Here is a 57,671-nt window from a genome sequence, read left to right as displayed (position 1 = left end):
GTCGACTGATGGGTCGAATCGGACGACACCGCAGGATTCGACCCATCAGTTCAGGCTTGGACCGCCACTAGACCGTCCGTTCACCGGAAATCCGGTGTGTTGGAGCCGGACCACTGACCGAACTACCAGTCGACTCGGTCCCGAGCCACGGCTCGAGCGAACGGCTCCCCCACTCCACCCTCGGTTAGACAGGTGAATCGGCGCCTTCACTGACCGGTATGGGTTGGATAACCCCGCGTTCGTAGGCAGCGAACAAGCGTCCAGTGACTGGTGGCCGATTCGACGTAACGTCGACCGAATCGGTTTCGGTATTCGTCGCCCCACGACAGTCGGAGGATCGTGATAGTCATTGTATTTTAAAAATCATCCATGTGAACCCAAGCCTCGATGCAGGAGCCACGACGTCGTCCGAACGAAATGGGTACGACGGGACTCCCGGTGACGGCCACCGCGGGTCATACGACGGGGGCGCAGCAAGCGTGATTCCAGACACACCGATCGATCGCCTCTACGAAGGGTCGAACGGTCGATACTACAGTGACTGTCAGGTCGACAGAAACCTCCGAACCGGTCGCTGGACGCCGTGTCTTCGGCAGCGAAACCCGGATCGGCGGCTAATCGAAACGGACGACGGACGTCTGCTACTGCTGTGGCCGACCGACGACCTGCCCGCCTGGGCAGAGCTCCGGATCGACGATCGCGGCACCCGTGTCGTCGACACGCGGCGGCCAGTTCCCGGCGACTCGAGGCCGGAGTAGCGGACTCGAAAAACCCGTCGATTCCCTCGATAGTGGCGGCTGGCTCTCGGTGGATAGATGGTCACGTTGTAATCGAGGAACTCGGATACTAGCCCCAGCGAGCGACCGCCGACGGTGACTGCCGGAGCGGTCAACGGCGACGTTTTCCCTCGGTCGGACTACTCGTCGTCGTCGGTTTCGTCTTCGCCGCGAACGAAACTGGCCTGTGCGTCGCCATCCCCGTTTATCTCCGCACTGGGCCCTTCAATAAGCGATTCGAAATCGTCAACCTCGTCGTACTGGTCGCGGTACACGATCGCGGCTTTCCCCTCGGGGGTAATCTCGTACAGACCGGATCGCTCGGCAGGCCCGATCTTCCGAACGAGTCCGTAATCATCCAGTACTGGGAGTCGGGTGTTGATGTTCTTGCGGCTCTTCCCGGTGTGTTCGGCGAGATTCGTCGCGACGTTTCGCCCCTTCTCGTCGAGCGCCTCGAGGATCAGGAAATCAGTAGGTTGGCGGAGCTTCACTATCGTTCACTCTCAGTAGGCACTATATTTCCAGTGGTAACTAATAGTTCCGGCTTTATCGGTTCCCTCATAGATAGTAATGAAAGTCAGAAATATACTGTAGAAATTAGTAATCGATCGCTCGGACGACGGAATCGGAGTTAGCGTCTCGATACCGACATTTGTCGAATTCGTAGGATGAGCTAGATATCGAGTAGAAAATCGTTTCAGCGAGGTCGGTTGCGGCGGACGACGAAACGGACATCGCCCCCGAAGCAGTTCGGCGGCCCCGAACCGGAGACGCCACAGACTCGAGACCGAACGTAGTTCGCGACGTTTCCGCCGCTCGAAACGCTGGGTTGACTCGTCGACGAAGTCGACGACAGAGGCCGTCTCACTCGAGCATATCGACGCCAGTCGTACCGAGCCACTCGAGAAACGACGCGACCTCCTTCGGCGAATCGAGACGACAGGAGGCCGCGGACGGGTCATCACCGCCGACACGGATTCCGAACCCGTCGGGTTCGACGACCTGAAACGCCGACTCGTCAGTCACGTCGTCGCCGATGTAGATCGGAATCGTTTCGTCGGGCATCTCCGCCGTGATCAGTTCGACCGCATTCCCTTTCCCCCACGAGATCGACGGCTCGATCTCGAGGATACACTTTCCGGACGACACCTCGAGTCCGTCGCCGCCGAATCGGTCGACGATCGCGTGTGTCCGTCGGCGGACGAGCGGGCGTGCAGCCGAGGGAACGGTCCTGAAGTGGACCGTCCCCGTCAAGCGCTTGTTCTCGACCCGGGCGTTTGGAACGGGGTTCAACACTCGCTCGAGAGTTGCACACACCGCACGGACGTGCGCCGCTCGCTTTCTGGCGACCGGGTGGACGGCGACCGACCCATCGCGCTGGAGTTCGAGCCCGTGATTGCCGGCGTACGTGCTCGGCCCGTCGATGCGATCGCGAACGTCGGACAGCGCACGACCGCTGACGATCGCCGTCATCACCGCTGGCTCGGCTGAAAGCGTCGCTACTGCCGCCTCGTTGGCGGCCGTCGGCGCCGCCGCGTCGGGATCCTCGACGATCGGCGCGAGTGTCCCGTCGAAGTCAAGACAGCACAGCAGCCGTGAGCCCTCGGCGAGACGCGATCGGATTCGCGACCGCTGTTCGTCGATCGGACTGGGAGGAGTCTCGCTCGTCATCTTATACCGTCGACGTCCGTTCGTGTGAGTCGCGATCGGAGTCCGATTCGGACTCCTCCGACTCCGTCCGGAGATCGGGGTCGACGTCCCGCTCCGACGCAGGATGAAGCCGCTGACCCGTGTTTGGATCCCGATCGTCGTCACGAGTCGCTCTCGCTTGCCGTCTCTCGCTGTGAACGCGGCGGATCCAGTCGAACTGGCTGGTCATCCACCACTCGAGGTCGCGATCGAAGACCCGGTTGCGAAGCGTCTGCATTCGGTGTTGACGTTCGGCGGACGGCATCGACGTTGCCACCTCGAGTTGCATGGCGAATCCCTCCGTGTCGGTCGGATCGATCGAGAGCGCGTGTGATCCCAGCGTCTCGTGGGCGCCGGTTCCCTCGCTTAGGACGAGCGTCCCATCGCCGTCGACGCTCGAGGCGACGTACTCCTGGGCGACCAGGTTCATGCCGTCGACCAGCGGACTGACGACCATCACGTCCGCCCGGCGATAGAGTCCACACAGCTCCGCATCCGAGAGATAATCCTCGGTGTAGACGATCGGGTTCCAGTCGTCGGTCCCGAACCGACGGTTGATCCGTATCGCTTCGCTCCGGACGAGGTCGCCGTGGCGCTGGTAGGCCTCAATATCGGTCCGCGAGGGTGTCGCCGTCTGGACGAACGTAAACTCACCGTGCCACCCGGGATTTCGCTCGAGGAAGCGTTCGATCGCCGCCAGCCGTTCCGGGATCCCTTTCGAGTAATCGAGCCGGTCGACGCCGAGCCCGATGACGTTCCCGGCGTCGATATCGTACCGGTCGAACAGCGACGAGCAGCCGGCCGATTCCGACCGCGCGTCGGCGTCGTAGGAGGCCGCATCGATACCCATCGGCGTCGCGACGATGCGCGTCGTCGTTCCCTCGTAGGTGACGACCCGCCGTTCTCGGTCGACGCTGGCAGCGGGGAGATACCGGCTCACACAGTCGAGGAACTGCTCGACGTACCGGTCGATATGAAAGCCAAGCAGATCGTTCCCGAGTAGGCCCTCGAGGATCGCGCCACCGGCCGGGCAGTACTGGAACGTCCGTGCCGTCGGCCACGGGATGTGCCAGAACTGGGCGACAGTCGTCGATGGCGGTACCGACTCGCGGATCATCCGCGGTGCGAGCGCGAAGTGATAGTCCTGGAGCCAGACGACCGAGTCGGCCGTCGCGTGCGCTTCGACCGCGTCAGCGAAGCGCTCGTTGACCGTCCGGTACCACTCGAAATCGTTCGAGCGGTTCGAAACGAGGTCGGTAAAGCCGTGACACAGCGGCCAGAGCACGCGGTTACTGAACCCGTAGTAGTAGGATTCGACCGCTTCCTCCGAGAGGTCGATCCGCTGGAGGGTGTAGGCCGCCTCGTCGGGCGGGACGGCCACACAGTTTTGGTCGTCGGCGACCGCGAAGTCGGCTTCTCCGTCGCCCCAGGCGATCCAGGTTCCGTCGGTCGCCTGGACGACGGGATCGAGGCCGGCGGTCAGTCCGCCGGTCGGTTCGTCGACGGTGATAGATCGCTCGTCGGAGCTATCGATCGGTTCGTCGCCGTCACCCATCGCTGTCTCGTCGTCGGACTCGCCTGCCGCCTCCGCGTACTCGTGGCGGTACGGCTGTCGATTCGAGACGACGATCAACGAGCCGGGACAGCTCGTGGCACCGATCTCCTCGTCGGCTGTCCCACGACCGTATCCGTCGGCCCGTAACTGTCGATTATTCGGATGCGTCGACGATAACCGCTCGTCAGTAAATCGCATTCGCTGCAAGTGACAGCCTCATCGCGGGTTGATTCGCGGCCTGCATCCGCATGGGATCTAATACCGTCCCAGTACGAACGAAATCCGACGGACTGTCAGGCCGATCGGACTGACGAGGCCACACGTCGAAAGAGAGACAGAGACGTTCCCCCTCGAGGTCGTCCGAGCGAACCAACCTTCTTTTCGCTCTCGGCCGAACGACGAACTACCGATGGCATCCGTCTTCGAACGCCGCATCGCGGCCTGCCGGCGCCGCCTCGAGCGCGTCGATGCGTCGCTGGTCGTCTGTTTTCCGAGTCCGAACTTCACCTATCTCACCGGTTTCGAGGAGTCGCCGTCCGAACGACACCTCTTGCTGTTCGTGCCGCAGGTCGGCGATCCCGTCGTCGTCGCGCCGGCGATGTACGACCAACAGCTCGAAGCGCTTCCGATCGACGAACCCACGCTGGAGGTGCGTCTCTGGGACGACGCGGACGACCCCGTCGAACTCGTCGACGACGTGCTCGCGGAACTGCTCCCACGAGCCGACGGGACACACCATTTGGCGGACGGGACGGCCGAAAGCGACGTGACAGCGGCCGAGTCGCTGACGATTCTCGTCGACGATCGCCTGTGGGCCACATTCAGTCAGGATCTCCGGGCGTGTGCGCCCGACGCGACGTACGGACTCGCGAGTACCGTCCTCGAGGAGTTACGGATTCGAAAAGACGACGTCGAACTCGAGGCGCTCCGGCGGGCCGGGCGGATCGCCGATCGCGTCTCGCTCGAGATTCGCTCGCGTGGGACCGACCTCGTCGGAACGACCGAAGCAGAACTGGCCGACGAGATCGACCGGCTGCTCACAGCCGAAGGCGGCGGCGAGTCGGCGTTCGAGACGATCGTCGCGTCGGGCCCGAACGGCGCACGCCCACACCATCACAGCGGAGACCGCAAGATCGAGTCTGGAGACCCGATCGTGCTCGATTTCGGCGCGTTCGTGGCGGCCGATCTCGACGGTGGAACGGGACGCTACCCCGGCGATCAGACCCGAACGATGGTCATCGGTGAGCCACCGGACGAGTACGAACGCGTACACGACACCGTTCTCGAGGCCCAACGAGTTGCAGTCGAGACGGTCGAGCCCGGGGCGACCGCGGGCGCGATCGATCGCGCTGCGCGAAGCGTCATCGAAGCGGCGGGATACGGCGACGCGTTCGTTCATCGAACGGGCCACGGGGTCGGCCTCGAGGTCCACGAACCGCCATACATCGTCGGAGACAGCGACCGCGAACTCGAACCGGGAATGGTGTTTTCCGTCGAGCCAGGGATTTATCTCGACGGACGGTTCGGCGTCCGGATCGAAGACCTCGTCGTCGTCACCGAAACCGGTGCCGAGCGGCTGAACGATTCGCCACGCACGTGGAAGACCGGCAGTAAACACCATCAGTAACGGTAGACACCAGGTTTCCGGTGGAACGAACACCGGATTTCCGGTGAGACAGACATCGGGTCGCAGACGACCGGACACCGGGTTTCCGGTGGAACCGGCGACGGAACACGTTCTATAGTAACAACTGAAACGATTCACACACCGATCGCACAGCCGTCGTGCGATCGGGTGTGCATTGACTTTCAGTGGCTACTATACTTGACCGAGACCACACGCTATCGAACAGCCACTATGTCTCGTCGGTCTCGACGAGCACCTTCCGTACGACGTCTGGATCCTCGAGCAACTGGTGTTCGGTATAGCTTCCCTCCGCGCTGCCGCCGCTCTGGCGGGATTGCTCGATGATATCGAGGAACGCGTGTTCTTTCAACAAGTCCCGCACGCGGCGGAGCGAAAGCGTATCCGAACCTTCCTGTCGGCAGATTTCCTCGTAGACGTCGTAGATTCGGGTGGTCCGGAACCCGTCCTCGTCGGGCGTGTTGAGTGCGAGCACCGCAAGCGCCTGGAGGACGTACCGGGAATGGGGTGTCGAACCACGGATGAGTTCCCGGAACCGGTCGGTCTCGGCCCGTTCGCGGGCCTGGACGACGTACTCTTCCCGGACCGTCTCGCTGCCGTTCGACTGAGCGATCTCGCCGGCATAACGGAGAATGTCGATCGCCTTCCGTGCATCGCCGTGTTCCCTGGCCGCCAGTGCCGCCGCTCGGGGAATGACCGACGGCTCGAGGACGCCGTCTTTGAACGCGTCGCTGCGAGCCTGCATGATCTCGCGCAACTGGTTTGCGTCGTAGGGCGGAAAAACGAACTCCCGTTCACAGAGGCTGGATTTGACCCGCTCGTCCATCCGATCCTTGTACTTGATCTTGTTACTGATTCCGATGACACCGATCTTGCACGACTCGAGTTTTCCGGCTTCGCCGGCCCGCGAGAGTTGCATCAGGATATCGTCGTCGTCGAGTTTGTCGACCTCGTCGAGAATGATGAGAACGACCTCGTACTGAGAGTCGAGGACAGTCCAGAGGCGTTTGTAGTACGTCGACGTACTCAATCCTTTGTCTGGGATCTTGATGTCGGTCAGTTCGGGATCGTTCAACGAGTGGGCGATCGTCTGGACCGCCTGTGTCTCCGTGCTGTCTTGGGCACAGTCGACGTAGGCGAACTCCGCGGTGACGCCCTCTTCTTTCGCGACCCGAACGAGCCGTTCGGAGATGTGTTTCGCACAGAGGGATTTCCCGGTGCCAGTCTTTCCGTAGATCAACAGATTGCTCGGGCTCTGTCCGAAGATCGCCGGGTTGACCGCGTTGGCCAGGTCGGCGATCTCGTCGTCCCGGCCGACGATCCGTCCCTCTTCGGGAAGATGGTTGATCTCGAGTAGCTCCTTGTTCTCGAAGATCGGGTCGTCGCGAGTAAACAGGTCGTCGCCGGAACTCGACATGATGGGTAACACCACGTTTCCGGTGAAATGTCTTTACTGTTTGGACTCGATGACCGAAAACCGCTCACGAAGGAAAATTCGCTGGGAAGAACGGCTCTAAGACGGTCGGATAATGTGTTCTGAGTCAGAGGTCAGAATTGAACACACACACACCACGTTTCCGGTGAAACGGGGTAAACGGGGGGAGGGGGTCCAGTTGAAACGGGGGTTGAGATTCACCGGAAACCCGGTGTGGGGGTGCGTTCGTAGTTTCCCTCGAGATCGAAAGTGATCGAATTAGCCCGTATAATGGCCATTAACGGAAGTTTCGCTATCTCTCGCTTTGGACAGCGATCGCGGCGGGGAGCGTAGCCGACCTCGAAGAAACCGACTCGAGAAGAATCGAGAGATTACGGACCTCGAGAACGGATACGTCAGAAAGAGATGGGAAAACAGCAGAAAAAGACGGATAGACGCTCTGTATGAAGAAATCCCGACTCGATTACGTCGACAGTGATACCGAACTGATGTAGAACGATAAAAGCGTTTCCGGTGAAACTGATGTTGTCGACTCACGTCGACATTTATTACTACTTTTTGACCCAATGGACTTTTTGTCCTGCAGATTAATATAGCTAACTATTACCTGCGAAGGCTAGATGAATCGGCTGATAGATTTACCACTCAAACCCACTATAAATCTACTATAAATCCACTATAAATATAATATCTAGTCTCATCTATTGTAGGCCATTCGGACACACGTTCAAGCTAGATTTATCTTGCAAGGAAGATTTTGATCCAGGAATACCGTTCTATCTGCTTGGAGGTCAGGTTTCATTGATATCCCGTTGTTCTCTATCGACTCGAGTGATCCACCTCCCCCCTGTTCACCCCGTTTCACCGGAAACGTGGTGTGTGTGTCTTCGCTGTTTGGCCACGTGATCTCTACATTCGATCGTCTCGATCTCCTACAGTTCCGTTTCCTGAACGACCACCGTTTCCTGATCGATCTCCCTACCTTCTCATTTACTTCTCCTCCTATCTCCTCATCCAGTTCTACTTTACTCCACTCCGCTCCACCCCACCCCCCGTTCACCCCGTTTCACCGGAAACGTGGTGTGTGCGCGCGATCGATACGTCTCGAGTCAGTGTTCGGTCGCTGATCCAGCGTCCGATAACAGCCGTTCACCGGAAACACGGTGTGTCGGTACGACCGTCCGCTCCCACCCGCCCACGTGAACACGCTTCACCGGAAACACGGTGTGTGCGTCTATTCCGGCGACCCTGTTCGTCGAACTGTATAGTCGCTGTTGTTTGAATTTCACCGGAAACGTGGTGTGTGTCCGACCGACTCCCGGCTGTGTCGCTTCGCTCGAGCGTGCCGAGTCCTTCGGACGAAGACGTCTATAAATTGCATCTTACGACATCGAAACGCCGGAACGACTGGGTTGGGATGAACGTACGACTGGTATAACTATCCTGTATTTCGGACTACACTCTAGGCATGTCTCAGTCGAATCGCCCCGATATGCACATCGGTTGCCCGGAGTGTAACTCGACGGTCAACACGTCCGTACCGCCGGGGCCAGGTATTCACGAGGAGAGTGCGTCGGACCGACTCCAGGGAACCGAAACGACCTGTCAGAACTGCGGCCACGAACTGGAACTCTACTACTATTGATCGCGCGTGTTGTACCTTCCGTATACTAATCCCCGTGGACTGCGACGACGATCGACCGCGCCGTTCGGACAGCGATTTACGAAGTGACGACGTCGTGACCGAGGACCCGAGAGTGATGTGTGTCGTTTCCAACACTGCACCGACCGTGAATACTAAAACTGCGATGCTGCGTCCCGGTTTTCCTGATCACGCTCCCCCATACGTTCCTGTTTTGAAGATCAAACCAATGCTCATTTCGTCGTCGAGCCAAACGGGCATACATGGACAGGCGAACGTATCTACAGGCGGCTGGGGCTGCTGGACTCGCGACTGCTGCGGGCTGTCTCGACGGAGTACTCGAGAGCAGTGCGGACGGCGCCGTTCTCGGACCACCAGAACAGGACCTGAGTGAGTCGTCACATCCGACGTACGGCGACGAGATCCCGTCGTTCAGCGTCCACGATCCGTTCGCCGAAGAGACAATCACCGATGATCAGTTCCGCGGTGAGCGGGCACTGTTGATGACGTTCTTTTTCACCTCTTGTCCGGACAATCTCTGTCCTGCCTTGCTTCAGATGCTCAAGACCGGCCAAGAGGACGCCCGGGAAGAAGGCTACGACGGCGACGTCTCGTTTTTGGCGGTCACCTTCGATCCTGAATACGATACACCGGACGTCCTCGAGGACGAAGCGGAGAACATCGGTATCGATCCGTACGCGGACAACTGGCATTTCCTCCGTCCGGAGGACAACGACGAGGCGTACGAACTCGTCGCCGAAGACTTCGGCACGCCCGTTCACCTAGAAGATCACGACCACGACGACGAGCACGGCGAAGAGGACCACCACGACGACAGTCACGACGACGGACACGGTCACAACGAAACCGACCACGGCGACGGACACGACCAACACGATAACGAAGAGGAGGAACGAACCGACGGAACCCACGTCTACATCATCCTCCTCGTCAACGAGAACGGGATCGTCGAGCGCGCCTACCCCGGAGCGACCCAGCATTCAGTTAGCGATATTATCGACGATCTCCAAGCGGTCGTGGAGGGATAACCATGCGACGACGGGAACTCCTCGCAGGGCTACTCGGCGGTGGCGCACTCCTCGGTGGCGGTGCGATCGTCATGACTGGCGTTCCGTCGATCACGTCCGAAGAGCTCCCCGAATCCAACGACTCAGTCGAAGTCGACGCCCTTGAGGCCCGCGGCAGTGATCCCGGATCGACGACGGTCCCCTACGACGAACAACTGACCGTCCTGACGTTCTTCGCGACGACCTGTGAAAGCTGTGCGGAGAAGATGCCGAACCTCGTCGACACCCAATCGGAACTGTCGGCCGAACCAGTACAGTTCGTCTCGGTCACGGCCGAACCCATCGGACGCGGCGTCTCGGAGTCGGAGGTCGTCGAGTGGTTCGAATCCCGTGGCGGCGACTGGACGCTCGCTCACGACCCGAATTCGGACCTGACAGTCACCTACGACGGGATCCCCTACCCGAAGACCGCGGCTGTCGATCCGGACGGGCGGATCTGGTGGGAACACACCGGCTACACGTCGACGGATGACCTGGTCGCCGGCATCGAAGGAGCACTCGAGGACGCGTCCGAACACATTGACAGCTGACCGATGGTCGAAATAGAAATCGTCACCGCCGTCACCTTCGCGATCACTGCGGGGGTTGCGACGTTTTTCTCTCCGTGTGCTGCTGCACTCCTTCCCGGGTACGTCGGCTTCTACGCGAGCCAGACCGACGATCCGACGCTCGGAGGAACCGTCGCTCGCGGGCTCGTGGCCGCCATCGGGGCCATCGTGACTCTCGCCGCATTACTCGGGGTCACCTTCTGGATCGGCCACCAGGCCTTTGCCGATCTCCTCGTTCTCGAGCCGATCGTCGGAGTCGCCCTTCTGGTGTTCGGGGTGCTCGTCCTCTCCGGCCGTGCGCCATCCCTGTCGGTTACCCTCCCGCAGCGACGCTCGAGCGTGCTCGGATTCGGCGTGTTCGGCGCGGGCTATGCCGTCGCTGCTGCCGGCTGTGTCGCGCCGGTCTTCCTGTCGGTGATCGTCCAGGCGCTGTCGTTTTCCCCTGGCGGCGCTGCGGTCGTTCTCGGATCGTACGTCGGCGTGATCGCACTGTTGATGCTCTCGCTGACCGTCGTAACGGGGATGGGAATGCTCGTCGGGTCCGACGTCGCGAGCGCTGGCGGACTCACCGCCTACAGCCATCGTCTCGAACAACTCGCAGGCGTCGTTATGATCCTCGCTGGATTGGGTCAACTCTACATCGCGTTTGCCGTCTCGAGTCCCGTGTAGCGTTTCCGTTTTCGTCCCGACGACATGGACTCGCGTTCGTGCGTTACCGCCGGACAGCAGTCATTGCAGCGGGTTCGCCGGACGGAAGCGGCGAATTCTCATTAGTCCAGTCCGGCAGTAGTGGACTGTCCGCTGTTGTCTCCTCCAGGGCGGTGGTTTCGCTTGCAAGGATACCGCTTGTCTCGTCGGCAAGAGTACGTAGGAAAGATGGACTCGAAACGACCGGACGTCCGATTGGACGACTCGCCCGACGAAGACGGAATCGTAACGAAACGCGATCGCTCGGACGACGAGTCCGGCACCCTTCGGTCCTTACTCGAGACGATTCGAGCGTCTCTCCGTCGGTAGCGCCGACCGCTACTTGGCTCTCGGACGGACCGATACCGAGATCCGTTCTCGCCGCTATCGCTTCGGACTCTGGCTCGCGTCGCTTATGCCGACTCCTCGAGTAAACCGAGTTCGTCAGCGGCGAGATCGGCGATTCGGTCTGCGACGTCGGGATCGACGGCGGCGACGTCGTTTCCGTCGTGGAGTCCTCCGTTGTGTCGCTCGATCGTCTCGGCGACCTCCGAGAGCGGAACGCGGGAGGTCGTCTCACACTCGGGACAGACGATCGGTACCTGCGGCTCGTCCGAATCGCTCGTGGCTGTCATCGTCCGTCTCTCTCGAGCGAACCGTCAAAATCACACTGATTGGGATCGATCGCTGCTGTCGCTCGCTCGAGTGACTCCGTCAGTTCGATCGTCGAGCGGCGAGGAGTGTCGCTGCTGCCAGCGCAGCGATCACAGCGACAATGCCGAAACCGGGCATTTCGTCGTCACTCGCGTCGTCGGTCGTTTCGTCAGTAGTCTCCGATTCGGTGTCGTCTCCGGTTGTGGAGTCGTCCGCTCCGTCGCCGTCGTCGAGTCGTTCCTCACCGTCGAGTTGGAGGACGACGACGGCCTGACCGTGCGATCCGTCCCCGTATTTGGTCCAGCCGCCACCGGCTTCCTCGTAGGACTCGGCGTCTTCGATCGGATCTATGCTGCTGTCCCACGAGTCGTGGGCCCGCTGAATGTAGCCGACGACTTCGATATCGTCCGCGTGCTCGCCGTCGATCTGGGCTTCGCCGTACTCGACCGTCGCATCCTCGGCGAGACCGTGCATCTCGATGCAGTGGGAGTCCAGGTAGCCGTCACCCTGTGGCAAGTCCGACGTCGTGCCGAACTGGTCGGCATCGAGTGGGCGCTCGTAGTTGTCGGTCAGCGGGTACTCGACGGTCATCGGATCCGCATCAGGGTGCCACGACAGCGATTCGCCGGTCGGCACGGTGACGGTCGTGTCCGGGACGCTCTCGCCGACGACCGGCTCACCGGCCTCGTTGAGTAGCGTAACGCAAATCTTCCCAGATCCATCGCCGAGATACGGCGATCGGTACTCGTCGCGCGGGTTGACGTAGCTGATCCAGTTCCCATCGGGGTCCTCCATCTCGAAGTATGCGTCTCCCTCTTCGGGCACTGGCTCGACGTAGGCGTCCTCGCTAACGGGGACGTCCGTGTCGTCCGTCGGTGTTGTGCCGGTGTCGGCACCGACTCCGCCGATGAGGCCGACGCCGACTACGCCGATCAGACATAGCGCGATCACTCCAACCAGGAGGGGCGTGCGTGAGTATGTCATCGGTACTGTCTGTTAGGGGCGGTCAGTCGGTCGGCGAATCGCTCGGTAAGTCGTCGTTTCGACGAGTGTCGTGTCATCGAACTAACCAGGTACGGTTACGATATTATGTATGAACAGCCTACTATACAGTAACCGAAGCCTAGAGATCGTCGTGGTGGGTGACTGGGTGTTTGCGTTGGCATCCCGAACGGACTTCCGACAGTCCGAAATAACACACCTGATGTCCGTTCTTCCATCCACTGGCGATCACGCCGAATCGAGAGCCGCGCCGTCTCGTGACGCGGCCGATACCGCCGACACAGCGATCCTCCGAACGCTGTTTCTCGTCGCCCTCGGCACCGCCGTTGTCGCGTACGTCGTCTCGAGATACGTCCGCTCTTCCGAGGACGATCTCGATGGGTCGCTCGAGGACGATTCCGAACCGAGCGATTCCGAATCGGACGTCGACGAGGAGTGAGACGGACTGCTGTATTGATGTCCCAGTGCGACGCGGTCCGGCCTGCAGTCGCGCCGGCACTGACGGCCAGCGGACTGTATCGACCGATACGCGATCAGCCTCGAGTCGATTCCGCCAGGAACGATTCCGCCGGGAACGTGGCGCTTATCCGCCGCTCGACCGTACACCGGACCGATGACTGACGGGGACGTCGCGGCGTTTACACACCTCGGGCCGACGGTCCGAACCGCGCTCTCCGAACGCGGCTTCTCGACGCCGACGGCACCGCAACGACTGGCGATTCCGCCGCTGTCGGCGGGCCAGCACACGCTCGTGATCGCACCCACAGGGAGTGGCAAGACCGAGACGGCGATGTTGCCGGTCTTCGACCACCTTGTCGCCGACGACGGGCCACCCGAGGGGTTCGGTGCCCTCTATATCACGCCGTTGCGAGCACTCAACCGCGACATGCGCGAACGCCTCGAGTGGTGGGGTGACTATCTCGATCTCGAGGTGGACGTCCGCCACGGCGATACGACCCAGTACCAGCGGGGGAAACAGGCCGAGAACCCGCCGGACGTCCTGGTTACGACCCCCGAAACGGTCCAGGCGATGCTCACCGGGGAACGACTCCGGGAGGCGCTTGCTGACGTCTCACACGTCGTGATCGACGAGGTCCACGAGCTCGCGGCGTCGAAACGCGGCGCACAGCTTGCGATCGGCCTCGAGCGGCTCCACGACCTCGCGGGCGAGATGCAACGGATCGGGCTCTCGGCGACCGTCGGCGATCCGGGCGAGGTCGGTAGCTTCCTCACCGGTGGCCGGCCCTGCGAGATTCGGGAGATCGACGTCGGCAGCAACGTCGACGTGAGCGTCCGCCAGCCGACGGTAACCGAAGCGGACGAACGACTGGCCGGCGAGTTGATGACCGAACCCGATACGGCCAGTCACGTCCGGTTGATTCGTGATCTGGTCGCCGAACACGAGTCGACGCTGATCTTCGTCAACACACGCCAGACGGCCGAGGCACTGGGTTCGCGCGTTACCGAACTCGGCCTCCCGATCGGGATCCACCACGGTTCGCTCTCGAAGGAGGCCCGCATCGAGGTCGAAGAGCAGTTCAAGGCCGGCGAACTCGACGGACTGCTCTGTACGTCCTCGATGGAGCTTGGGATCGACGTCGGCCGCGTCGACCACGTCGTCCAGTACAAGAGCCCCCGGCAGGTCACCCGGCTGCTCCAGCGGATCGGCCGGGCCGGCCACCGCCAGGACGAGGTCTCGAGTGGGACGATTATCACGACTCGACCCGACGACACCTTCGAGGCGATCGCGATCGCTCGACGCGCCCGCGACGGCGAGGTCGAACCGGCCGCGATCCACGAGGGGAGTCTCGACGTCGTCGCCAACCAGCTCCCGGGGATCGTCCAGAGCCGAGGGGACGTCCATCTTCGGGACGCGTACGACACTATTACGCGTGCGTATCCGTACCGGGAGCTCCCCGAGGAGACGGTCCGCGAGATCGCCTCGGAACTGCATCGCAACCGGATCCTCTGGTTCGACGAGAGCGAGGACCGCCTCGAGACGACCGGCGGCACCTGGCAGTACGTCTACTCGAACCTCTCGATGATCCCCGACGAGGAGACCTACGAGGTCCACGACATCGCCTCCGGACAACAGATCGGGACCTTAGACGAGCGGTTCGTCGTCAATTTCGCCCAGCCGGGCGAGGTGTTCATCCAGCGGGGGGAGATGTGGCGCATCGCCGAGATCGACGACGAGGACGGCCGCGTCAAGGTCAGCCCGATCGAAGACCCTGCCGGCGAAGTCCCGTCGTGGACCGGCCAGGAGATCCCCGTCCCCGCCGCCGTGGCTGGCGAGGTCGGCGAGATCAGATCAGTCGCTGAGCCACAGCTCGCGTCCGGAGCGGATTCCGCCGCGGTCGGTCGGGACCTCGCCGTCCGGTACCCTGGCGACGAGTACACGCTCACCGAAGCCTGTGACCAACTCGAGCGCCAGGTCGAAGCCGAGGCGCCGATGCCGACGGCCGACCGACTCGTCCTCGAGCGCCAGGGTCGGACGGTCGTTCTGAACGCGCCGTTTGGACACAAAGCGAACGAAACGCTCGGCCGGATCCTCTCGGCGCTGTTGGGCCAACGCGCCGGCTCGTCGGTCGGTCTCGAGACCGATCCCTACCGAATCGAACTCGAGGTTCCGAACTCGATTGCGACCAGCGACGTCCTCGAGGTACTGGAGGAGACCGACCCCGACCACGTCGAGGCGATCGTCGAACTTGGCCTGAAAAACTCCGACGCGCTCGCGTTCCGTCTTGCACAGGTCTCTGCGAAGTTCGGCGCGCTCAAACGCTGGCAAGGGGAGGGTTCGGGCCGACTCTCGAACGATCGGCTGCTCGCGGCCCTCGAAGATACCCCGATGTACGAGGAGGCGATCCGTGAGGTGTTCCACGAGGACGTAGACGTCGAGCGGGCGAGTGCCGTTCTTTCGGACATCCAGTCGGACGAGATCGAACTCGTCACCTATCGAGGTCGGACGCCGGTCGGTCAGGGCGGCCGCTCCTCGAGTGGGAAGGAGCTACTGGCGCCCGAAAACGCCGACGCGAGCGTGATCGACACGGTGCGAGAACGGCTCCAGGGCGATCGGGTGATCCTGCTCTGTACGCACTGCAAGGAGTGGAAGGTCAAAACGAAGGTCAAACGGGTCGCCGACCAGCCCGAGTGTCCCAACTGTGGCTCGACCCGTATCGCCTCGCTGAACCCGTGGGCTGACGAGGTTGTCCAGGCAGTCCGGGCCGCAGAGAAAGACGAGGAGCAAGAAGAGATGACCGAACGGGCCTTCCGAAGCGCGAGCCTCGTCCAGAGTCACGGGAAACAGGCCGTCGTCGCGATGGCCGCCCGCGGCGTCGGGCCGCACAACGCCGCCCGGATCATCAACAAGCTCCGCGAGGACGAAGACGAGTTCTACCGCGATATCCTCTCGAAGGAACGGGAGTACGCGCGTACGCAGTCGTTCTGGGACTGAGACGGACCGCTGTCGATCGACGCACGTCTCATACTCCCGGACAGCAGTCAGTGGTATCAGCGGGTCGCGGGGGTGCCGAGACGTCGGTGCAGGAACCCCCGCAGTTGATTCCCGCTGCTTTCCGATTGTCTGACGGTCACTACAACTGACAATAACTGGACACGACTGAGAGCCGACTGCCACACTCAAAATCTACTGAATTTGACACTCGGTACCCGTCGTATACGGGGTTTTGAACCAAGACCTTATCATCGCGACTATCGAAGTCCAGCTAATGGGTTCTGGTCCTCCTTCGACGCCGTCCTCTAGCGATCCGGGTTCTCACGACGGATCGAGCAGCCACGGCATCGGCTCGCTCCTCTCGGCAGCGGATATCGCCAGTTTTTGTATGCGTACTGATGGGACGATCACCGACGTCAACGACGCGTTCACGTCACTGGTCGGATACGGTCGTTCCGAACTGCTCGAGACGGACATTTCGGCGCTTCTCGCCTCCGAGGCGCCGTCGCTCGAGGCGGCAGTCGCCGACGCCGAGTCGGGTCCGGTTTCGACGTCAGTGTCGATCCGGACGCGAGCCGAGACGCAACTTCCCGCCGACGTTCACCTCGATACCATCGGTACCGATGGCACGGAGCCACGGATCGTCGGCCTCGTCGACCGACGACCGCCCTCGACGGAGGCCGTCGAGGCGTCCGATCTCACCTACGGTCGGACGTTTCAGGCACTGGCCGACGCGCTCCCCGACGGGATCATCGTACTGGACTCCGACAGCGATATCAAGTATGCAAACCCCGCCGTCGAACGGATCCTCGGCTACACGCCCGACGAACTCGTCGGCTCGAGCAAAGTCACTATTATTCCCCCGCGGCTCCGACAGGCACACCTCGATTCGCTCCAGCGCTATCTCGAGACCGGCGAGCGGAACCTGAACTGGACCTACGTCGAACTGCCGGGCCAACACAAAGCCGGTCACGAGGTCCCACTGGGCGTCTCGCTCAACGACTTCGTCCACGACGGCGAGCGCTACTTCGTCGGCCTCTTCCGTGACATTACGCCGCGAAAGGAGGCCGAACGAACGTTGACGGCGAAAGTTTCACAGCTCGAGTCGGTCGCGTACCTCGGTCGTCGCGCCCTCGAGAATCCAGCGCCGGACGACCTCCTCGAGAAGGCGACCGATCTGCTCGCCGCAGCCCTGAATGTCGACTGCTGTGCCGTCTACGAGACGACGACACCGGACGTACCTGGCGACGCCGGCGCAAACGAGACGGCGTTTCGGGTTCGGTCCGCCGTGGGCTGTGGCGACGACCTCCTGGAGTACGAAACGCAGCGGTCGACGACGGCCGATTCGGTCTCGCTTGCCGACGCCACCCTCGAGTCCGACGATCCGCTCGTCGTCGAGGACCTCGAAACCGATGCCCGGTTTTCGACGTCGAACGGGCTCGCTGACTGCGATATTCGGAGCGGAATGGGTGTCACGATCGGTCCGCTGGACGATCCGTGGGGCGTGCTCCTCGTCTACGACGACGAGCGACGGGAGTTTGCCGACCACGACGTCGACTTCCTCGAGAGTATCGCGACGATCATCGCGACGGCGCTCGAACGCCAGCGCTACGAACGCCGTCTGAACGAGACAGTCGACGAACTCGAGGCCTCGAACGAGCGGCTCGAACAGTTCGCGTACGCGGCCAGCCACGATCTCCAGGAGCCACTCCGGATGGTCTCGAGTTATCTCTCGCTCATCGAGCGCCGGTACATCGACGACCTCGATTCCGACGCCGAGGAGTTCATCGCGTACGCCGTCGACGGCGCCGACCGCATGCGCGAGATGATCGACGGTCTCCTCGAGTACTCCCGGGTCGAGACCCAGGGCGAACCGTTCGAGCCCGTCGACCTCGAGGCCGTTCTCGAGGACGTTCGGACGGACCTGCAGGTGGTGATCGAGGACTCCGACGCCGAGATTACGAGTGAGTCGCTGCCGACCGTTTGGGGCGATTCCCGGCAACTCCGCCAGCTGTTCCAGAACCTGCTGTCGAACGCGATCGAGTACAGCGGTGACGAACCGCCACAGGTCCACGTCGAGGCCGAACGCGACGGTCGGATGTGGCGCGTCTCGATTCACGACGCCGGGATCGGCATCGATCCAGACGACGCAGACCGGGTCTTCCAGGTCTTCGAGCGCCTCCACGGTCGCGAGGAGTACGACGGCACTGGAATCGGGCTCGCGCTCTCCCGGCGGATCGTCGAGCGCCACGGCGGCGAGATCTGGGTCGACGCCGAACCCGGCGAGGGGTCGACGTTCTCGTTTACCCTCCCGTGGGCGCGAGCGTCGGTCGGCGGGGACGACGGCGACGGGAACACGTAGTCGGACCGCACACACATCCCACCCACCATCGTAACGGCCATACGGGTCGGTACCGTGCGTTTCGACATGAACTTCGCGCCGGGGGCCTGGAAGTACGCGATCCCGCCCCTGCTCGCCGCGCCGTTCGCGCTGCTGTTCAGCGTGACGATGAGTCTCGTCGCCGTCGCAGTCGGTGCTGGAACCCTCGCCTTTTTCCGCGATCCGGACCGCAACCCGCCGCCGACCGGCGTCGTCTCGCCGGCCGACGGCAACGTCTCCGTTCTCCGCGAGGAGGGCAACCGAGTCCGACTGGGCGTCTTCATGAACGTCTGGCACGTCCACGTCGTCCGCGCGCCGTTTTCGGGGTCGGTGACGGACGTCGAACACATCTCGGGAGCGAACCGACCCGCGTTCTCGAAGGAATCCGACCGGAACGAACGGGTCCACGTCCGCCTCGAGACCGACTCGCCGAACCTGCCGTCGGCCGACGGCTCGGGCGACGCCGTCGACGCCGAAGCGGCGGACCCCCACTCGAGACCCGACGAACCGACTCGCGACGCCGAGGTGACGCTGATCGCCGGTGCCTTCGCCCGGCGCATCCACCCCTACGCTGAGCCCGGCGACGACCTCGAGCGTGGCGAGCGACTGGGCCACATCGCCTTCGGCAGCCGGGTCGACCTCCTGTTCCCGCCCGAGGTGGCCCTCGAGGACGTCGCCGTCGACGTCGGGGACTCGATGACCGCCGGCGAGACGGTCGTCCTCGAGGCTCCCGTGGACGGGACGATCGATCTCGGGATCGGCTCGGACGTGGATCTCGAGGACGACGGCGACGAGTCGCCCGCCTAATCGTCCGGTTCGAAGCGAGGGTTCGTCTCGAGGGGGGTTCGCGTGTGCCGTCTCGAGAGTACGTTTCGTGTGTTCTTGTGAAAATAGTGGCGTTATAATTGGTTTGACGTCCAATTATCAACGAGAGTGTTATCTACGAAAGCGAGGGGAGAGTGGATTTCGTGTGTTCTTATGCAGAGTAAGTGCTGTGCTGGAGTGTCGATAGTGAGAGAGTACGTTTCGTGTGTTCCTATATTCAAATTCCGCGATAGAGTCGGCGAAGGCGCGGAAATATAGTCACTAACTCGAGATACGGAAAACATACGAAACAGACGAAGTGGGGTTTTAAGTACGTATAGGATGATGTTATGGTAACAGAAGATGTCCGGACCGTTCAGTGATATTACGGAAACGATATTTGCTGATAAGTCAGTACTTCAGGAGAGTTATCAGCCAGATGAGATACTCGAGCGAGACGAAGAAATCGACGCTTTTAGCCATGCTCTTCAGGATGTCCTCTTCGGGTACGAACCGGAGAACATCTTTCTTTACGGAAAGGCTGGTCTCGGAAAGACTGCGGTTGCGAGGTATATGATGGACGAATTGCGTGCAGAAGTTACAGTCCGTGACGAAACGGACGATCTTCACATTCACGAGATAAACTGTAACGGGAAGACACTATTCATGGTCGTCAGACATCTCGTGAACGAACTTCTTCCAGAAGGAGCTAGTCCGTTTCCAAAGCGTGGGTTAGGTACTGGAGATGCGTTCGACGAACTCTATCGTCAACTCGACCGAATCGGTGGTACCCATCTTATGGTCTTCGACGAGATTGACCATCTAGATGACGCTGATACACTTCTTTACGAACTCCCTCGAGCGAGATCGAACGACTATATTACGGATTCGATGGTTGGGATTATTGGGATCAGTAACAATTACACGTTCCGTCAGGAGCTTTCAGCAAAAGTAAAAGACACGCTCATGGAAACGGAAATCTCGTTCAGTCCCTACGATGCTGGCGAGTTACGAACGATACTCCGCTATCGAGCCGAGCGTGCGTTCGTCGATGATGTCTGTGACAAATCGGCGATAGCGAAAGCGGCGGCGCTTTCAGCGCAAGATATGGGGAACGCTCGTCAAGCAATTGATCTCCTTCGTGTCGGTGCCGAAGTCGCTGAGCGAGAGCAGGCGGATACGATCACCGATACGCATATCGAAGCGGCACGAACGCGTGTTCAGCGAGGACGATTGCAGAATAAGATCCGTGACCAGACTGAACACGCACAGTATATCTTGGAAACACTTGCGAAACTCCACGAACGCGGCGAGGTGCCTGCCCGCTCTAAGACGATTCAGGAAGGATACGAACGAGTTGCGGATTCGTATGGATCAACGCCGCTGACGACTCTAAAAAGCGTTCAAGATCACCTTTCTGATCTTCACATGTTAGGATTCTTGCTCAAACACGAGCGCAATCAGGGCCGTAGCGGCGGCCAGTACTACGAGTACGAACTCGATCTTGATCCGATGATCGTCCTCGAGACGAGAGAAGAAATCGTCCAGGCATCCGAGTGAGAACACACGAAATCTACTCTCTTCTCACGGTTACGAGATACTGATACATACGTCTGGACAACAGTCAGTACACATCTGATCGCGTCTCGAGTGCGATCGGTGTGTACAGTGTGTTGTCCGGTAGTAGCAGAAAGCGCTGAACGGAGTGTGAGTATCACACTTAAAACCGCAGTTTGTCTGTTTCGTCTGTTACTGGTAGATCAGAGATACCCCCGCTTTCGCTCTTTACAAGCACTCTCCTGTGTGTCTCGAACTCGAGAACACACGAAATGTACTCTCTCTTCCGACGGTCACGACCAGTTCGGAGTTCCGCAGTCCTGTGTCGCCACCGTACTGGTCCTACTCCTCGATGGCCTCTTCGACGATCTCGATCTCCTCGTCAGTTAGCCCGTGTAGCTCGTACACGATCTCGTCGATCAACTCGTCCGCCTTCTCGGTCTTTCCTCGAGTTCTGCACGTATTCCACCTGCTTGCGGCAGGTATATTCCTCGTAGTCATATATTCCCCGTGTATATGCTTTCGAGTCATTTAAACATGCCCGGATCACACAATACTACAGGGAAAACCCTATGAGTGTAAAAGGAGAGACAGAAGCCGCCAGTCGGTCCACCCGGCGCGCTGTCGAAGTCGTTTCAGCGACGTTTGGCGTGGTAGTGCTGCTCGCAGCCGTATCGTACTCTGTAATCGTAAACGTCGTCAACTGGATAACAATCGACGTCCTCATGTATCCCGTTCAACCTGTGGCACCGTTTGTTGTCATTAGTGGTGCAATACTGACGATTCCGATTCTTATCCCGACCGTTCTGGTCAGCGTCAAACTCATCGAGTAATCGCCTCCGTTGATATGGTCTCCTATCGTCCGTCCGGCCGATCGGCGGTACGTGACGACAGTAGACCGTCTGGATCATACTGCCAGTATATACTCCTGGTCATGGTCCATTTAACGTGACTACTGCCAGAATGGCGTTTGAGGGTATGTTGCGGTAGAGTCTGGCCACCGCGTGTTAACTAAATAGATGGCGAGCTGACCAATATATCTGGAATTCTCAAAACGATAATTATACACTGGCTACAAATTAGTGCGTATGGTTACTCTCCAACACTCCGTCGTTGTGATTACAGGCGCTGCATCAGGAATGGGGAAAGCAATGGCACACGAGTTCGCTGACAACGGAGCGAACGTCGTTGCCGTTGACGTTGACGAAGCTGGCGTCGACGATGTTGCAGCGGCTATCGGTGAGAACGCGATTGGTGTCTACGGTGACGTCAGCGATACTGAGAGCATGGAATCGGTCGTCGACACAGCCGTCGATGAATTTGGGACGATTGACGTACTCTGTAACAATGCAGGCGTTCTCGATGAGTACGCGCCTGTTGATGAGACGTCTGATGACCTCTGGGATGGGGTTCTCGGAGTGAACCTCGACGGGCCATTCTACCTCACACGCGCCGCTCTCCCCGAACTCGAGTCCGGCGACGAAGAAGGCGTCGTGATCAACACGGCGTCGGTTGCGGGCAAAGCAGGTGATGGCGGTGGGGCAGCATACACTGTCTCGAAACACGGTGTGATTGGGCTCACAAAGCATCTGGCGACAGCGTATGCACCCGATATCCGAGCCAATGCGATCTGTCCGGGTGCCGTCGAGACAGGCATGACCGAAGACATGCTCGGTCAGTTAACCGAGTTGGCAGCGGAGACGCCGGCAGATGAACCTGCAGAACCTGCAGAGATCGCTTCTGTCGCCGTCTTCCTTGCGAGTGATAAGGCATCCTTCATCCACGGCGAAGCGATCAACGTAGACGGGGGGATGCTCGCTGACATCTGAGTTCGACGGGTGCCATCGAAGCGTTCCCATACCCTCCATTCAGGTGTCGTATCAGTAGCTAGTAGCACGATTCCGTGTTTGATCGTCGGATGTACTCACACGTTCTCGGTCGAAGTGACAGTCATACTGTCGGACAGCACGAGTCGGCGATCGGTCGCGCTACTGTGACCGTCTCGAGGGTGACGGCCGCGATCTCGCGACCGACTGCGCACTGACGGCTGCCCGACAGTATCAGCGACCACTCCCCGTTTGTCAGTTTCGAACTCTCTCGCGTGTGACTCGAACTCGAGAACAGACGAAACGTACTCTCCTTTCGTCGGTCACGACGAGTTCGGATGTTTCGATTCTTGTGTCGCCAAGGGGACAAGCGCAAAAAATCACAGCATCCTACCCCCACCTCCGCACGCAGATCTCCAGTTGAAGCAAACGAAGGTACTGGAATCAAACCTCCGTCCGTTACACCAGAATCTTCAGTGGAATGTGTGAGAAGAGATTGAGAATATTAACGACTGATTTCTGTCTTAGCTGAATCAGGACTTATAGTGCTTCTATTAGGTGATTTCTCTAACAGATCTTTTACTATTAGTTCTTTACGCCTTTCGAAGAACTGGTCCGCGTTTTCTAGTTTATAGAGATCAGGATCTTTTGGGATACAGTGTCTGGTGAGATAGTCCCTAGTCCTTGTCGGAAGCCACTCTTCCGGTAGTTTACTGGATTTAGTCCGATTCTCACCTTTTCGTAGAAGCTGTAAATTCGCAAGACTGTCACGGAATTCGTCTAAGCGTTCTACCTTTTCCCGGCTAAGGTCAGTTTCACTGAGAAGATATTCCTTCTCAAGTTTAGACTTCGGGAAGATATGATCTAACTCATAGTTATAATTTTCATTAGCAACATCAGGGAAGTATAATAATGAAAGCACGACTTGAAGAACTCGATTGCTATTGTTACCTTCCCTGAACCACCGCTCAATTGTTTCTTCATCAACACCCATTGACTTATTATAATCGTTCAACTTACTCTCAACTTCTTGCAATGGGAATTCATTACCAGGTGTCCCTTTGATAACTTTCCGTACTCCTTGAACCGTTTGTGTGGTTCCAGCTGTAGTTAAGTCACCAGTAGTAACCATAGAGCTAGTCCAATAGAGTAGCTTCTTTCTATTTTCTTTCCCCATGTTGGAATTAAATGATAATGTTGGATTATTATTATGATAGAAGTAATATATTATCGGAAGCAATATCATCTTGCTCCGGACATGGCTGGTGGTGAATCCGAAGCTATTCATTAGGTCAAGGGTCCTGAATATCGAAGTTTCGAACTTTGGATCTGTCCATGCGTCCTTCATTTTACTCAGTGTCGTTTTGTTGAAGTTTGACAGGGAGAAGGATAAGTTGGAAACTTCCCCGGTGAGCATGAGAGCCCTCAAAACGAAGTTCGAATCAAACTCAGTTCCGCCTCGAGCATCGTGCTCGTTCATACGGTCAACTAACTCTTGGATTTCTTCCCTAGCCACAATATCTCTATTAGATTCTTCATCTCGCCAGTGAGCAGTAGCGATAGAAAGCAAAATGTCAGACTTCTTTAATTGGGTTCCACCTTCATTAGCTCTAATAAATATATCCAATACTTTATTTTGGTTTTCTTCATCTTCTTCGAAGTATGAAATAGCATCTCGTTCACGTATAGCTCTGTAGAGGTGATGGATGTTTTTTGTAACTGGTCCGCGGGCAGTTTCCGTATTGATTTTGTCAGTTTCTTCAATCTCGCTTAAGATTCGCTCCGCTTCTTCCGTAGAATCGTTCACATTCAAGATATCTCCTACCCGGTACCAGTATTCACCCTTGCTAATTTCGGGATTCGGCTTCTTGAATTCAAATTGATACCGACGATCGTTCTCTTCCTCATTAGTTGGTGAAAGAACATTGAGGTAAAGTTGTTTCCGATCCCAAGATTCCTTCCTCTTACGACGCTTATTCGGCTTTTTTTCGGTGTAGGTGCCCTTCAAGCCGATATAAAATGAGGTTAGACGCTGCTGACCATCAAGTACTAAATTGACACGTTTTGGCAGTCGTTCTCCAAACTCGTCATGATATCTAATATTATGGTAGTTCACATCACTAAACTCATCGGGATATATAGGATCTTCAATATAATTTTCCACAAATTTGTATTTCACTCTCTCCTGTGCATACTCATCACTAACCTTCCAAAACAGGAATGATCCAATTGGATATCCTCGAAGAACAGAGTCAAATAGGTCCAATATTTGTGTCTTCTCCCAAACAAACTCCCGTTGAATTGCCGGAATGAGATAGCTGTGATTGATGTCTTTGATAATGCTATCAATTGTTGTTGACTGATATCCCATTGATTAGGGAAAACGATTTTTCACATATAAATTTATTCTTCGACATATTTTCGGACCTTCGTAGGTCAAGGGAGTTATGTCAGTTTGTCCCACTATCAGCGGTTGCCGCTGAAATAGTTTGATATCCCGAATATGAACACGAAAAATCCCGTATTCGTGTTTATATTCACTAACTGCTACTGTCGGTACTGCTGGGAGTTTTCTACATATATTCAATCCACACAGATATGGGGTAATCTGTGTTGGTAAAATATCTATTTAGTTATCACACAACCGTTACGACATGTCAGTTGTTTCCTCGAGTTCGCTCGCGTCCAACTTCTCGTCCAGATACGCTTCGCCCTCATCGGTGATCGTATAGAGGCCGGTAACGATCTGCTCGAGCAGGCCGTACTGGGCGAGTTGTTTGCACCTGCGGCTGGCGTGGCTACTCGAGGGGCCACCGAACTCCTCGACCGCTGCTGGGGTGAGATTTCCGTGCTCGCGGAAAATCTCGAGGATCCGGTCGTCGACGGGCTGCATCCACTCCGCAGGTTGTCGAACCACGAACGCAGTATCTCTGACTGTGTTCATATTCCCTGCGATGTGTGAGAGGATGCTCACTACTCTCTACCTTTCAGTCAGCGATACTGCAGTGCCACTCAGAGATGATGAGTAAACTATTTACTATTATAGTATAATGAAACGTATGGAAGCCGGTCCACCGGGCACTCATCGAGAACTGCCCGACGTGTTGGCGCACGTCGGACGCGGCTTCCGATCCCACACCAGGGAATTCAGAAGCCATGCGACAAGTTAGCCTCAGAGCCCATAACTGTAGGGCTCACGAGTTCGGAGTAGTTGCTGTCCAGCACGACGATGGTCGCGCGATCGACGCTCGATATTTAGTCACGAACGCACGCGCGAGCACACACCGTCCTCGAGGAGCCACCCTCGAGTCGCGAGCCGTGACTGGGGACGAACACACTGCCGGGGGGACACGATGAGCGACGAGCCTGCCGCGGACGGTGCCGCCCTCGAGGCGGAACTCGTCCGCCAGTACGTCCAGCAACTCGAGGCCGTCGACGACGACGCCGAACGCCTCCTCGAGTCGCTCGGGACGGCGGACGTGATCGACGAGCCGACGCGCACGCGGGTGAGGCGACACCTGCGCGAGGTCCGAGCCCAGATCCACGCGCTGGTGCTCTGGCTTCGCGATCGCTACCTGACCGACGATCCGCGGGCGTCGACCTGAGCCCGGCTCCCGTCTTCGGCCCGTCGTATCGCTTCCGACCACCTGTCGTCCGGTAGGACACCACATTCCAATGCCATCGTCACCAGCCGATACGGAAGCATCGCCCGCGAACCAGTCCGAACGGCCCACGCAAAGTGAGTTCGATCGCCTTCGCGACCGCCTCGCGACCCTCGAGGCCGAACTCGAGTGTAAGGACGAACGTATCGAACGACTCGAACGCGACCGCGATCGACTCGCGGAGACCGTCGACCGACTCGCGGACCACATCGACGACCTCGAGGACTGCACTGACGACCTCGAGACTCGAACCGACGACCTCGAGGACTGCACTGACGACCTCGAGACTCGAACCGACGACCTCGAGGACTGCACTGACGACCTCGAGACTCGAACCGACGACCTCGAGGACTGCACTGACGACCTCAAGGCCGAGACCACGCGACTCGAGGGCGTCGCCGAGGCTGGGCTCAACAAGGCCACCGCGAACAAAGAGCGCGTCACGGAACTGCAGTCCCGCGAACTCGAGAAAGGGGCCCACCTCCGGACGGAGACCGTCGACGAGCACGCGGTCACCGTCGCGAACGGCCGCCTCGAGCGGATCGAGAAGGACGACGGCGACGCCTACTACCGCCTCCCGGAGCACGCCGATCCACTCGAGCGCGGCGGGGACGTGTCCCTCGCCTACGGCGACTTGCTCCCGATTCAGCAACTCGCCCGGATGGACGAGGAGATGCGTCGGTCGGCGGCGAACTCGCTGCCGACCAGACTGGCCGCACAGCTCTGGCAGGCTCGCACCGACTCGAGTGTCGGCGACGATCCGTGGGCGCGTGGCTGCAAGGACGTCGACGAGTACGTCAAAGCGAGCGATCTGAAACACTGGATCCGGCGACAGGAACCGGGAATCAGCGAGAGCTACGCGAAGAAGCTGGTGTCGCGAACGATCGACGCCGCGTTGGACCTCTCGAAGAACCGGCTCGCGGTACGTCGGCGAACCGAACGCAAGAACGGACTCGAGTACACCGAACGACGGCTCGTCCTTCCCGCGGACGCGTCGATACCCGGGGCGACGAGCCGAGACGAAGCGCGTGACTCGACGGAGCCGGAGACAGCTGGTGTCCACGGGTAGGATCGTCCACGTCGTCGGTCACGCCCTCGAGTGCGTGTGAGCGTCCGTCTCACCGGTCCACGTCCGACTCACTGGCCCATCATACAGTCGCGTGCGGGTGTTCGATGCGGTCGGGTAGCTGTGCGGCTCTCGCTCGAGCGGTCGTCGGCGGTCGGGATCGAGGACACTCGAGACTGCACTGTCCGGTGACGACAGCTGTCCACGGACGACCCTGACCACTCGAACACCACGTGTTCGACGCTGTTGGTGTGGTGTGCGATTACTTATATCAGGTCGGCGAGCGTTGTCTCTCGTATGTACCGTGCAATCCTGCCGGAAGGCCAGATCGAGTGCGAGCGGTACGACCACACCGAGAACGGCGTCGAACTGTACGATGACGACGACGAGTTCATCGCGTTCGTTCCGTACGAGAACCTCCGGGCGCTTGCCGATGCGTCCATCTACACGGAAGACGAACGGTCGATCATGTAGTCGCCGGCTCTTGGTCGATCGCCTCGAGTTGCTCGCGGTAGCGGTTGCGGACGGTGACGACGGTCGTCTGTGCGGTGTCGGCGACGGCTCGCTGGGGGATCGTCTCGTCACAGAGCAGGCCGGCGGCGTAGATCGCCGCGGCGGCGAAGCCGGTCGGTGACTTCCCCGAGTGCAGGCCCTGTTCGGTCGTTCGATCGATGATCTCGACGGCTTTCGTCTCGACGTCCTTGCCGACGTCGAGTTCCGAACAGAACCGTGGCACGAACTGACGCGGATTCGTCGGCTCGAGGTTGATGTCGAGTTCGTCGGCGATGTAGCGGTAGGTACGGCCGATCTCCCGTTGGTCGACCCGTGAGACGGCGGTGACTTCCTCTAAGCTGCGGGGAATGTCCTCCTTCCGGCAGGCCGTATAGAGGGCGCTGGTGGCGACGCCTTCGATCGAGCGCCCCCGAATGAGGTCCTGCTCGAGCGCTCGTCGATAGATGACGCTTGCAGTCTCCTTGACGGGTTTGGGGACGCCCAGTGCGCTGACCATTCGGTCGATCTCCGAGAGGGCGTATTTGAGATTGCGCTCGCCGGCGTTTTTCGTTCGAATGCGTTCTTGCCAGATGCGGAGCCGATGGAGCTGGCCGTGTTTGTCGGCCGACATCGAGTGGCCGTTGGCGTCTTTGTTCCGCCAGTCGATTGTCGTCGTCAGCCCCCGGTCGTGCATCGACTGGGTAAGCGGCGCGCCGACGCGGGAGAGTTCGTCGTGTTCCTGGGCGTTGAACGCACGCCATTCGGGGCCGTAGTCGATGGGATCCTCGGTGAGGACGAGTCCACACTCTTCGCAGACCCGCTCGCCACGGTCCGGATCGTGGATGATCGTCGCCGTTTCGCAGTCCGGACACCGCTCGGCTTCCGTCTGCTCTGACTCGCTCGTGGTTTGATCGATGATGGACCGCGTCATCAGTACCTACTGAAGAGGTGCCGGCACTGTAAGGGGTTAACATGGTTTCGGGGGAAACTCTCACTTACGTCTCGAATATAGCCGAGTCGAAACGGAGAAGCAAAGAGATCGACAGGTCGTCGCCGTCCCCGATTCAGGGGCGACCAAACCGTGCCGAAACCGTGTCCCATCGGTCCGTTACGGGCGATGCGCCGTTATCGGCGTCTCGCCCTAGTGCGCTAGACGTGAACGAGGCACATGAAATGCGGCCATTGTTTCATCGTGAGCGTGACGTAAACCACGGATTCATCGCGTAAATACGGCTTTCACCTGCGAACTGTCGCTCGCCTTTATGTCGCTGGCACCAAACGTTCCGTACCAGTGTCGTGTTCCGTCGACTACGCTTGCCACGTCGTTCTGGCGCTGGAACTGGCTGTACGCGATCGGTACGGCCCCGCAACCGATCGATACTGATCCCGTCCGTCGAGTTCCGCGAGCGCTCCTCGAGTCGTCGGTCTGTCTCGCCGCGAACGCTCTCGAGAAGTCGATCCATACCTGCTTTGCAGCCGGTGCGAAACGTGGCCGTCCTTAAGAGCGTCAATATTGGTGTACAACCTGGTGTGTCAATCGTGACTGCGACTTGCGGATCGAGCAGACGGCGGCTCCCGTCGACTCGACAGTTTGGCAGTGGTTTCGTGTACCGTAACCCGTCCCGATCAGGCTGGTCTTCGGCGCCAGCGTCCGGAGGTCGAGCGTAATGTCGTCGATCGATACCTCGCTTCCAGACGAGATCGCATCGGTCGCCGATTCGGACGAGGAACAACGATTATCGAAAGACGTCATTTTCGAACTGCTGAAAAATCGGCGCCGGAGAGAGGTACTCGCCTACTTACTCGAGGCCGACGACACCGTAACGCTCGGTGAACTCGCCGAACAGATCGCCGCCTGGGAGAACGACACCGACGTCAGTGCCCTCAGCTCCGACCAGCGAAAACGGGTGTACGTCGCGCTTTACCAGACGCATCTCCCGAAGATGGACGACGCTGGCATCGTCGAGTACGACCAGGACCGAGGACTGATCTCGCTTGCGGACAACGCCGACCTGTTGATGATGTACCTCGATACGGATTCGGAGCAACAGGACCGCTGGGACCGCTGGTATGCGGCCGTAAGCGTCGTCGGGGCGGCGCTCGTTGCTGGGGCCTTCCTGGGCGTCCCGTTGCTGTCGGCCGCGCCGCTCGGACTCGCCGGACTCGTCGTCGGCGCCTTCTTCGTCCTCTCGATCGCTCACTTCGTTACGAACCGGCAACGCGAGCAAAACGTCGACGGCAAACTCTCACGGATCGAGTGATCGATCCCGGATACGGATCGACGACTCGGACGGCACTTTTGAACCCGCCACCCGCCGCGTAGCGGTAGTGCACACCGACATAACGTCTGGCTACTCGGACCGCCATGTCCACTCGAGACGTCCGCGGAGCGTCGAAGCCGGAAATTGCCGGAACCGACTTTCGACCGACATCGACAGTCACGCTTTCGAATCGAAACGCTACGCACCGCGGCGTCTCGCTCACCTACCGCGGTCCGCGGTATGTCTCCGTTGAACTACTGGTCTGTATACCCGACTTCCGGGTAGGAGTGAAATAACCAATTAGTGATCTCTCGATGTTGCCTGACAGTTCGTGTTCATGGATCGAAAGGCCACTCCACCGGTATCCGGTCGTAGCCGAACTGAACCGACGATCGACGTTTCGACGCTCGTGTGAGACACCGCTTCTGTTCGTCACTATCTCTGTATGGATCTCACGGAGCAACTTACGGGTCGATTCAAGGCCGAATTCCTGGGTCGGATCGTCGCGATCGTCTCGAGCGGCTTGCTGATGGTCCTGCTGGCTCGGTTGCTCGGCCCCGACGAGTACGGGCTGTTGTTTCTCGCGATCTCGGTGTTTTCGACGGTCGGCATCTTCAGCAAGCTCGGCATCGCCAAGTCCGGAGCGCGATACGTCTCGGAGTACAAGGAGCAACGACCGGATCAACTGCCACATATCTTCCGGACGGTGCTGGCGTTCAACGTGGCGGCGATCGTGATCGTCGCGGTCGTCATGGCCGTCGGGCATCGACAGATCGCCACCATCCTCGAAGAGCCCGATTTGACGCCGCTTCTCCTGTTGGGGGCCCTGTATCTGGCGTTCGAGGCGCTTGCGACCTACGTTCGATTGATGTTGCAGGGACTCGAGGAGATCAAGTTCAGCGCGACGGTCCACGCGATCGATCGCGGCTGTCGATTCGTGTTCGCGATCGGGTTCGTCGTTCTCGGATTCGGGGCCATCGGCGCGCTCGTGGGTTACATTCTCGCGTTCGCGCTCGTAACCGTCATCGGACTCGGCACGATCTACGTCCGGTACTACCGCGATCACGCGGCTGCGCCGTCGATCGAGGACGGACTGCCACGCCGGATCGGCGAGTACTCGGTTCCGTTGACCGCGACGAGCACGGCAAACGTCCTGGACAAGGAAGTCGACACCGTCCTCGTCGGCTTCTTCTTAAATCCGGTGGCGGTGTCGTACTACGTCATCAGCAAACAGGTCATCCAGTTCGTCGAGACGCCGGCGACGGCACTCGGGTTCACACTCTCACCGACCTACGGCGCACAGAAAGCGAATGGAAACGTCGACGGTGCTGCACGGATCTACGAAACTGCGCTCTCGAATACGCTGTTGTTGTACATTCCGATCGCAGCGGGTCTCGCTCTCGTCGCCGAACCGGCCCTCAAGTTGGTCTTCGGCGACGAATACCTGAACGCGGTCCCCGTGCTCCAGGTCCTCGCGTTCTACGCCGTCTTACAGTCGATCACGAAACTCACCAGCAACGGGCTGGATTTCCTGGGACGGGCCCGCGAGCGTGCGATCGTCAAGGGGACGACGGCGGTCATGAACGTTGGCCTGAATATCGTTCTCATTCCGACGATCGGCGTCGTCGGCGCCGCAGTCGCGACGGTCGTTACCTACTCGCTGTACACGCTCGCGAACGTGTACATCATTCACCTGGAGTTCGATCTTCGGGTCGGGTATCTCGTCCGCCGTATCGCGCTTATCACGGCTGTCACCGGCGTGATGGCGGTCGTCGTCTTCTTCGCCGTCTCCTTCGTCGAGGGATTCCTCTCGCTTGCTTTCGTTATCGCACTGGGTGTCGCGGTCTGGAGCACCCTCTCCGTTCTCACCGGACTGCTCGACCTCCAACAACTCGCCAACGCACTGTAACCCATGTCACTGAATCCGAACCACGAAACGATCGAATCGCCGCTGCTCGACAGACTTCGACCAGCCTGTCCCGACTGTGAGGAACCGATCACGCTCGAGTCCCTGACCTGTCGCCACTGTGGATTCGAGGGCGAGTTCAGACACGGGATCCCCTCTCTGGTTCCCGAGTCGGGTGCCCGTCACCCGTCACGTGACGATGCCTCGAGTCCGCGCTTGCTCGAGACCGACGTGCTCCGGTCGCTCGCGACGGACACCGAAGAGGGGTCGATCCGTGATGCGACGGCGACGGTCCTCGAGGGCCACGAGAACCGGACCGACGCGCTAGACGCGATATACGACGTCAACCGGGAGGCGTGGCTGTCACTCCTCGCCGACGAGATCACCGGGCGCTGTCTCGACGTCGGTGCCGGGTTCGGACGGCGGGCACATATCCTCGCCGAACTCGGTGAGCCTGTGGTCGCTGTCGATTCGAACCTCTCGAAACTCCGTGTGGCGACGGAGCGAGACGATTACGACAACGCCGATCGACTGCTTCCGATCCACACGACCGAGGATCGGCTGCCGTTCGGTCCGGAGTCGTTCGATACGATCGTCGCCGACTTCACCGGCTCGAGCATGACCGAGGTACGGACTCGACTTGCCCGGCTGTCCGAGTACCTCGACGACGAGGGAACGATCGTCTTCACCGCCGACGGCTGGCCGCGCCAGACAGGTGTGACGGACCTTCTCGGGATGGACGCGCCCGGATCGGAGGCCACGCTATCGCTGACGGCCGGAACGCCGTCCGCGTATCGGTCGATGGCGACCGAGGCCGGATTCGAGACGGTCTCGCTGTATTCGCTGTTTCCGACCGCGAGCCGTCCGTTGTTCGTCTTCGACATCGAGGACGATCGGGCCGTCGAGACGGTCGCCGAGTTCGTCCTCGCCGAGCGCGGGCAGCTCGCAGGGATGGGAAAGCCACTGGTCTCGCTTGGCAACCGAATGGACCTCCTGAGACGATGGTATCCGAGCGTTCTCGCGGTGTGTACGAACGGTGCCGAGGAGGTTCGATCGTCGCCCGAGTTCGGCGAGCCGTTGCTGGTCTCCGGACGGACCCGATCGGTCGTCCTCGACATCGGCGAGACGGGCGTCGACCGAGTGTGGAAGTATCCGAACCGGCCGGCTCACGCGCCGTTTACCGAACGGGAGAACGCGGTGCTGTCGTCGCTGCACGCGACCGACGAGCCGATCGTCGAGACGCTTCCGGAGGGGGTCGGTGCCGCGTCACCGCTCGGCGAGGCCAGAGCGGAAGATCCCGTCGCCGGCTCGTCGCTCGAGGACGATCTCTCGAGTGACCTCCGGTCTTACGAGCGAGTGCTTCAACTTGGCTTCGACTGGCTCGTCGAGTTCCAGCAGACGTTTCGCGGACCGACGGTGACCCGCTCCCCGGCCGAGGTACGCGACGATCTCCGGTTCGAACCCACTGGTATCGAACCGCCCGCGATCGACGAGCCGGTCACGACCTTCTTTACACCCGTTCATGGGGATTACCTCACTGGAAACATTCACGTCGCCGACGACGAAGTGACGACCGTCATCGACTGGGAGTACGGTGCCCTCGAGGCGTCGCCGATCATCGACGCCGGATTTCTTGTGCTGGAAACAGCGATGCAGGTGTTCGGCGGTATCGAAGACGGCTTCCGAACCGCATTCTGTGAGGACAACGAATATGCGCGTCTCACCCGGTCGACGATCCGCAGCTACTGCCAGGCGCTTGGAATCCCGACCCGGACGTTCGAACTGTACCTCCCGAGTGTCTATCTCCACCGCCTCGAACTCGACCGACAGTTCGACGCCGTGAGTACGTATACGGAACTGGTGGAGATTCGCTCACGCGCCGTCGAGTTCGTCTTCGATAATTTAGACGACGTTTCTCTCGAGTGACACCGGCTCGTACTACCGGTATCGTTTCTCTACGCTTCGCCGACCGTACGATCTTCGTGAATGTCTCTGAAACCATAATAATTGAACAAACGATGTTATCTAGCTCTGTACTTTCAAGATATGATGACTATTTTGGGCTGTTATTCAACATATTCAGAAGGCTTATGTGGGTAATCGCGAATTACATTGTCGTATGGCACGCGATATTTCGGAACTGGATGATAGCGAATCGGGCCAGAAGCGGCCTGTAAGCGGCGATAACAGCGGTAATAACGGATTAATTGACCGTCGGTCGTATCTGAAACTCGCCGGCGCTGCGACCGCCGCTGTCGCTGCGTCCGGTGCGGTGGGTGCCTCCGACGAGGAGTACGACGTCATCGAAGCGGACAACAGCAACTACATTCTCGACGACGGTGAGGTCTTCGAGAACAAGATTATCGACTTCTCGAACGGGAACTGGTTTACCATCGTCGCGGACGCGACGAACTGGACGATCCGGAACGTCGGGTTCCGTGGGACTCACAACCACGATCACAACGCGATCGTCGCGCTCGACGACGGCGGGAACACGTCTACGATCGAGAACGTGTACCTCGGCGATGGCTGTGTCCGGCCGAGTTCCTACAGCTCTCACGGTCAGGTCGGCATCTTCGTCCACCGTGACCACTCCGGCCATCTCGACATTCGGAACGTCTACCTCGAGGACTGGCCGAACAACGGTATCTACGCCAGCCCGGCCGCCTACGATACGCCGGGAACCGTCAGGATCGAAAACTGCTTCGGGAAGAACAACTACGTCGCCTCGATGCGCGTCTCCGACGGCGGCGAAGTGGTCGACTGCGTCGCGTACAACGACGGAACCGGCCGGTACGTGGGTCGGCCGTTCTGGGGCTGGGGCGACCAGGAGGTCGTCGGCTGTGACTTCGACGGCGGTCCGTACGGTAACGGCGCGTCGATCTTCGGCCGCGACGGCTCCAATACCTACGTCGAGGACACGCGCCACAGCGGCTACAGTATGTCGGGTTCGGGCAGCTACTCCGAGGGAAGCGGCGTCGAGAACGGCAGTGCCGATCTCTCCGTCCCGGAGGGCGTCCCCACCTCACCCGAGGAGGCCGTGTCGGGCACCGCCGGATCGACCGGTGGCACTTCGGAACCCGACACAGACGACTCTCGAGGCGACCACGAGGATCTCCAGCACACCTACGAGTTCGTCGCCGAGGACGAGGACGAGCCGACCGACTACTACTTCGAGATCGAAGCGGGACCGATCGAGCCCTCGACGTACAACGACGCGACGATCGAGGAGGAGCTCATGTGGATCAGCGACGACGGCACTCGCGCCGCGGGACGTGTCGCTGATGGCCGCCACGCCTGGGAGTTCGATACGAACCTGATCGACGTTACCGTCGAGGGACCGGCCGAACCGGTCGTCAACGACGTCGAATCTCACCTCGAGCGCTACCCACTGGAGGGGGCGACTGGCGACGACTGGAAAGGTGACATGCCGTGGCACGACACCGACTACGAGCACACGATCCTGATCGACGGCGTCGGAACCGCCGGCGGTACGCGCTATGAGTTTACCGTCAGTGGTGCCGTCGAGAAATCGAACGAACACGGCGCTACTATCGACGAAGCGGACGTCATCGACAGCGGCACCGTCACGGGCTCGGTCGCCGGCTGGCGCGACGCCTTCCTGTTCGACGGCGACCTCGAGGAGCTCACCGTCGATGGGAACGCACGCGTCTACGTCGACGGCGAGGAAGTCGATCCCGCCGACTACGGCGCGGAACTCCCACACGTGCTGACGATCGTCGGCGATGGGTCGCCCGCGAGCTACGAAGTCAGCGTCGACGGGACGGTCGACCGAATGCCGGGTGACGATGCGACGGACTCGACGATCGCCGAGAGCACACTCGAGGGATCGATCGAACGTGACGTCCAGCGCTTCCGGTTTTCCGGTGCGATCAGCGATATCACGCTCATCGACGGGGACGCACGCGTCTACGTCGACGAGGAACGCGTCGACCCCGACGAGATCGGCGAGACGGAACTGCTCCCCCACGCGGTCGTCATCGACGGTACCGATACGGACGGTGAGTCGACGTACTCGTTCGATATCGACGGTGACGTGATCGCGTCGAACTACCGCGACGCCTCGGCCGACGAAGACGACGTCATCGAAGGGACGTCCGTCACTGGGAGCGTCGGGGACGGCCTCGACGCCTACTGGTTCGACGGCGATATCGTCGACTTCCAGTTAGCCGGCGACGCGACCGTCGACGTCGAGTACAACGTCCACAGCCAGTAACGTCGCTGCTTTTTCGCTGCCGGTCGACGGTACCCGACCACGTTCTCGTGACGTTCTATTTCGGTGCCGACAGTTCGTGTGCGTCGGCCGACGGTCGACTTTCGTTCGGGCCGTCGACTGTCGATTTCGTGACCACTCGTGGAGGAAGGACTTTTATTCACGGCTCTCGAAGTAACGGCTGGCTCCCGACGACCGTCATCCAGTACCGGAGCAGTTCGCGTGCCAGCATCTGTTCCCGTTTCAGGCGCGGGAGCCGCTTTCATTCATCTACCGTCCACCATACGAGAAATCGTGTGATCGGCGGGCCACCGATCCGGTGTCCGATCGGGCAGTACGAGCGTATCTGATCGTCGCATTGTTCTCGACGTGTCCACCTCGAGCATCGACGAAAGGCTATCATCTGATACAGGCCACACACCGCGTTTCCCGAGAGTTACGCCACAAACGGCCCTTCCCACACCGAATTTCCTGAGTCACCCAGGAAGCTCAGAGTCTTGAAAATGGGGCCATCGAAATGTGTGCGGCATATGGGGCGAAAGACTCCGGTGACGCTCGACAGGCACTCGACTTGCTGCTCGAGAGCGGAGATATTGCGCGAGAGGAAAATACCGATCACGTGACCGAGGATCATGTCCGAAGGGCCCGAAAACGACTTCAGACGAATCAAGTGATCGAAGGGATCAGCAATTACTCGTTACATGGGCAACTTGTGCTCTGGGCGCTGTGTTTGCTAGAAGAACGAGGGGAGACTCCGGCTCGAACGCGGGAGATCCGTCCACCATACGAGAAATTGTGTGATCAGCGGGCCACTGATCCAGTGTCCGATCGGGCAGTACGAGAGTATCTCGCTGAATTGGAGACACTCGGAATTATACATTCGGATTGGCGCAACCAAGGGAAAGGCGGCGGGAAGTTCAAAGAACACGAATTGAACCAGTCCGTCTCGAGTGTGAAAGCCGGGTTGGAAGAGTTGGTCGGAACCTCACTATAGCCTCATTTACTGCTTCTATCGGTAGAAGGAGACGTTTCCCTCTCACACCACCACTTCCGCTGTTACGGCTAGAAGTTTTCTCCAAGACACCCACCCCACCAGTTCCGCTGTTAGAGTGAAACGCCTCTGCACTCACCGACGCAGTTTGGAGATACCTTTCTAGTGAGCTAGATTAATGTTAAGTAGAATTAGAAAAAACAGTAACCGCACGCTGTTCATTACTAAACTAAATCACCCTCCTCACATGGAGGGTGATGGCACTGTTACACTCACTAACAGCGGAAGTAGTGGGGTGGGTGGGTTGTCGAGATTGGTTATATTGTCGGACAGAACTATTCACCGGTCGGTCGCGAAATCGCGCCGTCACCTACAGTACGAATTACCGATCGCGTCGGCCGTCGTCGTCGGCTTCGCTCTGACTACTGGTCGCGAGCGTTGTACTGGATGTCGACGGTCGCCTCGCCAGCCAGTCGGAACTCCTCGAGATCGCCGTCGAACCAGTAGGCGTCGAGGCCGTCGTCGACGACGCCGCGGACGGTTCCGTCGTCGATCACGTCGTCGCTATCGATCGTGGCGTCCTGATAGGTCGCCTTGTAGACTTCACCGCCGGTTTCGAAGGCGTACGAACTCGGTTCGTCGGTCTCCGTGCCGTCGAAGACGATCGCGTGGGGGAGCAGTTCGTGGTCGCCGTACTCGTCGGGATCGATCTCCTCGCCGTCGAGACTGACGTCGGCCTCGCCGTCGATGATCGTGACGTCGGTCAGCGCACCCGAGAACCGGAACGCCAGGGTCTCGTCGGTAACCGAACTCTGGACCGTCGAGCCCGAAACCGTCGTCGCCTCATCGTCGTCCGCTTCGTCGAGTTCGATCGTTCCGTCGACGGTGAGCTCGAAGCTCGTCGGCTCGCCCTGGCCCTCGACCTCGAGGACGTGGGGGAGTTCCGCGCCGACGTCGTCGGGGTCGATCTCCTCGCCGTCGACCAGCACGGTTGCCGGACCGTCGACGGTGAGCTCCTCGAGGTCGCCGTCGAAGCGGAACACGTCGCGCCAGTCTGCGACGACACCGTGGACCTGGCTGCCGTCGATCTCGGTCGAGTCGTCGATCGCTCCCTCGTAGTCTGCCGGTTCGACGTCGCCGTCGACGACGAACTCGTATCGACTCACGTCCGACGTATCGCCATCGAATCGGAGGAGGTGGGGGAGTTCGTCGGCGTCCTCCTCGTCGTCTTCGTCGCTCGACCCGCTCGAGGCGCTGCCGGAGCCGCCGGCTGCGGCGGCTTCGGCGCTTTCGGGGACGCCCTCGGGAAGCGAGAGGTCGGGATCGGTACCGGCACTCGAGGTGTCGACACTGCCCTGGGTACCGCCGGCGACGGCGCCGCCGTCGAGCCTGACCGAGGCGCCCTGGTGGGTGATTACGGCCGAGTTGTAGTTTCCAGCGGCGAAATGGCAGTCCTCGACAGTAATGCCGCCAGGCTGCCAGACCCACAGCGGGCGACCGGAGTCTTCCGTGTAGCCACCCCAGCTGCCGTTTTCGGTGGAGTAGTCGGTGTCGTCGTTGTAAGCGACACACTCGCGGAGAGTGTCGTTTCGGTTGGCGGCGCGGAACGTCGAGACGCCGTTGTTCTTCCCGAAGCACCGTTCCCACGTGATCGAGCCGCCGCTGGCGCTGTTCGAACAGTACCAGCCGTTGTTCGGGAAGCCCTGGACGTTACACTCGCGGAAGACGACGTTCGCACTGGCGCTTGCGTGGTAGAAGATTCCACCGGGACCGTGAGTGAAACTCGAGCCCGACTTGTTGGCGCCGTCGCCGATGTAGATGTTTTCGAACTCGACGGTCCCACGTGGCGCGGTAATAGAGAAGATGAACCCGTCGCCCTGGTAGAGACCGTGGACGCCGATGTTACGGATCGTCGCTGCGCCGTCGACGACGAACGTGATGTCGTTGCCGTTCGAGACGTCGACGAGTTTGTTCTCGAACGTTTCGTTGCCGATGTTGATCACTTGGCCGCGGGCTTCGATGACCTCGTAGTCGTCGCTGTCGGCGCTTGCGCCCATAGTAAACGCCGTCGCGGCTGCTGTCGCACCAGCCAGTTTCATGTACGATCGTCGATCGAGTAATCCGTCGTTACTGTCGGTAAACGTCGATTGTCCTTCACCGTCGACGTCTCGACCGTCATCCAGTTCCGAAGCGTCGTGTTTCATGCAATCGGGTAATCCAACACTACTACCATAAACTTTCTCCTCTAATTTACTTAAAATTTACAGACTTCCTCTATATAGTGAGGGTATTGATACAAGAATATGCCAAAATACACACGAAATATTACACTCCAGGAGCACCGTTCGAACTGCGAGTAATAGTATATTGTGTACGGCTGGATGGGGGCATAGTGGCTATCCCGGGACTTCGGGATGCCCAGTAACTGTCGAGTAATAGCGTATTACCACCTGAAAAATCGATTGACCCTGTCGCGTAGCGAATCTCGTTACAGTTGGGCGACGATCGTTCCAATCGATGAGAACGAAAACGAAAAACGAACGGCGGAAAGCGTCAGCGGGGGGAGGGGAACCGTCAGCGGAGTGGAGGGCGAGCGTCAGCGGGGGAGGGGAACCGTCAGCGGAGTGGAGGTGCGAGGGGCGTTATCGTACCGGATCAGTCGTCGCCGGTCGCGGCGGCTTCGGCGCTTTCGGGGACGCCGTCGGGGAGGGAGAGATCGGGGTCGCTGCCGGCGTCGGAGGCGTCGACGTTACCCTGGGTACTGCCGGCGACGGCACCGCCGTCGAGAGTGATCGAGGCACCCTGGTGGGCGACCACGGCCGAGTTGTAGTTCCCGGCGTCGAAATGGCAGTCCTCGACGGTGATGCCGCCGGGTTCCCATACCCACAGCGGGCGGCCGGAGGTTTCGTTGTAGCCACCCCAGCTGCCGTTTTCGGTGGAGTAGTCGGTGTCGTCGTTGTAGGCGACACACTCACGGAGGGTGTCGTCCTGGTTGGCGGCACGGAACGTTGCAACGCCGTTGTTCTTCCCGAAGCACCGTTCCCACGTGATCGAGCCGCTGTTTGCGGTGTTGGAACAGTACCAGCCGTTGTTCGGGAATCCCTGCACGTTACACTCCTTGAAGACGACGTCGGCGCTTGCATCGTTGTGGTAGAAGATTCCACCGGGGCCGTGGGTGAAACCCGAGCCTGCCTTGTTAGCGCCGTCGCCGATGTAGATGTTCTCGAACTCGACGGTCCCGCTCGGCGCGGTAATCGAGAAGATGAACCCGTCGCCCTGGAAGAGGCCGTGGACGCCAATGTTACGGATCGTCGCCGCACCGTCGACGTTGAACTGGATATCGTTACCGTTCGAGACGTCGATGAGTTTGTTCTCGAACGTCTCGTCACCGATGGTGACGATTTGACCGTTGGCTTCGATAACCTCGTACTCGTCTTCGGCGGTCGCCGTCCCGGCCACACCGAGGGAGGTTGCCGCGGTCGCAACTGCAGCGAGCGATCGCACGTAGTTGCGGCGGCTTAATCCATCGTTACGGCCTGTGTTCGGCGTCGAGTCCGTTTCGGACGTACGGGAGTTCTGCGCCATACACTTGCGTAACCTGGCCTTATACTCATAAACTTTTCTTTGGAGGGATGGCTTAAATTTACTGAATATATTTATAACTCTATGGAACGAGACACAATCTATGGTGGTTCGGACAAGATATTATGAACGTTCGGTGGCTAATAGACGGGAGGGTAATCGATCTTTGCTGCGGAAATCATCGATTACCGGCCGCGAGTGGCTGTCTCCGGGCTGATTCTCGGACGTACCCGAGACGGCGATCGCTGCGACGGTTCGATTCGACGTCGCCGTGACTGTCTCAGTATCTTCAGGTTACGATCCGATCCGGACGCCGCTCAGTGTGGTCGACGAGCCCATCGGCACGATCGTCGATCACTCACTCGAGTCCGAGCCGATAACTCGACGACACGGTTTGGTGTCTCGGCGGCTGTCGGTGAGTAACGTGACGTTGCTCGTTGGCCACCGCCACTGACGGACACCGATCCGTACGACTGGTGCCCGACAGTATCCCTGTTGTTACGCTTCTTCGTCCGCTTCACCCTCCACGGCGTACATCCGGAACTCGTCGTTCGAGATCAGTTTGTCGGCGCTCGGATCCGTCTCGAGATCCGCGAGTGCGTCCTCACTGTGGTAGAGTTCCTGGTAGACCTCGATCTCGCGCGTGACTTCGTACTCGCTGACGAGGAAGTTGTAGTCGGCGCCGTCGTACGCGCCGCTGTAGTTTCCGGCCTCGAACTCGTCGCTGTTTACCATCCCGCTGTCGGCTGTCCCACCGCTTAGTGTCTCTTCACCGCCGAGGCCGTTAATGCCGTGATCGTACCGGTACGGATCGTATCCCATTCCCGCGATGGCCGTCTCCGAGTCGGCGTCGTCGAGTGCGGTCTCGTACCCGCTGAACTTCTCGTCGGTTACGTGTTGGCCGGGATTGTAGATGATCGGCGAGGAAAAGACCGTCAGCAGGCCGAGAACGAGACAGGCACTGAGGAGCAACGCACCGACGGCGGTCCCGCCCGGTTGCGTGATCACATTCGAGAGCGCGCCGATGGCCTGGGCCAGTGCGACTCCGGCCAGTACCGTCAGGATGACGGCGATGAAGCCGATCTGGCGGAACGCCATCGTCGGCGTCCCGAGGAAGTAGACGAGAAACAGCCCGGACAGTGGGACGAGCGCGAGCGCGAGGTAGTTGACGAACGACTTCGTCTCGGGATCGAGTTTGCTTCGCCCGAGCCACACCAGCAACACGAAGAAGCCGACGACGAGCGAGACGATCGCGAGCTCTAAGAACATCGTCACGAATAGCTCGGCGATGCTGCCGCCGATCGCCTCGAGCGACGAATCGCGTTGCTCGACTTCGGCGCCGCCACCGACGTCCTCTTCGAACAGCCCTTCGATGGTTCCGGTGACTGCGTTTCGGAATCGGTCGTTGCTTACGGCCCACAGAGAGAAGATGATCCCCAGGACGGCCGTGTGGGCGTACATCGTGGGATGATCGAGCATCGGGTGATCGTCGAACCGCCGCCGAGCGAGGAACTGCACGCCGGCGATCGATCCGACGAGGACGAGCACGCCGATCATGTGTTGTGGGTGTACGAGCAGGAGTCCGATCCCCGTGAGGAAGATGAGGAGGCTAAACGGCGAGAGGCCGAAGGGCAGCCGTTCGATCGTCGCCCGCCGGCGGAGATAGGCCACGAACGCGAAGAGAACGACCGGAACCAGAAAGAGAGCGTTCGAGTTCGTATGTACGCCCATGTGGGTCGCGACGTTGTTGATCGGTAACACCATCCAGGAAACGATCGCCGCGACGCCGATCGCCATCCCGCTTCCGCCGATCTCGCGGACGATCAGCGGAACGAACACCAGAAACGGCACGAACAGGACGACCATACTGAACAGGAGCCCGCGTTCGATCGGCACGCCGCCGACGTAGTGCAGGACGGACGCGAGCGTGTGGACGGCCGGGTAGAACAGTTCGTGGGGTGCCATCTCGCCGTTGACGATATCTCGCGTCCAGCCAAGGTGGGTGAGCGCGTCGCCCATCCCGGAGAATCGATAGTTTCTGAGTATCGGGAGACTGACGATCGACGTTACCGTCGTCCCGCCGAGTGCGATTCCGAACGCCTGCTCGCGGCCGCGACAGACGAGTGCTGTGCTGACGGCGACGGCGAGAGCGAGTCCGAATCCGAGCCACGTGATCGTCGGTGTGCCTGTGTAGATCGACGACTCGTAACTGGTCGCGGGGTTCGCTCTCGCGACGAGGATTCCGGTCGCAACCGCGAGAAACCCGATCGCCAGCGTGATATTGAGTGTCGACCGTTTCATACTCTCTCGAAACGGAATTCGGTCGATCCAATAGCGATACGCATGTATTGAGAGGAGCGACATCGATAGCGACGTTTGTTATACGGCTCCTATCGCGACGAGTTCACACGGCGGATCACACTTCCAGTGACGCCGATACGCTCTCGCTCGTCGCCAACACTGGACGGAAACGTCCCGGTACCGAACCGCCCGTCTCGCCCGACAGTCCGTCGATCGAACCGAGTGACCGTTCCGTCCGTCGAATCACGTCTTCGAAACGCAGGTCGCCGTCGAGCGGTGTGTCGGTCGCATCACTCGGCCGAGTGTAGGCCGGGCTTATCACGTCCGACAGACCCTCCGGGGTCGCGGCCTCGAGTTCGAGGGTTCGCCGATCGTTCTCGGCTAGTGATAATGCATCGCGTTCTCGATTTCCGTACGATCAACGGTTCTGATGGTTTTTGTACCCGTTCGTGGTTCGTCGGGCCAACAGCGAACAGCGCGCTCAGTGTCCACAGCCGTTTCGACCACACCTATGTCATCCATCGTCATCGACTACGTCAGCGCCGACGGCACGACTCTCGAGGCGGACGTCACCACGTCCGCGGATCTCGAGCGATTCGTGACCGACGAACCGTTCCGAACCGACTACGACGTCCCGATCGAGGACGTCCCCGACGGGGTACTCGTGATTCCCGTCCTCGCTCAGGTCTGTCCCGTCGCCTGGGCCAACGGGGCCGACGTCTACGTCGACGAGGTCGACGCGACGTTTGCCAGCGCTCTCGCGGACGTCGAGGAATCGCTGTGTCGGATGCACGACTTCCTCGAGGGCGGCACACTCTACGCGAAGGAAACGATCGATCCGGATCCCGACGCCGGCGGCGAGAGCGGCCTGCTCTTTACCGGCGGCGTCGACTCGACGTGTTCGTACGTCCGCCACCGCGAGGAGTCGCCGACGCTGATCAGCATCCGCGGCTGGACGATCACTCCCGACCCCGCTGACGACGAGGACTGGGCCCACCTCCGCGAGCGCGTCTCCGCGTTCGCCGACGACCACGACCTCGAGACGGCGTTTCTCGAGTCGAACATGCTCTCTTTTCTCGATCACGCCATGCTGTTGGCCCACTACAAGCGCTACGTCGACGGCGCCTGGTACAGCTCGGTCGGCCACGGGCTCGGCCTGCTCGGACTCTGTGCACCGATGGCCTACGCACGCGGCATGGACGATCTCTACGTCGCTGCAACCCACTGGGAGGGAATCGACCTCGAGTGGGGCTCTCGTCCCGATATCGACGACCACGTCCGGTGGGCCGGGACCCAGTGTCACCACGACTCCTACGATCTGACGCGCCAGGAGCGTCTCGACGTCATCGCCGACTTCGTTCGTGAGGAGGAGCCAGGGCTGCAACTCCAGACCTGTAACGACCGGATGGACGGCAACTGTGGTGAGTGTGAAAAGTGTTATCGCACTGCAGTTGGACTGCGTCTGGCGGGACTGGACCCGACGGACCACGGCTACCCCTTCGCCGACGAGGACTACCGCGAGATCCGGACGGCCCTGGAAGACGGACGATGGGTGCTCGGTCAGGACGAACGCTACATGTGGGCCGATATCCGTGAGCGCGCGCGTACCACGGATCCCTCCTCGTCCGCGGAGGCCGCCTTTTTCGAGTGGCTCGACGAGACCGACCTCGGCGACCTCGTCTCCGAGTCCGGTCCGCCGCTGTCCCATCGGCTCCTGCGGGCCGGCGCCCGAAACGCACCGGCCAGCGTCTACAACGTCGTCTATCCCGCCTGGACGACCGCGAAGTCGGGACTACGACGGGTCGGCCGGTAACACTGCTCTCGAGTTGTATTGAACCGCAGAAATCGTAACTCGTCCCGCTATCCGTGATCGTCGTCCCTACCGCCCGGGAACGCCGTAATCGACGTGGACGTCGGGGACGCTCGCCGATTCGGGAACCGTGTTTCCGTTCCAGTCGACGACGCGGACGTTGGTCACCTGGCCGTCGAACCGGAACCGCTGGACGCCGACCTCGATCGATCCCTCCGCGACGCTGCCCGAGACGACGGTCCCTTCCGCGACGGGATCGTCTGCGTCCATCTCGATCTCGCCGTCGACGGTGATCTCGAAACTCGAGGGGACCCCACGGCCGACGATCGTCACGCAGTTTGGAAGCTGTTCTGTTTCGGCACCTTGCTGTACCGGAGTGTCACGTGCCATACTTGGTTAACCCGACTTTTACGGTATAAGCTTTCTTGTCGAAAGAATGGTAGATGTTCGAGAAATACAGCCGTCCGAATACTGATCGACCAGCGAATCGTCGTCGACGTTTTGATAACTTTCACACAGCTTTCCGAGCGACCGCCGCTCCGTCTTGCGAATCACGGAGTGTCGTTGGGCGGCCTACGGCGATAGTCGAACGTGATTCGCCGCACTCGACGCCCATCGGAACTGGTCGGTCAGGTCGTGTCCAGATCGAGTCGTGAGAGTGACCAGTCGTCCGCGTCCGTCCTCTCGACACCGACCCCATCGCCGAGGTCGCGGGCCAGTAGCGTCCGCGCAGTCGGCTGGATCAGCGTCGAGAGCGGGAACCGTGTGTCGGGGTAAAACCGATACTGGATCGGCGAGGGAAGCGTCTCCCCGAACGCGGTCACGTAGTTTCGGTTTCCGCGGTCGGCCAGCGCCGTCGCGAGCAATCGATCGATCGCTTCCGCCTCGGCATCGATCTCGCGTGGCAGCGTCTCGACGATCCGCAGGTAGTCGTCGACCCGCGAGGTAACCAGCGCGGCGACCGGCGTCTCGCCGTCACGCGTCACGACGTACGCCGTATACGACCGCGCCGGGTTCCCAAAGCGCCACCGGTAGAACTCAGCGGTCCGGTTGGTATGGATCCCGTCGGGTACCGACCGTCGGTAGACCGACTCGAGCAGCTCCGCTGGCGGCGTCTCGAACCGGACGACGGCGAACTCGTCGGTCGAGTCGGTGACGAGTCGATCGCCGGCCTGCTGTGAACTGGTCACGAGACTCGCGAGCGTATCCACGACGCCGTCCTCGTCGCCGACGCTCGCGTCGATGTCTGCGGGTAAATCGCGATCGACCCCGAGACCGGTATCGCCGTCAACCCATTCGTCGCCGTCGGCTCTCGTTTCGTCGGCGTCGTGATCGTCGTTCGTCAACTTTGCGACGCTTCCGACGGGATCCTGTGGCCGGTAGTAGACCGGGAACGTCCCGATCTCTTTCCAGCCGTGTTTGAGATTACCAGGCTTGGAGTTTTCGTTCGGGAAGTTGAAACAAAACGCCGGCTCGCCGTCCGTGTATCGGTCGACGGCGAAGGCGTTCATCCGACTGAACAGCCCCTGCCCCCGGTAGTCGGGGTGGACCATCGTATCGCAGGGCTGGAACGCGAGTTGCTCGGTGCCCTCGACGTGTGCCTCGAGGGCGAAAAACGCTCGACAGCCGACGACGTCACCGTCGTCTTCGGCAACGACGATCGGAACGTGGTCCACGTAGGGGTTGTCCTCGTATCGCCACTGGAACCAGTCGACGCTTCGCTCGCGGTCGAAGACGGTCTCGTACAGCGAGAGAAACGCGCGTCTATCGTCGGGTTCGAACGGTCGGATCGTGGCCGACGCTCGCATTGGGATGGATTCACTCATAATCGGCGACGGGTGACTGCGACTTCGGCTATGGCTTCGATCGACTCGACGTTCCGTTTTCAGTCCACAAACAAAAAGTCATTGAGCCTGAATACGCTGTATATGTCCGGTAGACGATCTTATTCCCGTTTCAGTCATCAGCTTTGTCACTCTAATTTACGATCTTTGATACCGCTCACCTGTATCTCTTTATTGGAGGTTGGTCGAAACGAAATAGTTCCTGCCGATTGGCTACGTGCCTAGAGCTGACTTCATGCGATAGTAGTTGTTTTTTAAAACAATTTTACCTACGAATCGCGGATCCCTTTTTTGAAGGTCGTGAGAATAATACTCGCCGAGCGTCTCCGCTCGCTGCGCTGAACCGCCGTCTCGAAGTTTTCGGACCCCGTCCGCGTAGATCTCCGTCGAGAGTTGGTAGACTGTGCCGCCGACTTCGTCCAGCGTCGCGGTGTCCGATACTGGTGCGGACTTCGTGCTGACGATCGCGCCGCCGTCGATATCTTCGGTCAGTCGTTGGAGCGTCACAGTAACGGTATCATCACCATTCAGGAACGAAAGCTTCGGCCCCATCCCACGGTACTCGCGAATATCACTTCCGTGAACACTCAACACTCCGTGTTCGGGAGCAGTGAGTACGTCGCCTTTGATAAGACCGAATCCGAATCGAAGAACGACGTCACACCTCTCTTCGATCTCCGACACGACAGCAGGGGGAAGCGTGTTCCAGACACCGTCTGAGTTCGGTTCGCATTCTTTGACGGTCGTCTCCGTGAGACAGTCGACGTCGGATACTTCCTTGGTACGAAGCCAATCTCTTCGCTTTGTTTCACCGAAATAGTGCCAACCGAATTTCTGATCCGCGTATAGGAATGCCTTCAGACCGTCCTCACGGAGCACGTCGTAGAACAATTTAAGATCGTCGACGGTGACGAGTGCGTCTCGATCGATCGCTTCCGCACCAGATTTCGTCGTCGTATCGTTCCGGCTGCTGGCATCGACGACGACGTATGTAATATCTACGTCCTCGAGTTCGGCGACGTTCTTTATCGCTTCCTCGTGCCACGACGGGATCCGTGGATCGACCAATATTCCGACCTGCACTTACATCACCTCTCGAGTAACGGATTGATCGCGACCGTCGATGTCGTCACAGACGTTCCCATTACTCCTCTCGGCTGATCGTTCACTGTCGTCGATTTGCTCGAGACGGCTCTTCCCGACGAACCACTCCAGAGGAACCGAGTGGATTTTGCCGTGGCAATCTGCCATATTGAATGGATTGACGGCAAGTCCAAACTCGTCGTCAGTTTCGAGGAACGCGTATGCGCTCGTCGACGGGAGCGCCGATACCTGCTCGCTGACAGTCCGACGACGTTCGAACGAGAACAGTTCGTACCATGTTTGATAGTTCGACTGTGACGATGCGGCGAACACGCTGGCCGATCGACTACACGAGTTTCGAGCGTTAGCTGGCGCCGTAGTGTCGGTTCCAGCCTCTGCAGCAGTCGAGACGATGACCCAGACCGTGTCATCAATTTCCAGTGTTTCTAGATAAAAAACGGAGGAGTCGACGACGCGAACGGTTTCGGGCTGTGGATCAGCGGTCCACAGTTCATCTCGAGGCAATCGAAGAACGCGGACGCGGTCGGCGTACGAACAGTCCATCCCCCAGACGATCGAGTCCGGCGTAAACGCCAAGCCGACCGTTCGCCACTGCTGACTTCCGGCTCCGATTTCCTTGAACTGTCCATCGTCGAACGTTCCGATTGCACTTTCGTCGTCGGTGTCACCGGTTGTTCCCCAGAGACTGTCTCCGTACGGATCGTGAAAGATGCCGTGGAAGTGACGATAGCCTGAGTCTTCGAAATACGTGGACCACGTTCGACCGGAATCGTCGCTGACTAGAACTCTCGCCGGTTCGTCGCCGAAGGTGTACTCCCCGAGGAATACCCGGCCATCGTACGTACAGAGCGACGTCGGTAATGTGCCCATTGGTCCTGACGCCAGCGGAAGTTCGTACACTTGCTGCCACGAGTCGCCCCCATCGACGGATCGAAATAATAGATGCCCGACAGTTGCAAGAAGCGTCTCGTCGTCGATTGGCCAGATGTTTGTCGTCGTGTACCAGCCGGTCAGGGGGCTGAGGAGACGTTTAAACCAATGTCGGTTCAGCGGACCGAAATTAACTCGTTGCTTGTCTTTGAACGGGATATCTGGGTTCGGTAGCATCCCCTGCGGTTTGAAACCCGTCCGAGGGGCCCAGGTACCGACCTTGAGTCCCCGTGTCGCGTAGAGTGTTCCTTCATAACTCGAACCGATTTTCATAGATCTATAGCTGATTCAGAATTGAACACACATCGTTACTCACTATCTAATATCCACCACCTGTAACACCCCCTATCATAGTAAATATTGTATGAATTTTCAATATTATATATGGTATCTGTACTCTTGAAATAACCATTCCCGACGGAGTAGTCGTTCTGAAACGTTGCTGTAGTAGCATGCTCGTTTGACTGCGGTGATTTGGACCGACTCGAAAACACCTGCAATAGTTTCGAATCAAGTCCCGACCGAGCGGTTTTCTTCACTCGAGATAGCCGAGATCCGCGAGTCGTTTCTCGACTCCCTCGTCGGCCGTTTCGACTGACTCCGTTTCGCCCAACCGTGGGTACTCTTGCGTCCCGGCTGATTCGACGCAGGGAAGCGGTTCGCCGTCCATCCGCTCGTCGAACGGCACGTCGAGTGCCGATAATACGGTCGGTGCGATATCGAAGAGGTGCGCGTTCCCGACGCCAGAGCCGTGATCGAAGGCCTCGCCGCGGACTGCGACCGTCCCCTCGAGTTTGTGGTTCCACGGCTCGCTCGGTGGGCCGAACTGCTCGTCTCGCAGTGTCGCCGACAGGAAGTGGTCGAAGTCGGCCGGCACGGTCACGATATCGACTGCGTGTTCGCTCTCGGGCCCGTGGAAGTACTCCTCTCGAGGACGGACGGACTCGAAGACGGGATCGCCGTCGGGTGTCGTGATCGACCGTAACGCATCGATGAGTTGTCGACGTACCGCCTCGTACTCTTCGGGCGAGACGACGCCGTCGGGGTCGCGTCCCTCGAGGTTGAGACGGATCCCGAGTTCGATCCGCGAGCGCACGTAGGCGGTCGACTGCGGGAAGTCGACCTGTGTCGCCCCCGCGTTGACGACCCCCGCGGGAGCGTACGCCGCGACCAGATCGTCGATCCCGAGTCGCTCGAGGACGGCGCCGATTCGCTGGCTGGTAAGTCCGAACCCGGCGGCGGTCGCCATCGCCCGTTCGGCGATGCCGGGGTCGTAACTCGTGTCCGCTTGCCCCTCTTTGAGATTGCCGTCGCGGACCGTCGCCCAGGTCGGCATTCCGTCTCCGCCGTTTTCGGTCGCGACGTATCCCTCCTCGCGGAGGTAGTCGTTGACACGGAACTCGTGGCCGTCGTAGGGACCCATCCCGTGATCGCTGGCGACGATCACGTTCTCCGGGTCGTGTTCCTCGAGAATCTCGCGAAGCTGTCGATCGACCTCGCGATAGATCGCACGGATCGCCGCGTCGTTTTCCGGCTGCTCGTGGAAGATCGAGTCTGTCCCCTGGAACTCGACGAAGCCGAACTCGGGTTCGAATCGGTCGGCGAGGTAGCGAAACGCTTCCCCGCGCATACGCGCGCAGTCACTGTATGCTCGCCCGAGGTCGTCCGCGTCCTCGTCGGGATAGACGCGATACTCCCCGATTTCCGCCCGGACGTCCTCGAGCAGTCCCGCGGGGTGACAGTCCGGATCCTCCGGTGCGGTGTAGCCCGGTATCAACGCCCCGTCGAACTCACGCGGTGGGTGTGTAACCGGGACGTTGACGACGACACTCGAGATTCCGTGCGTGTCAAGCAGTTCCCACAGCGTCCGCTCGCGGACGTCAGTTGCGTTGACGACGTCCCAGTCGTAGCCGTCGAAGGAGAGAAAGCCGTAGACGCCGTGTTTGCCCGGGTTCTTTCCCGTATACATCGACGGCCAGGCGCTTGCCGTCCAGGGCGGAATCTGGGACTCGAGAGGGCCACTCGTCCCATCCCGATAGATCGACTCGAGGGTCGGTACCTCGTCGTCTTCGAACAACGGTTCGAGCACCCGATCACAGGCCGCGTCGATACCGACTAGCAGCGTTTGGAGGGAGGTTCTGTCATCCATCGATCACGGATCCCATCCCGCTCCCTTTCGTTATGGTCGCGATTACCGAACGAAACCGCGACCACCCCGAACGCCGCACTCGAGGGTCGCGAACGGACGGGCGATCGACTAGACACTCGTGACTCTCGTGTTACCAGAAATCTCTACTTAACTAACTTCTCGGACGGGATGAGCTGCGATATGGGAAGCGTCGTTATTTCGATTGATGCCGAGCTCGCATGGGGCTTTCACGATCTTCCGGATCCGCCCGAACCGAGGATCCGCCGTGCTCGGTCGGCGTGGGTGGAAACTGTCGACCTGTTCGACGAGTACTTGATACCGGCGACCTGGGCCGTCGTCGGACACCTGCTGCTCGAGGAGTGCAACGGCGAGCACGCCGACCACCCCGCGGCGACCTCCGGCTGGTTCGACGCCGATCCGGGCGGCGACGGGACCGAAAATGATCTGTGGTTCGGGACGAATCTCGTCGACGCGATCAGGGAGGCTGACGCCGATCACGAGGTCGGGAGTCACTCGTTTTCGCACGTCATCTTCGATCGCGACCGGATCACGCCCGAGATCGCGGCCGCCGAGTTCCGGCGGAGCGCCGCCGTCGCCCGCGAGCGGGATCTGTCCGTCTCTTCGTTCGTATTCCCGCGAAACATCGTCGGCTTCCGTGAACTCCTCCCCAAATACGGCTTCGAAGCCTACCGGGGCCGGGCGCCGCCGCGGTGGTACGACGACTCAAAGCTCTACCCGCTCGCGAAGTTCGTGAGCTACACCGTCGGCACCGAGGGCCCGCCCCTCGTGAAGCCGGAAATCGACGAGCACGGCCTCGTCAACATCCCGGCGTCGCTCGATCTCTACTCGTTTGAGGGGCCCGCCCGAACGGCCGCCCGCCCCTTCGGAGAAGACCCGATCGTGCGACAGGCCAAGATGGGAATCGATGCGGCGGCGGAGTCGCCCGGCGTCTTTCACATCTGGCTCCATCCGAACAATCTCGTCGACCAAGCCGACGTTGATCGCCTTCGGCGCGTCCTCTCGTACGTCGCCGAGCGGCGCGACGAGGGGCGACTCTCCGTTGAAACGATGGCTGACGTCGCGGAACGAACGCTGGCCAAACACCGAGACCTCCATGCCTGAGTACACGATCCGACGGTTCCGAGACGGCGATTTCGAGGGGTACCGATCGCTCTACCGCGACGTGTTTGGATCGCAGCCGGCTGACGACTGGTTCCAATGGAAGTATCGAGACAATCCCTATGCCGATCACGTTCCGATCTACGTTGCCGAAACGGACGGCGAAATCGTCGGCGCACGATCGTTCTTCGCTCTGCCGCTCCGAACGGCGCGGGATGACGTCCTCGCGTTCCAGCCCTGCGACACGATGGTCCACGAGGACCATCGCCGCCGAGGACTGTTCACGCGCATGACCGAGGCCGCGATCGACGGCTACCGCGACGGAGAGCCCGCGCTCTTTTTCAACTTCCCGAACAGCAGAACCCGCGCCGGAAACCGGAAACTCGGCTGGCGGATCGTGCGGGAAAAGGAACTGTGGTACCGGCTGCAGGACCCGGCCGCGGTCGCCCAATCGATGACCGACAACGACGTGATCAGACTCGCCGCGACTGCCGCCGGCCCGGCAATAAAGGGGTACGGAGCCGCTCGCGGCGCCCTCGCGACACACCCCGGTGCGTCGGCGGACGGAATCGCGATCGAACGCTGCGAAAAAGTTCCCGCTGAACGACTTGCAGCGCTCTATCAGCGGTCGTCCCCGGACGCGTTCCACGTCCCACGCGACGACGGGTTCCTCCGGTGGCGCTTCCGGAATCCCGACTGGGCGTACAGGACGTACGTCGCGTCCTCGGGCGGCGACGACGTCGCCGCAATCGTTACCGGAACGCGAACCCTCGGTAACGGACTGACGAAGACGACCGTTGTCGACGTGCTGTCCGCCGACGGCGATCGCGCGGCCGAAATCGATCGGCTGCTCACGACTGTGCTGTCAGACAATCGATCGACGGACCTGATCGTCGCGATGACCAGTTCGATCCGGCGCGAGACGTTGCTGAACCGAGGTTTCCTTCCTGACAGCAGGCCGCCGCTTGACCCGGTCACGGAGACGACGACGTTGATGGTTCGGTCGCTCGCCGGAGACGAGGGCGCCGAAGACATCGAGGGCGATAACGACAACGAGGTCCGTGACGCGTGGACGCTCGACGGACGGGCGATCGACGAGCCGCAAAACTGGAAGACGACGTTCGTCAGTCATGATACGGATTGACGGCGCGGCGCGACCCGTCGTCGCGTCGGCGTCGTGGCTCGGTTTTCGAACGTCCCCCAGGATGCCAGCCTGATCGACGACCGAAAAGAAAAATCGTAACTGAAACCGAAACGGAAGTCGCGAACTACTTCACCGAATCGTAGAGCGAGGCGAGCTGTCGCATCCCCCACTTCCCGTACTCGAGGCTGTAGTACGTCTGCAGCTCCGGGTTGAACTTCGCCTTGTAGCGGTTGATCCGACGCGTGTCGGCGCCGACGAGGTCGTACGTCTCGAGGCCGCGCTCGAGACCGTCTTTCATGATTGCCCAGTCGAGCAGATCGTTCGTCGGCACGTCGACGTCGGCGTCGGTCCGGACACCGCCCATCCACCGTCCCGTGGTGTCGCCGTACTCGAGTGCCAGAATGCCGCCGACGAACTCCCCGTCTACCCGGAGCGTGTAGGGTCTGACGTGGCCGTTCTGTGAGCGTTCGGCGAGGTCGAGGACGAACTCGTCTGGGACGCCGAAGCCGATATCCTGGGACTCGTAGCGATTTTTCACCTGTTCGTGGATCAGTCGGATCTCCTCAGGTCCGCCGACGTCGACCTCGTAGGCCTCGTCGTCGGTGTTTCGGATATTGCTTCGCGCGTCGCTGCTGAACGTCATCAGCAGGTCCGATTCCTCGAGCGTGAGATCGACCGCGTAGGTGTACTCCGGCGTCGCGTCGTACTCGTTCCACTTGAACGGCCGCGAGTCCTCGAAGGCCGTCGACGTCCGGACGTGCCCGTACTTCGGCGAAAGTTCGTCCTGGATCCACTCGAAACAGCCGTCCATGAACCGCTGGCGTCGCCGCTCGCGCTTTCGCTGTTTCAGCTTCCCCATGTTCAGGAAGGCCGGCCCGAGATACGGCACCCGGAGGTGTGGTGGCGGCGAAAACGCCGTCGTGACGAACTGCTTTTTGATCTCGAAGACGGGAAAGAGTCCGACCGGCTCCTGTCCCTTGAACCCGATTAACGGATGGAGGGTTGCGTTCGAGTAGTCAGCCTGGACCTCGAGTGCCTCGAGTTCGTGACACAGCGTCCCCTGTGGCGACTGGCTGACGTAGCTGTTCCACTTCTCGAGGTCGTCATCTGTTGCAATGTGGACCTCAATGCTCATTTATATCCCTCCTGACAATCGAACTGCTGGTCGTCTCGAACGGCCGTTCGATATACCATGTGGGACAGATCGCTTTACAGTTACTTTGTAAGCAACCTGTTTCCGTCTTCATCAACTACTGGCTATGAGTAATGTGAATATAGATTGTATACCTGTCCAATATCGTCTTATACTATGTTCAGTCTAGTACACGTACTTTGAATCTCGATAGTATTGACTGATATACATACAGAAATCGGTGAATAACAAGGATTGTTATCGGAAAATCACGAATCAGTCCGAATGTCACCATTGCCAACTTCCGACGACCTGTTCCGTAAACTCATCCTCGCTATCGGATTTCTTGCGGTCGGGGTGAGTGTACTTATCGCGCACTCCAATCCCGCGGCCGGATACGAGATATCAATATACACGATGACTCCCCCATTAGTCTGGGTGGGACTGCTGCTTGCGATGAGCACCGCGCTCGCTGTTGCATTTGTTCCTCCCTCAGAACGCAAGTCTGGACGAACTTCGATTGCGCTCGTACTTGGCGGACTTGTGATGGCTGTTTTCGCTGGATTACCAATTATTCGAGGATATCGTTTCTACGGACACCATGACGCCTTGACACATCTCGGTTGGGCTCGAGCGATTAGTGAAGGAACGATACTACCATTTGATCTGTATTATCCTGGTATCCACACAGTCACAGCAATTATTAACTCAGTATTTGGCTTTTCGATGTCTCAGTCGATGCTCATCGTTGTCCTCGTTCCTGTTCTGGTTTTTTTCATCTTTGTGCCACTCTGTGTTGGAGCAATTATTCAAGAGCAGCGAGCTGTTACGATTGCCACATTCTCTGGATTCCTCTTGTTGCCGATAACAACGATTTCTATGTATATGAACGCCCACGCGATGACACAAACCGTCTTGCTGTCGTCGATGTTTCTTTACCTGACTGTAAAATATCTCCGTGTCGACCGCGATAATGTTTCGGCCACCGCAGGTGGGATGGTTTTATTTCTCGCTTCGATCTCACTTGTCATCTACCATCCGCAACTTGTTGCCCATCTGACTGTCGTACTTCTGGGGATTTCCGGTGTACAGTATATTGCTAATCGCGTATCAACTGAAAATCAGATCATAACTCATACTCCGATGTATGGTCAAACATTGTTTTTAATCGGAATCTTTGTCCTCTGGACCTCAAACCACGGATTCTTCGCCGACATTGCAGCATACTTTTTCAGATCTGCTGTTGAATTCCTTTTCATCGGTGGTGAAGCTGGTGACTCTGTAGCCACACAAGGAGCGTCATTGGACGGAGCGGGCGGCAGTCTAATGGAGATTTTCTTTAAATTGTTCTTCCCACATCTAATATTTACGCTGCTTATAATGATGGCCGTATTCGGGGTACTCATCAATTGGGATAGATTCAAGAATTCCCGATACGAAATAATCTACTTTACGGTGGGACTTGTCGGCCTTTCACTGTTGTTCGCAATCTATTTCGTTGCATCCGGATCACTGATGTATTTCCGTGTTTTCGGATTAATGATGTTGTTTGGAACCATTCTTGGTTCGATCTCCCTTCATTGCCTTACTGCAGACCGATGTTCCGAAGCGGATAGGTTTTTCTCCATATCAACTCAGACTGTATTTGCTGCTGGATTCGCGCTGCTACTCGTACTTTCTCTTATGGCAGTATTTCCATCGCCATATACATACAACGAGTCGCCCCACGTTAGTGAAATGCAACTAGAAGGGTACGAAACTGCGTTCGACACCCGAGACGACAACATTGACTTTGTTGGATTGCGAAACGGACCGAACCGTCATGATGACGCGGTTAACGGTAACGAAGAGCGTATGAGACTGCACCTCAATATTGACGAGTCAATGCTTGATGAGAGACTTGCTACGCAACTCGAGAACGATCGTTATCTCGCTCTCACACAATCTGATTACGAACGTGAGATACATGCATATAATGAACTCCGGTACACTGAAGATGAACTAGATTCTCTTAGCGTACATCCTACTGTCGATCGAATTCAATCGAACGGTGAGTTCGAACTGTATTATGTGAATGCTGAAACAACCTCAACATAGGCACTGCCTAGTTTCTTCACTTCGCACGTTTATCTTTGTTCACCGCATATCTCTCGTTTATATCCTAATTCTCCCGATTACGTCGTTTCTCTCCCGCACCGATCCGATCGACGAGTTTGATGCATTCTCATATCATCGGTCGTATTTAGATCTAGTAATATTACCTCTATGTCGGGATTTCTAGGAAGTGAACCGAGCACAGGTGGATGTGCACTCCGAACTGGCTCGCTTCATCGAACGATGCGCCGAGCTATATCAAAAATCTGCTAGAAGTGATCCGAACGAACCTATCAGCAAAGGAAAATGAGTTACGCTGATTGTGGCGATTCACGGCCTTCGAGAATACCTCGACCATCCCTACCGACAATTGCTAGATGTGATTCGGGAAATACCTGCTACCGTCGCTAAACCTTATTTCCAGTAAATATATACATATAAAATTTATTATTAACTCCAAAATGAAGGATCAAGGTGTCTGTATGGCGAACGCTGTTGCAGTTGTCTGCAGAACTATTCGATACTGGAAAGGTACAGGCGATCGGCTCGACCAGCATCGTTCGTCAAGTCATAACTACGCAAAGCGCGTCAAAGGGACGTTTGGGTCGGTCAAAGCCACTATTCTTGTTCTCGATTTACACTGCTCGATTACTACCACATGATATAAAAATTGTATGTGGTTACTGAAAGAAATATCGACAACGTGAAAACTGTCATCGCTGACAAAGAGTTTGATTGGGACGACCTCCGGTAGATGCTGCGGAACGAGGGAATTGGACCGGTAATCAAGCATCGTGAGTTCTACTCGCTCGACGTCGCACATAATGTTCGGATTGATGATGAAATCTATCATCAATGGTCTGTCGTGGAATCGATGTTTTTCGCGTTCCGCGGACGTTTCGGTTCAACACTTAAGCCAAGAATATGGTTTGGACAGTACTGAGAACTCGTCCTTAAGGCCGCTGTCAGAAACATTGAACAGTCGATCACGACCTGAATTGGATGATTTCGCGTGTCTAAACAAGGCCCGTATCATCAGAAACACCACGCGAAAACCTACGTCACCGGTCTTGTTGCGGTCAGTAACAAGACCGTAGACGAGCGGATC

At 59.2% G+C, this 57,671-nt stretch carries 44 protein-coding genes and 1 pseudogene; 26 read left to right on the top strand and 19 right to left on the bottom strand.

Translation table 11 applies throughout. From position 1 onward, the window contains the following. Positions 1–371 precede the first annotated feature (371 nt). On the top strand, positions 372–758 hold the full coding sequence (locus tag RBH26_RS16485; RefSeq protein WP_306759476.1) for a hypothetical protein: 387 nt from the start codon (positions 372–374) through the stop codon (positions 756–758). A 158-nt stretch (positions 759–916) separates the two neighbouring features. On the opposite strand, the gene RBH26_RS16480 is transcribed toward RBH26_RS16485, so the two are convergent. From RBH26_RS16480 to RBH26_RS16470, 3 genes are all read right to left on the bottom strand, one after another. After that, complete coding sequence (locus RBH26_RS16480) at positions 917–1,267, bottom strand: winged helix-turn-helix domain-containing protein (protein WP_306759475.1); 351 nt, start codon at positions 1,265–1,267, stop codon at positions 917–919. A 373-nt stretch (positions 1,268–1,640) separates the two neighbouring features. Next, the gene (gene otsB / locus RBH26_RS16475; RefSeq protein ID WP_306759474.1) at positions 1,641–2,447 is read right to left on the bottom strand and encodes a trehalose-phosphatase; all 807 of its coding nucleotides are present in this window, start codon (positions 2,445–2,447) and stop codon (positions 1,641–1,643) included. 1 nt (position 2,448) lies between these two features. Beyond that, on the bottom strand, positions 2,449–4,218 hold the full coding sequence (locus RBH26_RS16470) for a trehalose-6-phosphate synthase (RefSeq protein ID WP_306759473.1): 1,770 nt from the start codon (positions 4,216–4,218) through the stop codon (positions 2,449–2,451). A gap of 211 nt (positions 4,219–4,429) precedes the next feature. Between RBH26_RS16470 and RBH26_RS16465 the strand changes: the two genes are divergently transcribed. After that, on the top strand, positions 4,430–5,647 hold the full coding sequence (locus RBH26_RS16465; RefSeq protein ID WP_306759472.1) for a Xaa-Pro peptidase family protein: 1,218 nt from the start codon (positions 4,430–4,432) through the stop codon (positions 5,645–5,647). A gap of 229 nt (positions 5,648–5,876) precedes the next feature. Here the strand turns inward: RBH26_RS16465 and RBH26_RS16460 are convergent, their stop codons facing one another. Beyond that, positions 5,877–7,082 carry an orc1/cdc6 family replication initiation protein gene (locus tag RBH26_RS16460; protein ID WP_306759471.1) on the bottom strand — a complete coding sequence of 402 codons (1,206 nt, stop codon included), beginning with the start codon at positions 7,080–7,082 and terminating at the stop codon, positions 5,877–5,879. 1,923 nt (positions 7,083–9,005) lie between these two features. Here RBH26_RS16460 and RBH26_RS16455 point away from each other — a divergent pair. From RBH26_RS16455 to RBH26_RS16440, 4 genes are all read left to right on the top strand, one after another. After that, positions 9,006–9,791, top strand: coding sequence for an SCO family protein (locus tag RBH26_RS16455; protein ID WP_306759470.1), 786 nt, complete (start codon positions 9,006–9,008; stop codon positions 9,789–9,791). Positions 9,792–9,793: 2 nt separating this feature from the next. Next, positions 9,794–10,360 (top strand): TlpA disulfide reductase family protein, encoded by a 567-nt coding sequence (locus RBH26_RS16450; RefSeq protein WP_306759469.1) that lies wholly within the window; start codon positions 9,794–9,796, stop codon positions 10,358–10,360. 3 nt (positions 10,361–10,363) lie between these two features. Then, positions 10,364–11,047, top strand: a complete 684-nt coding sequence (locus RBH26_RS16445; RefSeq protein ID WP_306759468.1) for a cytochrome c biogenesis protein CcdA — start codon at positions 10,364–10,366, stop codon at positions 11,045–11,047. Between the two features lie 207 nt (positions 11,048–11,254). Then, positions 11,255–11,395: a hypothetical protein gene (locus tag RBH26_RS16440; protein ID WP_306759467.1), complete on the top strand. Its 141-nt coding sequence runs from the start codon at positions 11,255–11,257 to the stop codon at positions 11,393–11,395. Positions 11,396–11,478: 83 nt separating this feature from the next. Here the strand turns inward: RBH26_RS16440 and RBH26_RS16435 are convergent, their stop codons facing one another. Next, entirely contained in the window at positions 11,479–11,700 is a 222-nt protein-coding gene (locus RBH26_RS16435; protein ID WP_306759466.1) for a hypothetical protein, read from the bottom strand. A gap of 79 nt (positions 11,701–11,779) precedes the next feature. Next, positions 11,780–12,703 (bottom strand): PGF-CTERM sorting domain-containing protein, encoded by a 924-nt coding sequence (locus RBH26_RS16430; RefSeq protein ID WP_306759465.1) that lies wholly within the window; start codon positions 12,701–12,703, stop codon positions 11,780–11,782. A gap of 220 nt (positions 12,704–12,923) precedes the next feature. Between RBH26_RS16430 and RBH26_RS16425 the strand changes: the two genes are divergently transcribed. The 5 genes from RBH26_RS16425 to RBH26_RS16405 all read left to right on the top strand — a co-directional run bounded on the left by RBH26_RS16425 (position 12,924) and on the right by RBH26_RS16405 (position 20,919). Continuing rightward, entirely contained in the window at positions 12,924–13,160 is a 237-nt protein-coding gene (locus RBH26_RS16425; RefSeq protein ID WP_306759464.1) for a hypothetical protein, read from the top strand. 174 nt (positions 13,161–13,334) lie between these two features. Then, positions 13,335–16,175 (top strand): DEAD/DEAH box helicase, encoded by a 2,841-nt coding sequence (locus RBH26_RS16420; protein ID WP_306759463.1) that lies wholly within the window; start codon positions 13,335–13,337, stop codon positions 16,173–16,175. A gap of 274 nt (positions 16,176–16,449) precedes the next feature. Continuing rightward, complete coding sequence (locus RBH26_RS16415) at positions 16,450–18,537, top strand: PAS domain S-box protein (RefSeq protein ID WP_306759462.1); 2,088 nt, start codon at positions 16,450–16,452, stop codon at positions 18,535–18,537. Positions 18,538–18,603: 66 nt separating this feature from the next. Further along, a complete protein-coding gene (locus RBH26_RS16410; RefSeq protein WP_306759461.1) occupies positions 18,604–19,362 on the top strand; it encodes a protein sorting system archaetidylserine decarboxylase in 759 nt (252 codons plus the stop codon). A gap of 360 nt (positions 19,363–19,722) precedes the next feature. After that, complete coding sequence (locus RBH26_RS16405) at positions 19,723–20,919, top strand: orc1/cdc6 family replication initiation protein (RefSeq protein ID WP_306759460.1); 1,197 nt, start codon at positions 19,723–19,725, stop codon at positions 20,917–20,919. A gap of 339 nt (positions 20,920–21,258) precedes the next feature. Here the strand turns inward: RBH26_RS16405 and RBH26_RS16400 are convergent, their stop codons facing one another. Further along, on the bottom strand, positions 21,259–21,417 hold the full coding sequence (locus tag RBH26_RS16400; RefSeq protein ID WP_306759459.1) for a hypothetical protein: 159 nt from the start codon (positions 21,415–21,417) through the stop codon (positions 21,259–21,261). A 71-nt stretch (positions 21,418–21,488) separates the two neighbouring features. On the opposite strand from RBH26_RS16400, the gene RBH26_RS16395 reads away from it, so the two are divergent. Further along, entirely contained in the window at positions 21,489–21,749 is a 261-nt protein-coding gene (locus tag RBH26_RS16395; RefSeq protein WP_306759458.1) for a hypothetical protein, read from the top strand. Positions 21,750–22,004: 255 nt separating this feature from the next. Further along, on the top strand, positions 22,005–22,745 hold the full coding sequence (locus RBH26_RS16390) for a glucose 1-dehydrogenase (protein WP_306759457.1): 741 nt from the start codon (positions 22,005–22,007) through the stop codon (positions 22,743–22,745). Positions 22,746–23,247: 502 nt separating this feature from the next. Here the strand turns inward: RBH26_RS16390 and RBH26_RS16385 are convergent. Both RBH26_RS16385 and RBH26_RS16380 read right to left on the bottom strand, forming a co-directional pair. Continuing rightward, positions 23,248–25,113 (bottom strand): DUF262 domain-containing protein, encoded by a 1,866-nt coding sequence (locus tag RBH26_RS16385; protein ID WP_306759456.1) that lies wholly within the window; start codon positions 25,111–25,113, stop codon positions 23,248–23,250. 276 nt (positions 25,114–25,389) lie between these two features. Then, positions 25,390–25,635: an ArsR family transcriptional regulator gene (locus RBH26_RS16380; protein WP_306759494.1), complete on the bottom strand. Its 246-nt coding sequence runs from the start codon at positions 25,633–25,635 to the stop codon at positions 25,390–25,392. A gap of 460 nt (positions 25,636–26,095) precedes the next feature. Between RBH26_RS16380 and RBH26_RS16375 the strand changes: the two genes are divergently transcribed. From RBH26_RS16375 to RBH26_RS16365, 3 genes are all read left to right on the top strand, one after another. Next, positions 26,096–26,347, top strand: coding sequence for a hypothetical protein (locus RBH26_RS16375; RefSeq protein WP_306759455.1), 252 nt, complete (start codon positions 26,096–26,098; stop codon positions 26,345–26,347). A 70-nt stretch (positions 26,348–26,417) separates the two neighbouring features. Beyond that, positions 26,418–27,473, top strand: coding sequence for a hypothetical protein (locus tag RBH26_RS16370; protein WP_306759453.1), 1,056 nt, complete (start codon positions 26,418–26,420; stop codon positions 27,471–27,473). Positions 27,474–27,767: 294 nt separating this feature from the next. Further along, positions 27,768–27,944 (top strand): hypothetical protein, encoded by a 177-nt coding sequence (locus tag RBH26_RS16365; RefSeq protein ID WP_306759452.1) that lies wholly within the window; start codon positions 27,768–27,770, stop codon positions 27,942–27,944. On the opposite strand, the gene RBH26_RS16360 is transcribed toward RBH26_RS16365, so the two are convergent. Then, complete coding sequence (locus tag RBH26_RS16360) at positions 27,937–28,893, bottom strand: transcription initiation factor IIB (protein ID WP_306759451.1); 957 nt, start codon at positions 28,891–28,893, stop codon at positions 27,937–27,939. The genes RBH26_RS16365 and RBH26_RS16360 overlap by 8 nt on opposite strands. Before the next feature lie 331 nt (positions 28,894–29,224). On the opposite strand from RBH26_RS16360, the gene RBH26_RS16355 reads away from it, so the two are divergent. The 6 genes and pseudogenes from RBH26_RS16355 to RBH26_RS16330 form a co-directional block, all read left to right on the top strand. Beyond that, positions 29,225–29,464 carry a hypothetical protein gene (locus tag RBH26_RS16355; protein ID WP_306759450.1) on the top strand — a complete coding sequence of 80 codons (240 nt, stop codon included), beginning with the start codon at positions 29,225–29,227 and terminating at the stop codon, positions 29,462–29,464. Positions 29,465–29,629: 165 nt separating this feature from the next. Continuing rightward, positions 29,630–30,223, top strand: coding sequence for an ArsR family transcriptional regulator (locus tag RBH26_RS16350; RefSeq protein ID WP_306759449.1), 594 nt, complete (start codon positions 29,630–29,632; stop codon positions 30,221–30,223). A gap of 445 nt (positions 30,224–30,668) precedes the next feature. Continuing rightward, positions 30,669–32,132 carry an oligosaccharide flippase family protein gene (locus tag RBH26_RS16345; RefSeq protein ID WP_306759448.1) on the top strand — a complete coding sequence of 488 codons (1,464 nt, stop codon included), beginning with the start codon at positions 30,669–30,671 and terminating at the stop codon, positions 32,130–32,132. 3 nt (positions 32,133–32,135) lie between these two features. Continuing rightward, positions 32,136–34,055, top strand: a complete 1,920-nt coding sequence (locus tag RBH26_RS16340; protein ID WP_306759447.1) for a class I SAM-dependent methyltransferase — start codon at positions 32,136–32,138, stop codon at positions 34,053–34,055. 193 nt (positions 34,056–34,248) lie between these two features. Beyond that, the gene (locus RBH26_RS16335) at positions 34,249–36,366 is read left to right on the top strand and encodes a hypothetical protein (RefSeq protein WP_306759446.1); all 2,118 of its coding nucleotides are present in this window, start codon (positions 34,249–34,251) and stop codon (positions 36,364–36,366) included. A 493-nt stretch (positions 36,367–36,859) separates the two neighbouring features. After that, a pseudogene (locus RBH26_RS16330) lies at positions 36,860–37,357 on the top strand (cell division control protein Cdc6); the annotation flags it as partial. A gap of 419 nt (positions 37,358–37,776) precedes the next feature. Here the strand turns inward: RBH26_RS16330 and RBH26_RS16325 are convergent. The 3 genes from RBH26_RS16325 to RBH26_RS16315 form a co-directional block, all read right to left on the bottom strand. Beyond that, positions 37,777–39,558 carry a hypothetical protein gene (locus RBH26_RS16325; protein WP_306759444.1) on the bottom strand — a complete coding sequence of 594 codons (1,782 nt, stop codon included), beginning with the start codon at positions 39,556–39,558 and terminating at the stop codon, positions 37,777–37,779. A 451-nt stretch (positions 39,559–40,009) separates the two neighbouring features. Next, a complete protein-coding gene (locus RBH26_RS16320; protein ID WP_306759443.1) occupies positions 40,010–40,939 on the bottom strand; it encodes a hypothetical protein in 930 nt (309 codons plus the stop codon). A gap of 495 nt (positions 40,940–41,434) precedes the next feature. Next, positions 41,435–43,237, bottom strand: coding sequence for a hypothetical protein (locus RBH26_RS16315; protein WP_306759442.1), 1,803 nt, complete (start codon positions 43,235–43,237; stop codon positions 41,435–41,437). 511 nt (positions 43,238–43,748) lie between these two features. Between RBH26_RS16315 and RBH26_RS16310 the strand changes: the two genes are divergently transcribed. Beyond that, entirely contained in the window at positions 43,749–45,050 is a 1,302-nt protein-coding gene (locus RBH26_RS16310) for a hypothetical protein (protein ID WP_306759441.1), read from the top strand. A 66-nt stretch (positions 45,051–45,116) separates the two neighbouring features. On the opposite strand, the gene RBH26_RS16305 is transcribed toward RBH26_RS16310, so the two are convergent. From RBH26_RS16305 to RBH26_RS16285, 5 genes are all read right to left on the bottom strand, one after another. Further along, on the bottom strand, positions 45,117–45,437 hold the full coding sequence (locus RBH26_RS16305; protein ID WP_306759440.1) for a hypothetical protein: 321 nt from the start codon (positions 45,435–45,437) through the stop codon (positions 45,117–45,119). A 239-nt stretch (positions 45,438–45,676) separates the two neighbouring features. Next, positions 45,677–46,873 (bottom strand): GNAT family N-acetyltransferase, encoded by a 1,197-nt coding sequence (locus RBH26_RS16300; protein ID WP_306759439.1) that lies wholly within the window; start codon positions 46,871–46,873, stop codon positions 45,677–45,679. 231 nt (positions 46,874–47,104) lie between these two features. After that, positions 47,105–47,974, bottom strand: coding sequence for a formyltransferase family protein (locus tag RBH26_RS16295; RefSeq protein ID WP_306759438.1), 870 nt, complete (start codon positions 47,972–47,974; stop codon positions 47,105–47,107). Then, positions 47,975–48,865, bottom strand: a complete 891-nt coding sequence (locus RBH26_RS16290) for a glycosyl hydrolase (RefSeq protein ID WP_306759437.1) — start codon at positions 48,863–48,865, stop codon at positions 47,975–47,977. It abuts the gene before it with no gap. Between the two features lie 595 nt (positions 48,866–49,460). Further along, positions 49,461–51,074, bottom strand: a complete 1,614-nt coding sequence (locus RBH26_RS16285; protein ID WP_306759436.1) for an alkaline phosphatase family protein — start codon at positions 51,072–51,074, stop codon at positions 49,461–49,463. 180 nt (positions 51,075–51,254) lie between these two features. Between RBH26_RS16285 and RBH26_RS16280 the strand changes: the two genes are divergently transcribed. Together RBH26_RS16280 and RBH26_RS16275 are read left to right on the top strand one after the other, a co-directional pair. Beyond that, positions 51,255–52,196 (top strand): polysaccharide deacetylase family protein, encoded by a 942-nt coding sequence (locus tag RBH26_RS16280; RefSeq protein WP_306759435.1) that lies wholly within the window; start codon positions 51,255–51,257, stop codon positions 52,194–52,196. Next, positions 52,189–53,337: a GNAT family N-acetyltransferase gene (locus RBH26_RS16275; RefSeq protein WP_306759434.1), complete on the top strand. Its 1,149-nt coding sequence runs from the start codon at positions 52,189–52,191 to the stop codon at positions 53,335–53,337. The genes RBH26_RS16280 and RBH26_RS16275 overlap by 8 nt, the downstream gene beginning before the upstream one ends. A 124-nt stretch (positions 53,338–53,461) precedes the next feature. Here RBH26_RS16275 and RBH26_RS16270 read toward each other — a convergent pair whose 3' ends face one another. Continuing rightward, positions 53,462–54,472 (bottom strand): GNAT family N-acetyltransferase, encoded by a 1,011-nt coding sequence (locus RBH26_RS16270; protein WP_306759433.1) that lies wholly within the window; start codon positions 54,470–54,472, stop codon positions 53,462–53,464. A gap of 282 nt (positions 54,473–54,754) precedes the next feature. Between RBH26_RS16270 and RBH26_RS16265 the strand changes: the two genes are divergently transcribed. Further along, complete coding sequence (locus RBH26_RS16265; RefSeq protein ID WP_306759432.1) at positions 54,755–56,566, top strand: MFS transporter; 1,812 nt, start codon at positions 54,755–54,757, stop codon at positions 56,564–56,566. The last annotated feature ends 1,105 nt before the right edge of the window (positions 56,567–57,671 follow it).

This window comes from Natronolimnohabitans sp. A-GB9 (assembly GCF_030848565.1).
Classification (GTDB): Archaea; Halobacteriota; Halobacteria; order Halobacteriales; family Natrialbaceae; genus Natronolimnohabitans.
Note: the sequence above shows the minus strand (reverse complement) of the source record. Positions and strands in the feature narration are given on the sequence as shown.

Excerpts from the sequence above, each read along its gene's own strand:
- otsB (WP_306759474.1), bottom strand. The coding sequence starts at position 2,447 with ATGACGAGCGAGACTCCTCCCAGTCCGATCGACGAACAGCGGTCGCGA.
- RBH26_RS16470 (WP_306759473.1), bottom strand. The coding sequence starts at position 4,218 with ATGCGATTTACTGACGAGCGGTTATCGTCGACGCATCCGAATAATCGA.
- RBH26_RS16465 (WP_306759472.1), top strand. The coding sequence starts at position 4,430 with ATGGCATCCGTCTTCGAACGCCGCATCGCGGCCTGCCGGCGCCGCCTC.
- RBH26_RS16460 (WP_306759471.1), bottom strand. The coding sequence starts at position 7,082 with ATGTCGAGTTCCGGCGACGACCTGTTTACTCGCGACGACCCGATCTTC.
- RBH26_RS16455 (WP_306759470.1), top strand. The coding sequence starts at position 9,006 with ATGGACAGGCGAACGTATCTACAGGCGGCTGGGGCTGCTGGACTCGCG.
- RBH26_RS16450 (WP_306759469.1), top strand. The coding sequence starts at position 9,794 with ATGCGACGACGGGAACTCCTCGCAGGGCTACTCGGCGGTGGCGCACTC.
- RBH26_RS16445 (WP_306759468.1), top strand. The coding sequence starts at position 10,364 with ATGGTCGAAATAGAAATCGTCACCGCCGTCACCTTCGCGATCACTGCG.
- RBH26_RS16440 (WP_306759467.1), top strand. The coding sequence starts at position 11,255 with ATGGACTCGAAACGACCGGACGTCCGATTGGACGACTCGCCCGACGAA.
- RBH26_RS16435 (WP_306759466.1), bottom strand. The coding sequence starts at position 11,700 with ATGACAGCCACGAGCGATTCGGACGAGCCGCAGGTACCGATCGTCTGT.
- RBH26_RS16430 (WP_306759465.1), bottom strand. The coding sequence starts at position 12,703 with ATGACATACTCACGCACGCCCCTCCTGGTTGGAGTGATCGCGCTATGT.
- RBH26_RS16425 (WP_306759464.1), top strand. The coding sequence starts at position 12,924 with ATGTCCGTTCTTCCATCCACTGGCGATCACGCCGAATCGAGAGCCGCG.
- RBH26_RS16420 (WP_306759463.1), top strand. The coding sequence starts at position 13,335 with ATGACTGACGGGGACGTCGCGGCGTTTACACACCTCGGGCCGACGGTC.
- RBH26_RS16415 (WP_306759462.1), top strand. The coding sequence starts at position 16,450 with ATGGGTTCTGGTCCTCCTTCGACGCCGTCCTCTAGCGATCCGGGTTCT.
- RBH26_RS16410 (WP_306759461.1), top strand. The coding sequence starts at position 18,604 with ATGAACTTCGCGCCGGGGGCCTGGAAGTACGCGATCCCGCCCCTGCTC.
- RBH26_RS16405 (WP_306759460.1), top strand. The coding sequence starts at position 19,723 with ATGTCCGGACCGTTCAGTGATATTACGGAAACGATATTTGCTGATAAG.
- RBH26_RS16400 (WP_306759459.1), bottom strand. The coding sequence starts at position 21,417 with ATGACTACGAGGAATATACCTGCCGCAAGCAGGTGGAATACGTGCAGA.
- RBH26_RS16395 (WP_306759458.1), top strand. The coding sequence starts at position 21,489 with ATGAGTGTAAAAGGAGAGACAGAAGCCGCCAGTCGGTCCACCCGGCGC.
- RBH26_RS16390 (WP_306759457.1), top strand. The coding sequence starts at position 22,005 with ATGGTTACTCTCCAACACTCCGTCGTTGTGATTACAGGCGCTGCATCA.
- RBH26_RS16385 (WP_306759456.1), bottom strand. The coding sequence starts at position 25,113 with ATGGGATATCAGTCAACAACAATTGATAGCATTATCAAAGACATCAAT.
- RBH26_RS16380 (WP_306759494.1), bottom strand. The coding sequence starts at position 25,635 with ATGCAGCCCGTCGACGACCGGATCCTCGAGATTTTCCGCGAGCACGGA.
- RBH26_RS16375 (WP_306759455.1), top strand. The coding sequence starts at position 26,096 with ATGAGCGACGAGCCTGCCGCGGACGGTGCCGCCCTCGAGGCGGAACTC.
- RBH26_RS16370 (WP_306759453.1), top strand. The coding sequence starts at position 26,418 with ATGCCATCGTCACCAGCCGATACGGAAGCATCGCCCGCGAACCAGTCC.
- RBH26_RS16365 (WP_306759452.1), top strand. The coding sequence starts at position 27,768 with ATGTACCGTGCAATCCTGCCGGAAGGCCAGATCGAGTGCGAGCGGTAC.
- RBH26_RS16360 (WP_306759451.1), bottom strand. The coding sequence starts at position 28,893 with ATGACGCGGTCCATCATCGATCAAACCACGAGCGAGTCAGAGCAGACG.
- RBH26_RS16355 (WP_306759450.1), top strand. The coding sequence starts at position 29,225 with ATGTCGCTGGCACCAAACGTTCCGTACCAGTGTCGTGTTCCGTCGACT.
- RBH26_RS16350 (WP_306759449.1), top strand. The coding sequence starts at position 29,630 with ATGTCGTCGATCGATACCTCGCTTCCAGACGAGATCGCATCGGTCGCC.
- RBH26_RS16345 (WP_306759448.1), top strand. The coding sequence starts at position 30,669 with ATGGATCTCACGGAGCAACTTACGGGTCGATTCAAGGCCGAATTCCTG.
- RBH26_RS16340 (WP_306759447.1), top strand. The coding sequence starts at position 32,136 with ATGTCACTGAATCCGAACCACGAAACGATCGAATCGCCGCTGCTCGAC.
- RBH26_RS16335 (WP_306759446.1), top strand. The coding sequence starts at position 34,249 with ATGGCACGCGATATTTCGGAACTGGATGATAGCGAATCGGGCCAGAAG.
- RBH26_RS16325 (WP_306759444.1), bottom strand. The coding sequence starts at position 39,558 with ATGAAACACGACGCTTCGGAACTGGATGACGGTCGAGACGTCGACGGT.
- RBH26_RS16320 (WP_306759443.1), bottom strand. The coding sequence starts at position 40,939 with ATGGCGCAGAACTCCCGTACGTCCGAAACGGACTCGACGCCGAACACA.
- RBH26_RS16315 (WP_306759442.1), bottom strand. The coding sequence starts at position 43,237 with ATGAAACGGTCGACACTCAATATCACGCTGGCGATCGGGTTTCTCGCG.
- RBH26_RS16310 (WP_306759441.1), top strand. The coding sequence starts at position 43,749 with ATGTCATCCATCGTCATCGACTACGTCAGCGCCGACGGCACGACTCTC.
- RBH26_RS16305 (WP_306759440.1), bottom strand. The coding sequence starts at position 45,437 with ATGGCACGTGACACTCCGGTACAGCAAGGTGCCGAAACAGAACAGCTT.
- RBH26_RS16300 (WP_306759439.1), bottom strand. The coding sequence starts at position 46,873 with ATGAGTGAATCCATCCCAATGCGAGCGTCGGCCACGATCCGACCGTTC.
- RBH26_RS16290 (WP_306759437.1), bottom strand. The coding sequence starts at position 48,865 with ATGGGCACATTACCGACGTCGCTCTGTACGTACGATGGCCGGGTATTC.
- RBH26_RS16285 (WP_306759436.1), bottom strand. The coding sequence starts at position 51,074 with ATGGATGACAGAACCTCCCTCCAAACGCTGCTAGTCGGTATCGACGCG.
- RBH26_RS16280 (WP_306759435.1), top strand. The coding sequence starts at position 51,255 with ATGGGAAGCGTCGTTATTTCGATTGATGCCGAGCTCGCATGGGGCTTT.
- RBH26_RS16275 (WP_306759434.1), top strand. The coding sequence starts at position 52,189 with ATGCCTGAGTACACGATCCGACGGTTCCGAGACGGCGATTTCGAGGGG.
- RBH26_RS16270 (WP_306759433.1), bottom strand. The coding sequence starts at position 54,472 with ATGAGCATTGAGGTCCACATTGCAACAGATGACGACCTCGAGAAGTGG.
- RBH26_RS16265 (WP_306759432.1), top strand. The coding sequence starts at position 54,755 with ATGTCACCATTGCCAACTTCCGACGACCTGTTCCGTAAACTCATCCTC.